The 57,671-nt window shown below is 72.0% G+C and carries 49 protein-coding genes, 1 tRNA gene, 1 pseudogene and 1 riboswitch (2 of these 52 only partly in view); of the genes and pseudogenes, 36 read left to right on the top strand and 15 right to left on the bottom strand.

What is annotated here, in order from left to right:
• On the bottom strand, positions 1–1,134 hold the 5' portion of the coding sequence (locus tag OG985_RS10095) for a phytanoyl-CoA dioxygenase family protein (RefSeq protein ID WP_371674321.1). Its footprint begins 33 nt before the window's first position; 1,134 of the gene's 1,167 nt are visible here — the first part of the coding sequence; its start codon is at positions 1,132–1,134; the stop codon falls past the left edge of the window.
• Between the two features lie 106 nt (positions 1,135–1,240).
• Between OG985_RS10095 and OG985_RS10090 the strand changes: the two genes are divergently transcribed.
• A complete protein-coding gene (locus OG985_RS10090) occupies positions 1,241–2,275 on the top strand; it encodes a LacI family DNA-binding transcriptional regulator (protein WP_371667930.1) in 1,035 nt (344 codons plus the stop codon).
• Positions 2,276–2,626: 351 nt separating this feature from the next.
• Here the strand turns inward: OG985_RS10090 and OG985_RS10085 are convergent, their stop codons facing one another.
• Entirely contained in the window at positions 2,627–3,802 is a 1,176-nt protein-coding gene (locus OG985_RS10085; protein ID WP_371667929.1) for a Gfo/Idh/MocA family protein, read from the bottom strand.
• A gap of 234 nt (positions 3,803–4,036) precedes the next feature.
• On the opposite strand from OG985_RS10085, the gene OG985_RS10080 reads away from it, so the two are divergent.
• Positions 4,037–5,029: a LacI family DNA-binding transcriptional regulator gene (locus OG985_RS10080; RefSeq protein ID WP_371667928.1), complete on the top strand. Its 993-nt coding sequence runs from the start codon at positions 4,037–4,039 to the stop codon at positions 5,027–5,029.
• Here the strand turns inward: OG985_RS10080 and OG985_RS10075 are convergent.
• The gene (locus OG985_RS10075; protein WP_371667927.1) at positions 5,019–5,372 is read right to left on the bottom strand and encodes a cupin domain-containing protein; all 354 of its coding nucleotides are present in this window, start codon (positions 5,370–5,372) and stop codon (positions 5,019–5,021) included. The two genes, OG985_RS10080 and OG985_RS10075, sit on opposite strands and share 11 nt — an antisense overlap.
• A 500-nt stretch (positions 5,373–5,872) precedes the next feature.
• On the opposite strand from OG985_RS10075, the gene OG985_RS10070 reads away from it, so the two are divergent.
• Positions 5,873–6,532 (top strand): TetR/AcrR family transcriptional regulator, encoded by a 660-nt coding sequence (locus tag OG985_RS10070; RefSeq protein ID WP_371667926.1) that lies wholly within the window; start codon positions 5,873–5,875, stop codon positions 6,530–6,532.
• A gap of 59 nt (positions 6,533–6,591) precedes the next feature.
• Here the strand turns inward: OG985_RS10070 and OG985_RS10065 are convergent, their stop codons facing one another.
• On the bottom strand, positions 6,592–7,635 hold the full coding sequence (locus tag OG985_RS10065) for a zinc-binding dehydrogenase (RefSeq protein ID WP_371667925.1): 1,044 nt from the start codon (positions 7,633–7,635) through the stop codon (positions 6,592–6,594).
• 1,643 nt (positions 7,636–9,278) lie between these two features.
• On the opposite strand from OG985_RS10065, the gene OG985_RS10060 reads away from it, so the two are divergent.
• From OG985_RS10060 to OG985_RS10035, 6 genes are all read left to right on the top strand, one after another.
• Entirely contained in the window at positions 9,279–9,929 is a 651-nt protein-coding gene (locus OG985_RS10060) for a GntR family transcriptional regulator (protein WP_371667924.1), read from the top strand.
• Positions 9,930–9,995: 66 nt separating this feature from the next.
• Positions 9,996–10,745 (top strand): PIG-L deacetylase family protein, encoded by a 750-nt coding sequence (locus OG985_RS10055; RefSeq protein ID WP_371667923.1) that lies wholly within the window; start codon positions 9,996–9,998, stop codon positions 10,743–10,745.
• Positions 10,742–11,452, top strand: a complete 711-nt coding sequence (locus OG985_RS10050) for a 4-carboxy-4-hydroxy-2-oxoadipate aldolase/oxaloacetate decarboxylase (RefSeq protein WP_371667922.1) — start codon at positions 10,742–10,744, stop codon at positions 11,450–11,452. The genes OG985_RS10055 and OG985_RS10050 overlap by 4 nt, the downstream gene beginning before the upstream one ends.
• Entirely contained in the window at positions 11,449–12,561 is a 1,113-nt protein-coding gene (locus OG985_RS10045; protein ID WP_371667921.1) for a 4-oxalomesaconate tautomerase, read from the top strand. The genes OG985_RS10050 and OG985_RS10045 overlap by 4 nt, the downstream gene beginning before the upstream one ends.
• On the top strand, positions 12,558–13,508 hold the full coding sequence (locus OG985_RS10040) for a catechol 2,3-dioxygenase (RefSeq protein ID WP_371667920.1): 951 nt from the start codon (positions 12,558–12,560) through the stop codon (positions 13,506–13,508). The genes OG985_RS10045 and OG985_RS10040 overlap by 4 nt, the downstream gene beginning before the upstream one ends.
• A 223-nt stretch (positions 13,509–13,731) precedes the next feature.
• Positions 13,732–15,057 (top strand): MFS transporter, encoded by a 1,326-nt coding sequence (locus OG985_RS10035; protein ID WP_371667919.1) that lies wholly within the window; start codon positions 13,732–13,734, stop codon positions 15,055–15,057.
• Between the two features lie 141 nt (positions 15,058–15,198).
• On the opposite strand, the gene OG985_RS10030 is transcribed toward OG985_RS10035, so the two are convergent.
• Positions 15,199–15,777 (bottom strand): TetR/AcrR family transcriptional regulator, encoded by a 579-nt coding sequence (locus tag OG985_RS10030; RefSeq protein WP_371667918.1) that lies wholly within the window; start codon positions 15,775–15,777, stop codon positions 15,199–15,201.
• A gap of 328 nt (positions 15,778–16,105) precedes the next feature.
• Between OG985_RS10030 and OG985_RS10025 the strand changes: the two genes are divergently transcribed.
• The 16 genes from OG985_RS10025 to OG985_RS09950 all read left to right on the top strand — a co-directional run bounded on the left by OG985_RS10025 (position 16,106) and on the right by OG985_RS09950 (position 32,651).
• Positions 16,106–17,587: an MFS transporter gene (locus tag OG985_RS10025; RefSeq protein ID WP_371667917.1), complete on the top strand. Its 1,482-nt coding sequence runs from the start codon at positions 16,106–16,108 to the stop codon at positions 17,585–17,587.
• 98 nt (positions 17,588–17,685) lie between these two features.
• Positions 17,686–17,759 (top strand) — tRNA-Pro (locus OG985_RS10020).
• Between the two features lie 367 nt (positions 17,760–18,126).
• A complete protein-coding gene (locus OG985_RS10015) occupies positions 18,127–19,437 on the top strand; it encodes an ABC transporter substrate-binding protein (protein ID WP_371667916.1) in 1,311 nt (436 codons plus the stop codon).
• A 70-nt stretch (positions 19,438–19,507) separates the two neighbouring features.
• Positions 19,508–20,461, top strand: coding sequence for a carbohydrate ABC transporter permease (locus tag OG985_RS10010; RefSeq protein ID WP_371667915.1), 954 nt, complete (start codon positions 19,508–19,510; stop codon positions 20,459–20,461).
• A complete protein-coding gene (locus OG985_RS10005) occupies positions 20,461–21,294 on the top strand; it encodes a carbohydrate ABC transporter permease (RefSeq protein ID WP_371667914.1) in 834 nt (277 codons plus the stop codon). The genes OG985_RS10010 and OG985_RS10005 overlap by 1 nt, the downstream gene beginning before the upstream one ends.
• 90 nt (positions 21,295–21,384) lie before the next feature.
• Entirely contained in the window at positions 21,385–22,572 is a 1,188-nt protein-coding gene (locus tag OG985_RS10000) for an ABC transporter ATP-binding protein (protein ID WP_371667913.1), read from the top strand.
• Between the two features lie 315 nt (positions 22,573–22,887).
• A complete protein-coding gene (locus tag OG985_RS09995; protein WP_371667912.1) occupies positions 22,888–23,013 on the top strand; it encodes a putative leader peptide in 126 nt (41 codons plus the stop codon).
• A 135-nt stretch (positions 23,014–23,148) separates the two neighbouring features.
• A complete protein-coding gene (locus OG985_RS09990) occupies positions 23,149–24,018 on the top strand; it encodes a glutathione S-transferase C-terminal domain-containing protein (protein WP_371667911.1) in 870 nt (289 codons plus the stop codon).
• Positions 24,019–24,106: 88 nt separating this feature from the next.
• Positions 24,107–24,215: riboswitch (SAM riboswitch) on the top strand.
• A 408-nt stretch (positions 24,216–24,623) separates the two neighbouring features.
• Positions 24,624–25,607 (top strand): amino acid ABC transporter permease, encoded by a 984-nt coding sequence (locus OG985_RS09985; protein ID WP_371667910.1) that lies wholly within the window; start codon positions 24,624–24,626, stop codon positions 25,605–25,607.
• Positions 25,604–26,389, top strand: coding sequence for an amino acid ABC transporter ATP-binding protein (locus OG985_RS09980; RefSeq protein ID WP_371667909.1), 786 nt, complete (start codon positions 25,604–25,606; stop codon positions 26,387–26,389). The genes OG985_RS09985 and OG985_RS09980 overlap by 4 nt, the downstream gene beginning before the upstream one ends.
• A 78-nt stretch (positions 26,390–26,467) precedes the next feature.
• Complete coding sequence (locus tag OG985_RS09975) at positions 26,468–27,490, top strand: ABC transporter substrate-binding protein (RefSeq protein WP_371667908.1); 1,023 nt, start codon at positions 26,468–26,470, stop codon at positions 27,488–27,490.
• 175 nt (positions 27,491–27,665) lie between these two features.
• On the top strand, positions 27,666–27,752 hold the full coding sequence (locus OG985_RS09970) for a putative leader peptide (protein ID WP_371674320.1): 87 nt from the start codon (positions 27,666–27,668) through the stop codon (positions 27,750–27,752).
• A gap of 76 nt (positions 27,753–27,828) precedes the next feature.
• The gene (locus tag OG985_RS09965) at positions 27,829–29,025 is read left to right on the top strand and encodes an LLM class flavin-dependent oxidoreductase (RefSeq protein WP_371667907.1); all 1,197 of its coding nucleotides are present in this window, start codon (positions 27,829–27,831) and stop codon (positions 29,023–29,025) included.
• A 20-nt stretch (positions 29,026–29,045) separates the two neighbouring features.
• Positions 29,046–30,419 (top strand): NtaA/DmoA family FMN-dependent monooxygenase, encoded by a 1,374-nt coding sequence (locus OG985_RS09960; RefSeq protein WP_371667906.1) that lies wholly within the window; start codon positions 29,046–29,048, stop codon positions 30,417–30,419.
• A complete protein-coding gene (locus OG985_RS09955) occupies positions 30,416–31,507 on the top strand; it encodes an LLM class flavin-dependent oxidoreductase (protein ID WP_371667905.1) in 1,092 nt (363 codons plus the stop codon). Before OG985_RS09960 ends, OG985_RS09955 begins: the two co-directional genes overlap by 4 nt.
• Positions 31,500–32,651 (top strand): LLM class flavin-dependent oxidoreductase, encoded by a 1,152-nt coding sequence (locus tag OG985_RS09950; RefSeq protein WP_371667904.1) that lies wholly within the window; start codon positions 31,500–31,502, stop codon positions 32,649–32,651. The genes OG985_RS09955 and OG985_RS09950 overlap by 8 nt, the downstream gene beginning before the upstream one ends.
• 149 nt (positions 32,652–32,800) lie before the next feature.
• Here OG985_RS09950 and OG985_RS09945 read toward each other — a convergent pair whose 3' ends face one another.
• Positions 32,801–33,889 (bottom strand): M12 family metallopeptidase, encoded by a 1,089-nt coding sequence (locus OG985_RS09945; protein WP_371667903.1) that lies wholly within the window; start codon positions 33,887–33,889, stop codon positions 32,801–32,803.
• Positions 33,890–33,985: 96 nt separating this feature from the next.
• On the opposite strand from OG985_RS09945, the gene OG985_RS09940 reads away from it, so the two are divergent.
• The gene (locus OG985_RS09940; RefSeq protein ID WP_371667902.1) at positions 33,986–35,815 is read left to right on the top strand and encodes a LuxR C-terminal-related transcriptional regulator; all 1,830 of its coding nucleotides are present in this window, start codon (positions 33,986–33,988) and stop codon (positions 35,813–35,815) included.
• Between the two features lie 46 nt (positions 35,816–35,861).
• Here OG985_RS09940 and OG985_RS09935 read toward each other — a convergent pair whose 3' ends face one another.
• Entirely contained in the window at positions 35,862–38,438 is a 2,577-nt protein-coding gene (locus OG985_RS09935; protein WP_371674319.1) for a CHAT domain-containing protein, read from the bottom strand.
• A gap of 149 nt (positions 38,439–38,587) precedes the next feature.
• Here OG985_RS09935 and OG985_RS09930 point away from each other — a divergent pair, with 149 nt between their 5' ends.
• Genes OG985_RS09930 through OG985_RS09920 form a run of 3 tightly spaced genes read left to right on the top strand, consistent with a single transcriptional unit; the run spans position 38,588 to position 41,180 of the window.
• Positions 38,588–40,021, top strand: coding sequence for a S8/S53 family peptidase (locus tag OG985_RS09930; protein ID WP_371667901.1), 1,434 nt, complete (start codon positions 38,588–38,590; stop codon positions 40,019–40,021).
• Complete coding sequence (locus tag OG985_RS09925) at positions 40,018–40,656, top strand: RNA polymerase sigma factor (protein WP_371667900.1); 639 nt, start codon at positions 40,018–40,020, stop codon at positions 40,654–40,656. Before OG985_RS09930 ends, OG985_RS09925 begins: the two co-directional genes overlap by 4 nt.
• Before the next feature lie 23 nt (positions 40,657–40,679).
• The gene (locus OG985_RS09920; RefSeq protein WP_371667899.1) at positions 40,680–41,180 is read left to right on the top strand and encodes a hypothetical protein; all 501 of its coding nucleotides are present in this window, start codon (positions 40,680–40,682) and stop codon (positions 41,178–41,180) included.
• A gap of 12 nt (positions 41,181–41,192) precedes the next feature.
• Here OG985_RS09920 and OG985_RS09915 read toward each other — a convergent pair whose 3' ends face one another.
• Positions 41,193–41,990 (bottom strand): N-formylglutamate amidohydrolase, encoded by a 798-nt coding sequence (locus OG985_RS09915; protein WP_371667898.1) that lies wholly within the window; start codon positions 41,988–41,990, stop codon positions 41,193–41,195.
• An 83-nt stretch (positions 41,991–42,073) separates the two neighbouring features.
• On the opposite strand from OG985_RS09915, the gene OG985_RS09910 reads away from it, so the two are divergent.
• A complete protein-coding gene (locus OG985_RS09910) occupies positions 42,074–42,415 on the top strand; it encodes a DUF5713 family protein (RefSeq protein WP_371667897.1) in 342 nt (113 codons plus the stop codon).
• Positions 42,416–42,835: 420 nt separating this feature from the next.
• Here the strand turns inward: OG985_RS09910 and OG985_RS09905 are convergent, their stop codons facing one another.
• A complete protein-coding gene (locus tag OG985_RS09905) occupies positions 42,836–45,055 on the bottom strand; it encodes an NADP-dependent isocitrate dehydrogenase (protein WP_371667896.1) in 2,220 nt (739 codons plus the stop codon).
• A gap of 262 nt (positions 45,056–45,317) precedes the next feature.
• On the opposite strand from OG985_RS09905, the gene OG985_RS09900 reads away from it, so the two are divergent.
• The gene (locus OG985_RS09900; protein WP_371667895.1) at positions 45,318–46,871 is read left to right on the top strand and encodes a M1 family metallopeptidase; all 1,554 of its coding nucleotides are present in this window, start codon (positions 45,318–45,320) and stop codon (positions 46,869–46,871) included.
• Between the two features lies 1 nt (position 46,872).
• On the opposite strand, the gene OG985_RS09895 is transcribed toward OG985_RS09900, so the two are convergent.
• From OG985_RS09895 to OG985_RS09885, 3 genes are all read right to left on the bottom strand, one after another.
• The gene (locus OG985_RS09895; RefSeq protein WP_371667894.1) at positions 46,873–47,973 is read right to left on the bottom strand and encodes a mechanosensitive ion channel family protein; all 1,101 of its coding nucleotides are present in this window, start codon (positions 47,971–47,973) and stop codon (positions 46,873–46,875) included.
• Between the two features lie 233 nt (positions 47,974–48,206).
• The gene (locus OG985_RS09890) at positions 48,207–48,971 is read right to left on the bottom strand and encodes a crotonase/enoyl-CoA hydratase family protein (RefSeq protein WP_371667893.1); all 765 of its coding nucleotides are present in this window, start codon (positions 48,969–48,971) and stop codon (positions 48,207–48,209) included.
• Between the two features lie 86 nt (positions 48,972–49,057).
• Positions 49,058–50,041 (bottom strand): YbhN family protein, encoded by a 984-nt coding sequence (locus tag OG985_RS09885; protein ID WP_371667892.1) that lies wholly within the window; start codon positions 50,039–50,041, stop codon positions 49,058–49,060.
• A 216-nt stretch (positions 50,042–50,257) separates the two neighbouring features.
• On the opposite strand from OG985_RS09885, the gene OG985_RS09880 reads away from it, so the two are divergent.
• Positions 50,258–52,228: an ABC transporter ATP-binding protein gene (locus OG985_RS09880; protein WP_371667891.1), complete on the top strand. Its 1,971-nt coding sequence runs from the start codon at positions 50,258–50,260 to the stop codon at positions 52,226–52,228.
• Positions 52,229–52,379: 151 nt separating this feature from the next.
• Positions 52,380–52,664 carry a hypothetical protein gene (locus OG985_RS09875; RefSeq protein WP_371667890.1) on the top strand — a complete coding sequence of 95 codons (285 nt, stop codon included), beginning with the start codon at positions 52,380–52,382 and terminating at the stop codon, positions 52,662–52,664.
• Between the two features lie 43 nt (positions 52,665–52,707).
• Here the strand turns inward: OG985_RS09875 and OG985_RS09870 are convergent, their stop codons facing one another.
• From OG985_RS09870 to OG985_RS09860, 3 genes are all read right to left on the bottom strand, one after another.
• Complete coding sequence (locus OG985_RS09870) at positions 52,708–53,319, bottom strand: NADPH-dependent FMN reductase (RefSeq protein WP_371667889.1); 612 nt, start codon at positions 53,317–53,319, stop codon at positions 52,708–52,710.
• 13 nt (positions 53,320–53,332) lie between these two features.
• Positions 53,333–54,178 carry an aldo/keto reductase gene (locus OG985_RS09865; RefSeq protein ID WP_371667888.1) on the bottom strand — a complete coding sequence of 282 codons (846 nt, stop codon included), beginning with the start codon at positions 54,176–54,178 and terminating at the stop codon, positions 53,333–53,335.
• A 399-nt stretch (positions 54,179–54,577) separates the two neighbouring features.
• Positions 54,578–54,958: a DUF2267 domain-containing protein gene (locus OG985_RS09860; protein WP_371667887.1), complete on the bottom strand. Its 381-nt coding sequence runs from the start codon at positions 54,956–54,958 to the stop codon at positions 54,578–54,580.
• A gap of 381 nt (positions 54,959–55,339) precedes the next feature.
• On the opposite strand from OG985_RS09860, the gene OG985_RS09855 reads away from it, so the two are divergent.
• The 3 genes and pseudogenes from OG985_RS09855 to panD form a co-directional block, all read left to right on the top strand.
• Complete coding sequence (locus tag OG985_RS09855; RefSeq protein ID WP_371667886.1) at positions 55,340–56,764, top strand: NAD-dependent succinate-semialdehyde dehydrogenase; 1,425 nt, start codon at positions 55,340–55,342, stop codon at positions 56,762–56,764.
• 202 nt (positions 56,765–56,966) lie between these two features.
• Positions 56,967–57,134, top strand: a pseudogene (locus OG985_RS09850) (short-chain fatty acyl-CoA regulator family protein); the annotation flags it as partial.
• A 190-nt stretch (positions 57,135–57,324) separates the two neighbouring features.
• Positions 57,325–57,671 carry the 5' portion of an aspartate 1-decarboxylase gene (gene panD / locus OG985_RS09845; protein WP_371667885.1) on the top strand. 73 nt of this gene lie beyond the right edge of the window, so only the first 347 of its 420 coding nucleotides appear in the window; its start codon is at positions 57,325–57,327; the stop codon falls past the right edge of the window.

The following is a 57,671-nucleotide window of genomic DNA, read 5'->3' as shown; positions in this document are numbered from 1 at the left end:
TTCGTCGCGCAGGTCCGCGGGCGCCCACGTCTCGCGCAGTGCCCGCCGCACGGTGTCGGCCTGGGAGGGCGGCGCGAGACCCTCGACCGGCGGGTCGCTGTCGAGGTTCGTGGGGAAGGGATAGCCCTCGGCGCTCGCGGCGATCACGTTCTCCAGCCAGTCCTCGCCGGCGCCCTCGGCCGCGCGCCGCAACAGCGCCGGGTACACCGCGTTCACGACCGCCTCGCGGTCCACCGTCTCCATCGACCGCCCGAACGCCGAGGACACCTGGAGGAGGTTGGCCGCGCGCCGGATGTCCGCGGAGCGGTTGGTGCCGGCGGCGTGGAACAGCGCGGGGTTGAAGAAGACGGCGTCGCCCTTGGCCAACGGGAGCTGGACGTGCCGCTCCTCGAAGTAGGCCCGGAACTCGGGGAGCCGCCACGCCAGGTAGCCCGGTTCGTACGCCTGCGAGTACGGCAGGTACATCGTGGGGCCCGACTCCACGGGCATGTCGCAGTGCGCGACCGCCCCCTGGAGGGTGAGCACGGGCGAGAGGCGGTGCACGTGCGCCGGATACGCGGCCGCCACGTCGTTGGAAAGGAACCCCAGGTGGTAGTCGCGGTGCACGCTCTGCGCCTCGCCGCCCGGATTGACCACGTTCACCTGCGAGGTGACCTGGTAGCCCGGGCCCAGCCACGCGGCCGAGACCAGCGCCAGAAGGTCGTTGGCGTAGTAGTCGGCGAAGGCCTCGGGGTCGTGGCGGGCCGCCTTCTCCAGGGCGTTCCAGACCCGGTCGTTGGCGCCCGGCCTGGCGAAGTGGTCACCGGCGCCCCCGCCCGAGGCGCGCTGCTCGGCGATCAGGGCGTCGAACACGGCGGTGAGCCGGTCGACGACCGCCAGGTCGGCGAACGCGCCCCGCAGGACCACGATGCCGGGCCCCTCGTCGAGGGCCCGCACGAGCTCGGCCTGGACGGCCCGGCGCTCCGGGAGCCGGCGCAGCCGCTCGCTGTCGTAGACGAGCGCGTTGCGGGCCACGGACGAGGCGTACGGGTAGTCGGCGAGGTCGGTGGTCCGCTCCACGAGGGCGCGGAGGGTGTCCAGGTCGCAGTCCTGCGCGGACAGCCACGCGGAGCGTCGTACGGAGATGGAGGACATCGTCGTCCCTTCGGGCACGGAGCGATACGGCTCTGTCATTCTTGTCAGTACAAAGCCGTCGAACAACCAGCAGGAACCCTTCAAAAACCCCTCAAGGAGTCTCCGCATGGGCCACCCTTTCCCCCTCCGGGAAATCGCGCGTCAGGCGGGCCTGAGCGAAGCCACCGTGGACCGGGTCCTCAACGGCCGCGGCGGGGTACGGACGAGCACCGCCCGGGAGGTCCGGCAGGCCATCGCCGACCTGGACCGCCAGCGCACCCAGGTCCGGCTGGTCGGCCGCACGTTCATGGTCGACATCGTCATGCAGACGCCGGAGCGGTTCTCCACCGCCGTACGGGCCGCGCTGGAGGCCGAACTGCCGGGGCTGCACCCCGCCGTGGTGCGCTCACGCTTCCACTTCCGCGAGACCGGTCCGGTGCCCGAGCTGGTCAGGACACTGGACCGGATCGCCCGGCGCGGCTCGCAGGGCGTGATCCTCAAGGCACCCGACGTCCCCGAGGTCGCCGCGGCGGTCGGCCGGATCGCCGAGGCCGGCATTCCCGTGGTGACCCTGGTGACCGACCTGCCGACCACGGCACGGCTCGCCTACGTCGGCATCGACAACCGGGCGGCGGGCGCCACGGCCGCCTATCTGATGGGCCAGTGGCTCGGCGACCGTCCCGGCAACGTGCTCACCAGCCTCAGCAGCGGCTTCTTCCGCAACGAGGAGGAGCGCGAGATGGGCTTCCGCAGCGCCATGCGGGCCCGGCACCCGGGGCGCACGCTGGTCGAGATCGCCGAGGGACAGGGCCTGGACGCCACCCAGTACGACCTGGTCCGGGCCGCCCTGGAACGCGATCCGCGGATCCGGGCGGTCTACTCCATCGGCGGCGGCAACATCGCCACCCTGCGGGCCTTCGAGGACCTCGGCCGCGAGTGCGCGGTGTTCATCGCGCACGACCTCGACCACGACAACACCCGGCTGCTGCGGGAACAGCGGCTGTCCGTCGTCCTCCACCACGACCTGCGCCGGGACATGCGGGAGGCCTGCCACATCGTGATGCGGGCGCACGGCGCGCTGCCGCCCGCGGGGCCCACGCTCCCGTCCGCGATACAGGTGGTCACGCCGTACAACATGCCGCCCCAGGTACCGTCCGGCTGACCGGCGATGGCACGCGAGGCCCCGCCGGGTCGGCGGTGGGTGGGCGCGCCGGGTGCGCGGGTTATGGCGCCCTACGCGGATCGGCCCGGGTGCCGGTCTCGGTGGAGCGCGCCATCGCGTTCAGTAGGGCGGCGTGTGGCGCCCTGGCCCGGCTCCGCCCCGGTGGGCGGGTGGCCGGGTCGGCGGTGGGTGGGCGCGCCGGGCGGTCAGGGCACGGTGCCTCCTGCAGATCGACCCAGGCGCCGGTTGCGGTGGAGGGCGCCGTACGGCGGCGCGTGGCGCTCTGACCCGGCTCCGCCCTGGTGGACGGGCGGCCGGGTCGGCGGCCGGTGGGCGCGCCGGGCGGGTGGCTCACGGCGCCTCGCGCAGATCGACCCAGGTGCCGGTCTCGGCCGAGCGCGCCATCGCGTCCAGTACGGCGGCGCTGCGCACGGCGTCCGGCAGTGTCGCGCCGTAGGGCCTGCCCTCGGCGACGGAGCGCAGGAACCGGTGCGCCTCGACGACCTTGAGGTCGTCGTAGCCCATGGAGTTGGCGGCGCCCGGCTGGAAGGCGCCGAACTCGCCGTCGCCCGGGCCCACATAGACCGTGCTGACGGGCTGGTCCTGGTAGGTCGTGCCGCGGCTGACGCCGAGCTCGTTCATCCGGCGGAAGTCCCAGAACACCGCGCCCCTGGTGCCGTGCACCTCGAAGCCGTAGTTGTTCTGCTCGCCCACCGAGACCCGGCAGGCCTCCAGGACGCCACGGGCGCCGGAGGCGAAGCGCAGCAGACAGCTGACGTAGTCCTCGTTCTCGACCGGGCCCAGTTCACCGCCCGCGGCGCGGGAGTGCCCCGCGGTCGCGCCCGTGGGACGGGCCCGGCGCGGAACGAAGATCGCGGTGTCGGCGGTCAGCGACGCGATGTCGCCGAGCAGGTGGCGGGCCAGATCCGCGCCGTGCGAGGCGAGGTCGCCCAGCACCCCGCTGCCACCGCGCTGCCGCTCGTACCGCCAGGTCAGCGCGCCCTCCGGATGTGCCGCGTAGTCGCTGAACAGACGGACACGGACGTGCGTGACCGTACCGATCTCCCCGGTCGCGATCAGCTCGCGGGCCGTCTCGACGGCGGGCGCGTTGCGGTAGTTGAAGCCCACCGCGCCCTGGACGCCGGCGGCGGCGACGGCGTCGGCGACCGCCCGCGCGTCGGCGGAGGTCAGGCCCACCGGTTTCTCGATCCAGATGTGCTTGCCGGCCTCGGCCATCGCCACGCCGATCTCGCGGTGCAGGAAGTTCGGGGCGGTGATGCTCACCGCCTCGACCCGCGGATCGGTGGCCACCTCACGCCAGTCGCGGGTGGTCGAGGCGAATCCGAACTGCGCGGCGGCCTGCTCGGCCCGGCCGGGCACCTCCTCGGCGACCGTCACCAGCCGCGGACGCAGGGGCAGGTCGGGGTAGTGGTGCGGGACACGGGCGTACGCCTGGGTGTGCACCCGGCCCATCCAGCCGAACCCGACGACCGCGACCCCGAGCCCATCTGCCGACGCATCCACCATGACAGCCCCTCTTCGGACTTCCTCGAACTGTTCGGACCGGACAGTGTGGACCGGCTGATCCGACCGGTGTTTGGACCGGTCCATATTCCTGCCCGGCCCACCCTGAGCGCGCTCGCGGCCGCTGTCAACCCTCTGATCGGCTGACGACGGAGCTCCGGCAGCCGCGGCCCACCCTTTGACAAGCCGAAGACCGCATGGAACGGTCCAGGCATGTGAGCGCCGACCATCCGCGACGTGGCCGACCACGCCGGCGTCTCCAAGTCGCTGGTGTCGCTGGTCCTGCGCGGCTCCGGCCAGGTGCGTCCGGAGAAGCGCGAGGCCGTGCTGCGCGCCGTACGCGAACTCGGCTACCGCCCCAACACCGCCGCGCGCAGCCTGAGCGAGCAGCGCACCCGGACCGTCGGCGTCCTGCTGCACGACCTGCGCAACCCCTGGTACGTGGACCTCCTGGACGGCCTGAACCCCCTGCTCCACGACCACGGTCTGCACATGCTGCTCGCCGACGCCCGGCTGAACCGCCGCACCGGGCAGGACCCGGCCGGCCCCTTCCTGGACCTCCGGGTCGACGGCCTGGTCGTGGTCGGCACCCTGCCCGACCCGGCCGCGCTCGACGCGGTCGCCGAGCGGGTCCCGGTCGTCGTCGCCGGCGCCCGCGAACCGGTGCCGTCCGGTGTCGACGTCGTCGCGGGCGACGACGAGCACGGCACCCGGCTGGCCACCGAGTACCTCATCGGCCTCGGCCACCGCCGCATCGCGCACCTCGCGGGTTTCGGAGCCGTGGGTGAGCTGCGCCGGCGCAGCTTCGAGGCGACCATGCGCGCCCACGGCCTCGCCGACGAGGCGGTGGTCGAGCCCGGCGACATGACCGAGGAGGGCGGACACCGCGGCACCGTCCGGCTGCTCGGCCGTCCGCGCCGGCCCACGGCCGTGCTCGCCGTCAACGACATCGCCGCCGTCGGCGCGTTGTCGGCCGCCGAGGAACTCGGCCTGCGCGTCCCGCACGACCTGTCGGTGACCGGCTACGACAACACCAGCATCTCCCGGCTGCGCCATCTGTGGCTCACCACCGTGGACAACGCCGGCCACGAGGTCGGCCGCCGCGCCGCCCGCTGCCTCCTGGCCCGCTTCGACGCGCCCCGGGGAGCGGGGCGGGTCCACCTGACCGCGCCCACGCTGGAGATCCGCGGCACCACGGCACGGCCGGGAGACGGCGGGCCTAGAGACTGACGGCGTACGCCTTGCGCAGCGTCTCGTGCACCGTCCACGTCGTACGGTCGCCCGCGCGCAGTACGGCCATGTCCCCGGGCCCGACACTCAGCGTCGGGCCGCCCGCCACCTCGATGGTGGCCGAACCGCTGATCACGACGAAGAGTTCGTCCGCCTCGGTGTCGGTGACCACCCCCGGAGTGATCTGCCAGACGCCCCGGACCTGACGGCCGTCCGCCGACTCCCACACGACCTTCCCGGTCACCTCGGGCGTTCCCGAGACGATCTGCTCGGGAGCGAGCGGCTCGGGTTCGAGCTCGGCGTCGGGGATGTGGAGAGCGAAACTGTGCGAAGCGTGGGTCATACGGCGACCCTAGCGAGCCCTTGCGCCGCCCCGGCGCCGACAGGGTGTGCGGTATCGGCCCAGGTGACAGGACACTTCGTCGCGGTTCGACGAGCCGGCGGCGCCGCCGGCCCGGGTGGTCGCGGACACCATGGCGGCCGGGCCCGGACCGCACCGGCACGCATGGCGGACACCATGGCGGCCCGCGCCGGACCGCACCGGCACGACCTACGCGAGGCCGTACTGTCCGGCGGTGTCCACGGCACGGACACCTGACCCGGCATGCCGGCCGTCGTGGCGGCGGTCGTGCCGAACGCGGTCGTGATCGAGCAGGCGGCGGCGCCTCACGGGCGGGGCGACGCGGGCGGCGGCCGGGGGTGGCCGCGCCGGAGCTTCCCGGCACACCCGGGCGCCCCCGTTGCGTAGGCTTCCGTCGCTGGAACCCGCCGCGCGGCGGGCCACCGGCGGCTCCAGGGACTGGCCGCCGGCGGGTGGTGCGCAGTCCCGGTGCGGTGGTGAGCATGACCGGCAGGACGGTACGGGCGGAGCAGGCGAGTGCGACCCGGGAGCTGATCCTGACCGCGGCGGAGCGGCTGTTCGCGGAGCGCGGCGTGTACGCGGTGTCCAACCGTCAGGTGAGCGAGGCGGCGGGACAGGGCAACAACGCGGCCGTCGGCTACCACTTCGGCACCAAGGCCGACCTGGTCCGCGCGATCGTCCGCAAGCACGTCGTGCGCATCGAGGAGATCCGCGCCCGGCTGCTCGCCGACGTCGGTGACTCCGACGAACTGCGGGACTGGGTGAACTGCGTGGTGCGCCCCCTGCTCGAACACCTGGCCGCGCTGGGCAGCCCCACCTGGTACGCCCGTTTCTGCGCCCAGGTGATGACCGACCCGGCGCTGCGGCAGATCATGGTGGAGGAGTCCCTCGCCGCCCCGACGCTGCGCCAGGCGGTCGAGGGTATGCACCGGTGCCTGCCCGAGGTGCCCGCGGAGGTCCGCGCCGAACGCGGTGAGCTGGCCCGTCACCTGATCGTCCACATGCCCGCCGAGCGTGAACGCGCCCTGGCCGCCGGAGTCCGCACTCCGCGCCGCACCTGGGAGGACGCGGCGACCGGTCTGACCGACGCGATCGTCGGCCTGTGGCGGGCTCCGGTCACGGGCGGCCCGCAGGGGGAGTGACCCGGCCGCCGGTGCGCCGGGAACGGCGGGGGCCGTTCACCGGGAGACCGGGCGGCGGCTCACTCCGAGTCGCCGAAGGTGACGACGACCTTCTCGGCGGCGCCCGGGGTCATCGCGAGCTCGAAGGCCCGGTCCACCTCCGCGAACGGGATGCGGTGGCTGATCAGCCGGGCGAACAGGTCCTTGTGCTCGGCGAGTTCGGGGGTGACCTCGAAGATCTCGGTGGGGTACCCCTGGGACGCGATCAGCGTGAGCTCGCTGCGGAGCATGCCCCCGAGGTCGATCGCGTCGGACTTCTTCTGTACGGCGACCATGACCAGCTTGGCGCCCCACTTCGCGGAGTCGACGGCGGCCTGGAAGACGGCGGGCGCTCCGGCGGCGTCGATGTAGATGTCGGTGCCGGCCCGGGGCTGGCCCAGGGCGTTGGCGGCCTGGCCGTGCAGCTCGGTGAGACGGGCGGTGACGTCCTCGCCGGCGGAGTTGATCACGGCGTCCGCGCCGACGGCGAGCGCGGTCTCCAGTCGCTCAGGGATGACGTCGGCGACGACCACGTGCTCGACGCCGCGCAGCTTCAGCCAGATCGTGGCGCCCAGGCCGATGGGTCCGGCGCCGAAGACCACGACCCTGTCGGCCGCCTTCGCCTCGGACCGGTTGACGCAGTGCCGGGCGACCGCCATCGGCTCGTTGAGGGCGGCCACGTCGAAGGGGACGTGGTCGGGGAAGACCGCGACGCTCCTGCCGACCTCGGCGTCCTCGATGAGCAGGTACTCGTTCATGCCGCCGAGTTCGCCGCCGCAGCCGATGATGCCGGACGGGGCACCCTGCGGGTTGACGACCACACGGTCACCGGCCTTCAGGCCCTCGACCTCGGCGCCCACCTCGACGACCTCACCGGCCGGTTCGTGGCCGAGGGGCAGGGCGGTCATCGACCCGCCGGGGCCGAACGGGGCACCGCCCATGTGCAGGAAGAAGGTGTCGGTGCCGCAGATGCCGCAGGCGCGGATCCGTACGAGCGCGTCCCTGGGGCCGGGCACCGGACGCTCCACGTCCACCACGTCGATCTTGTTCTGGGCGCCGGTCAGGACGGACTTCATCGTGGTCATGGAGGGCTCTCTTCTCGCTCTTCTCGGGGCACTGCTGACAGGTGTCGCCGGCTTACGCGAGCCGGACAGGGCGGGGGAGGACAGGAGGGTGCCGGTCTCGCCGGACCCGGCGGCGGGCCGGGAGAGTGGTCCGCCGCCGGGCCCGGACGACCGTGCAGGTCCCCGTCCCCACGAGGCCGGCACGAGGGGCCGTCTCCGCTCGACGCGGCCCCGCTCTGGGTGTGCTCGGTGCTTGACTTAGGCAAGCATGCGCGGCTTACTTAAGTCAAGCAACCTTCTCTGTCGTCCTTGAGTCAGGCCTCGCACTGCTCTTCTGCCGGTTGGTCAGCGACTTCGTCGCCCACGCGGAGGACCCACTGGAGGCGCCGCCCGCCGCCCGCCGCGTGACCGGGGTCGCCGATCCGGGTTGCGGCCTGCGGCCTGCGGCCTGCGGCCTGCGGCCTGCGGCCTGCGGCCTGCGGCCTGCGGCCTGCGGCCTGCGGCCTGCGGCCTGCGGCCTGCGGCCTGCGGCCTGCGGCCTGCGGCCTGCGGCCTGCGGCCTGCGGCCTGCGGCCTGCGGCCTGCGGCCTGCGGCCTGCGGCCTGCGGCCTGCGGCCTGCGGCCTGCGGCCTGCGGCCTGCGGCCTGCGGCCTGCGGCCTGCGGCCTGCGGCCTGCGGCCTGCGGCCTGCGGCCTGCGGCCTGCGGCCCTGCGGCCTGCGGCCTGCGGCCTGCGGCCTGCGGCCTGCGGCCTGCGGCCTGCGGCCTGCGGCCTGCGGCCTGCGGCCTGCGGCCTGCGGCCTGCGGCCTGCGGCCTGCGGCCTGCGGCCTGCGGCCTGCGGCCTGCGGCCTGCGGCCTGCGGCCTGCGGCCTGCGGCCTGCGGCCTGCGGCCTGCGGCCTGCGGCCTGCGGCCTGCGGCCTGCGGCCTGCGGCCTGCGGCCTGCGGCCTGCGGCCTGCGGCCTGCGGCCTGCGGCCTGCGGCCTGCGGCCTGCGGCCTGCGGCCTGCGGCCTGCGGCCTGCGGCCTGCGGCCTGCGGCCTGCGGCCTGCGGCCTGCGGCCTGCGGCCTGCGGCCTGCGGCCTGCGGCCTGCGGCCTGCGGCCTGCGGCCTGCGGCCTGCGGCCTGCGGCCTGCGGCCTGCGGCCTGCGGCCTGCGGCCTGCGGCCTGCGGCCTGCGGCCTGCGGCCTGCCCGACGCCGCGAGGCCGGGACGTAACGCAACGGCGCCCGCGGCCATTTCCGCGTTCACCCGCACCCGCACCCGCACCCGCACCCGAACCCGCACTCGCAGCCGCAGCCGCCCACACCCGCGCCCGCTGCCGTCTGTCACACCCGCACCCGCCGCTGGCCGCCCCCTTCGGGTGGCTGCCCGTCCCGCGCGAGTGATCCTGCGTCGCTCGGGTGATCCTGTGTCGCTCGGGTGATCCTGCATCGCCCGGGTGACCCTGCATCGCACCACCACGCCCGCCCCCTCGGGCGATTCCGCACCACGCCCGCCGGCCCCTCGGGCGCTCCCGTCCCGCACACCCCCTCCCAGTCACCTCCTGGCCCGCCCCCAGAGGACCCATGGCCTCGCGAACCACGCCCGCAATACGGCGGACAAAATTGTTGACAATCTTGTTTGACTAGATTTAGGTTCGACAGGCACTCACTCAGGGAGGGCAACGATGCCGAAAGAAGCCCGTCCGAGCACCGGAGAGCAGGCCAAGCAGCATGCGTTCGCGCAGCTGCGGCAGGCGATCCTGCACGGCGACATGGCACCGGCGCAGCGATTGGTCGAGAACGAACTCGCCGAGCAGTTCGACGTGACACGGGCGAGCATTCGCGCGGCACTCATCGATCTGGAGGCCCAGGGCCTCGTCGAGCGGATCCGCAACCGCGGCTCGCGGGTGCGGGTGGTGACCGTGGAGGAAGCGGTCGCCATCACCGAGTGCCGCATGGTCCTCGAAGGACTGTGCGCGGCCAAGGCGGCCGTCGCGGCGAGTGACGAGCAGGTGGCCGAACTGGCGGACCTTGGCACGGCGATGACCAAGGCCGTGGCCGACGGCGAGCCGGTGACGTACTCCGAGCTCAACCAGGAACTGCACGCCCGGATCCTGGAGTTCTCCGGCCAGCGGACGGCCGTCGAACTGCTGGAACGGCTCAACGCCCAACTGGTGCGTCACCGCTTCCAGTTGGCGCTCAGGCCGGGGCGTCCCCAGCACTCCCTGAGCGAGCATCTGGCGATGATCGAGGCGATCACGGCCAGGGACCCGCAGGCGGCCGAGGAGGCCGTCCGCGCCCATCTCACCAGCGTGATCGAGGCGCTGCGCGACTGACACGCGTGAGGCGGGCGCACACCTGTCCATCCAGGCGAACCGTCTGAACGAAGAGGGATCCGACCCATGACCCAGCCCAACGCGCCCGCCACTCCACGATCGACACTCGTCGTCACCGCGCACGCCGGTGACTTCGTGTGGCGGGCGGGCGGCGCCATCGCCCTGGCGGCCTCCCGCGGGGAGAAGGTCACCATCGCCTGTCTGACCTTCGGCGAGCGCGGTGAGTCCGCCAAGGCCTGGCGCGAGGGCCGGAAACTGGCGGAGATCAAGGCGATACGCAAGGACGAGGCGGAGCGTGCCGCCGCCACCCTCGGCGCCGAGGTCCGCTTCTTCGACGCCGGTGACTATCCGCTGGTCGCCACCGCCGAGCTGACCGACCAGCTGGTCGCCGTGTACCGCGACACCCAGCCCGACGTGGTGCTCACGCACCCCACGGAGGACCCGTACAACGGCGACCACCCGGCCGCCAACCGCATGGCGCTGGAGGCCCGGGTGCTGGCCCAGGCCATCGGCTACCCGGGCCCCGGCGAGATCATCGGTGCCCCGCCGGTCTTCTACTTCGAGCCGCACCAGCCGGAGATGAGCGGCTTCAGGCCCGAGGTGCTGCTCGACATCACCGAGGTGTGGGAGACCAAGCGCAAGGCGATGGAGTGCCTCGGCGCCCAGCAGCACCTGTGGGACTACTACACCGACCTCGCCGTCCGCCGCGGGGTCCAGCTCAAGCGCAACGCCGGGCCCAACCTCGGCCTGGCCCACAAGACCATGGCCGAGGCGTACATGCGTCCGTACCCGCAGATCGCGAAGGAGCTGGCATGAGCGGCGTGATCGTCACCAATCCGCCGAAGGCGGACGCGAAGGACGTCGAGGCGCTGGCGGGGTACGGGGTGGCCACCGTCAGCGAGGCGATGGGCCGCACGGGTCTGCTCGGGCCGGAGATCCGCCCGATCCAGCAGGGTGTCCGGGTGGCGGGCACCGCGGTCACGGTGCTCAGCTGGCCCGGCGACAACCTCATGATCCACGCCGCCGTGGAGCAGTGCGGCGAGGGCGACATCCTGGTCGTCACCACCACCTCCCCCTCCACGGACGGCATGTTCGGCGAGCTGTTCGCCACCGCGCTGCACCGGCGGGGGGTGCGCGGCATCGTGACCACCGCGGGTGTCCGCGACACGCAGGAACTGCGGGACATGGGCTTCGCCGCCTGGTCCCGGGCCGTCTCCGCGCAGGGCACGGTCAAGGCCACCGGCGGTTCGGTCAACGTGCCGGTGGCCGTCGACGGCCAGGTGATCCGCCCCGGCGACGTGATCCTCGCCGACGACGACGGTGTCGTGGTCGTTCCGCGCGAGCGGGCCCGTGCGACGGCCGAGGCCTCCGAGGCCCGTGAGGCCAAGGAGGCCGGCGCCCGCGCCGCCTTCCTCGACGGCCAACTGGGCCTGGACCGCTACGGGTTGCGCGAGACGCTCGTACGGCTGGGGGTCACCTACACGTCGTACGACGTGTACGCGCAGGACGGAGCCGGGGCGTGACCGGGCCCGCGGAGGTGCGCTGCATGCTCATGCGCGGAGGTACCTCCAAGGGCGCGTACTTCCTGGCCGAGGACCTTCCCGCGGACGAAGCCGCCCGCGACGACCTGCTGCTGCGCGTCATGGGCAGCCCCGACCCGCGCCAGATCGACGGCCTGGGCGGGGCCCACCCCCTGACGAGCAAGGTGGCCGTGGTCTCCCGCTCGGCCGACCCGCAGGCGGACGTCGACTACCTGTTCCTTCAGGTCGCCGTCGACCGGCCCGAGGTCACCGACCGGCAGAACTGCGGCAACATCCTGGCCGGGGTGGGTCCCTTCGCCGTCGAACGCGGCCTGGTGGCCGCCGGGGACGACGAGACCGTCGTACGCATCCGCATGCTGAACACCGGAGAGCTCGCCGTGGCGAGCTTCCCCACCCCCGGCGGGCGCGTCGACTACACCGGTGGCGCCGAGATCTCCGGCGTGCCGGGGAGCGCGGCGCCGGTGGTGATCGAGTTCCCGCGGGGCGGCAGTCCGCTGCTGCCCACCGGGCGGGTCCGGGACGTCGTCGTCGGCACCGAGGTGACCTGCGTGGACAACGGGATGCCGACCGTGCTGATCCCCGCGACCGCGGTCGGGATCAGTGGCCACGAGTCACCGAAGGACCTGGAGGAGGACCTGGCGCTCGCCGACCGGCTGCGCGAGATCAGGCTGGAGGCGGGGCGTCTGATGGGCCTCGGCGACGTCGAGAGCGCCACCGTTCCCAAGCTCAGCCTGCTCGCGCCGCCCAAGAACGGCGGCGCGGTCACCACCCGCACCTTCATCCCCGTGCGCTGCCACACCTCGATCGGCGTCCTGGGCGCCGCGAGCGTGGCGGCGGGGCTGCTCCTGCCCGGCGGGGTGGGGGAGGGGATAGGGGAGCTTCCCGCGCGAGGTGACCGGATGCGCATCGAGCATCCCGCCGGATTCCTGGACATCGAGACCAGCGTGGACCCCGGATCCGCTGAGGTCGCGCCCGCGGTCCGCCGTACCGCCGTCGTACGCACCGCACGCAAAATCCTCGACGGCACGGTCTTCCCCCGGTCCGCCGGGACGGCACCGATTCCCCCGCGACCCCAAGGAGGTCAACGATGACTCCGCCGCTCGGCGACATCGCCCACATCGGCCACGCCCAGCTGTTCACCCCGGACCTGGACGCCAGTGTCGCCTTCTTCACCGACTACCTGGGGCTCACCGTCAACGGGCAGGACGGCGACACGGTCCACCTGCGGACCTTCGACGACTACGAGCACCACAGCCTGGTGCTCACCGCCCGCGAGCAGCCCGGCCTCGGCCGGCTCGCGCTGCGCACCTCCAGCGAGGAGGCACTCCAGCGGCGGGTCAGGGCGGTCGAGGAGGCGGGCGGCACCGGGAAGTGGGTCGAGGACGAACCGGGCCTCGGCAAGCTCTACGTCACCACCGACCCGGACGGCCACGAGCACGCCCTCTACTGGGAGAGCGAGCACTACCGCGCCCCCGAGGAGCTCCGGCCCGCGCTGAAGAACCAGCCGCAGGCGAAGCCCAACCGGGGCGTGGGCGTGCGGCGCCTGGACCACATCAACTTCCTCGCGGCCGACGTACTGGCCAACGCGGAGTTCCAGCAGAACGTCCTCGGCGCCCGGCCCACCGAGCAGATCCGGCTCGACAGCGGGAGGATCGCGGCACGCTGGCTGACCTTCACCGACAAGTCGTACGACGTCGTCTACACGTCCGACTGGACCGGCAGCGCCGGCCGGCTGCACCACATCGCGTTCGCGACGGATACCCGGGAGGACGTCCTGCGCGCGGCCGATCTGGCCATCGACGCGGGGGTGTTCATCGAGACGGGCCCGCACAAGCACGCCATCCAGCAGACGTTCTTCCTGTACGTCTACGAGCCCGGCGGCAACCGCATCGAGCTGTGCAACCCGCTCACCCGCCTGGTCCTGGCGCCCGACTGGCCGCTGATCACCTGGACCGAGGAGGAGCGGAAGAAGGGGCAGGCCTGGGGCCTGAAGACCATCGAGTCGTTCCACACCCACGGCACTCCGCCGGTCGCCTGAGACAGGCAGCTCACAGGGGGGATGGGCCGCGCATCGACGTGCGTGGTTCACCCCCCTTTGTCGTCAACCATATTGTTGCTGAGATTGTTGACAAAACTGTTGACTGGTTTCGAACGGATCCTTAGCGTCTAGCGCACACCGGGTCAGCCGCACGAGCCGCCTCGACCCGAGCCCAGCTCTGATCCCCTCCAGGGAACCGCCCCTGGACGAGAGGAAAACAACGATGTCCTCCTCCCCGACGCTGTCCGCTCGCGGCAGCAGACTGGCCCTTCTGGTCGTCGGTCTGTGCTGGCTGGCCGTCCTCTTCGACGGCCTCGACATGTTCATCTACGGCTCGGTGCTGCCGCACCTGCTGGAGACGAAGACCTTCGGCCTCACCCCCGACCAGGCCGGCGACCTGGGCAGCTACGCCACCTTCGGCATGCTGGTGGGCGCCCTGACCGCGGGGACGGTCGCGGACCGGATCGGCCGCAAGAAGCTCATGGTCGCCTGCGTGACGCTCTTCTCGCTGGCCTCCGGTCTGTGCGCGGTCTCCGGCAGCGTCGAGGTCTTCGGCCTCGGCCGGACCCTGGCCGGCGTCGGCCTCGGCGGCCTGCTGCCCACCGCGATCAGCATGGTCTCCGACTACGCCCCGCGCGGCCGCGTCGCTCTCACCATCGGCCTGCTGATGACCGCCCACCACGCGGGCGGTATCCTCTCCGCCTACGTGGCCAAGTGGCTGGTCGACCCCGTCGGCTGGCGCGCCGCCTTCTGGGTCTGCGTGGTCCCGCTGCTCTTCGCCCCGGTGCTGGCGAAGTTCCTGCCCGAGTCGCTGAGTTTCCTGGTCGCCAAGGGCCGCGCCGACGAGGCCCGTGAACTGGCCGCCCGCTACCAGGTCGAGCTGCCCGCCGCGGCCGGCAGGAAGACGGCCGCGGACCGCTGGGACGCCCTGCGGAACCTGTTCCGCGGCGGGGAGTGGGTCCAGACCCTGCTCTACTGGCTGGCCTCCTTCGGCGGCCTGCTCCTGGTCTACGGCGTCGCCACCTGGCTGCCCACCCTGATGCGCGCCGAGGGCTACGCACTCGCCAACGCCCTGACCTTCGTCGTGGTCTTCAACCTCGGCGGCATCGTGGGCATGCTGGTCGCCGGCCGCGCGGCCGACCGCTTCGGCGCCCCGCGCATCTCGGCGGTCTGGTTCGCGCTGACCGCCGCCGGCGTCTTCCTGCTCAGCACCCACATGTCGATGGGCGTGACCACCGTCGTCGTGTTCTTCACCGGCGTCTTCCTCAACAGCGCCCAGACGATGATCTACGCGACGGTCTCCATCCGGTCGACCCCCGACAGCCGCGCCACCGCGGTCGGCTGGACCTCCGGCATGGGCCGCTTCGGCGCCGTCTTCGGCCCGTGGCTCGGCGGCCAGCTGCTCGCCGCAGGCAACGGCGACTGGGGCTTCACCGCCTTCGCCATCGCCGGACTGTCGTCCATGGTGTTCATCGGCATCGCCGCGCTGCGCGGCTCCAGGAAGGCGCCCAGCAGCGCCGCCGAGCAGGAGCTGATCGGCGCCCACTGACCGGAAGGGCCCCGCCCGGGCCGGTACGAACGGACGCCGGCCACCGCAGCGGATGCGGTGGCCGGCGTCCGTTCGTACCGGCCGGGACCCGGACGAGTTCGCTCAGCCCATCTGGTCCTGGGCCGACAGGTGTTCCCCCGCTCAGCGGGTGACGCGTACGCCGTCGAGGGCGACGGACAGGACGCGGTCGCGCTGGGTGTCGTCGGTGAAGGTCGTGGCGGTGATGCCCGCGACCATGCGCAGCAGGTCGCCGAAATCCATGTCCTCGCGGGCCACGCCGGCCTTCTGGGCCCGCTCGAACAGCGGCCCGCCGGCGGCGTACATCGAGTCGCGGCAGGCCAGGAAGACGTCCGACTCGTCGTCGAGCGCCTCGCGTACCGCCCGCTTGGTCACCATATAGTCCGTGAACCGGTCCAGCCACGAGGTCAGTGCCTGCCACGGCTCCAGTCCGGCGACCTCCTCGGCCACCCGGCACAGGGCGTTCACCTCGTCCGCGTAGACGCTCTCGAAGAGGTGGCGACGGGTGGGGAAGTTCCGGTAGAGGGTGCCGATGCCGACGCCCGCCCGGCGGGCGACGTCCTCGAGGGAGGCCTCCGCGCCCTTCTCGGCGAACGCCTCGCGCGCCGCGGCCAGCAGCGCGTCGTAGTTGCGGGCCGCGTCCTTCCGGTGCGGTCGCTGGGACGCGACGATCTCACTGACGGGGAACGACTGAGCCGGCACTGCTGCCTCCCGGGCGGGACGAGGTTGAAGCGGAGGTATACCTCCGCTACAGTGGAGGGGTACCTCCACTTTAGCAGTGCGGGGGTGCGCCCGCCGTGGGCGGAGTGTGCGGCCGCACACCCCGGCCACGACCCGCCACCCTCGCGCCGACCCGGGCCCCGCGCCGTCGCGCCGCCCGGCGGACACCTCACGCATCCCCTCCGCGACCGCTCCCCGCGGCCGTCGTGCGCGCCGCTGTGCCCGCCGCTGCCCCGCAGCGCGCGGCCCGCGGACCCGTGACGGCCGTGGCCGGCAGACCCAGGCCGCAACCAGTTCGGAGAGGCCCTTCATGCCCCGCAAGTCCACCCGCCTCACCTTCGCGGTCCTCGCGACCGGTGCCGGCGTGTTCTCCATGCTGCAGTCGCTGATCGCGCCGGCCCTGCCGACCGTCCAGCACGCGCTGCACACCTCGCAGTCCACCGCGACCTGGGTGATGACGGCCTACCTGCTGTCCGCCTCGATCTTCACGCCGATCCTCGGCCGGGTCGGCGACCTGGTCGGCAAGAAGCGCACGCTGGTCGCCGTCCTGTTCACCGTGGCCGTCGGCTGTCTGCTCGCCGCGCTCGCGCCGACCATCGGCGTACTGATCGCCGCCCGGGTCGTCCAGGGCGTCGGCGGGGCGCTGTTCCCGCTGTCCTTCGGCATCATCCGCGACGAGTTCGCCCCGTCCGAGGTGGGCCGCAGCATCAGCAACCTGTCCGCGGTGATCGCCGCGGGCGGCGGCGTCGGCATGGTGGCGGCCGGACCCATCGTGACCGCGCTCGACTACCGGTGGCTGTTCTGGATCCCCGTCGGCATCGTCGTCGTCGCCACCCTCATAGCCCTGCGCTACGTGCCCGAGTCGGTCAACAGGGCGAGCGGCAAGGTCAACTGGCTCGGTGCCGGTCTGCTGTCGGCCTGGCTGGTGGCCCTGCTCCTGCCGCTCAGCCAGGCGGCCGTGTGGGGCTGGGGCTCGGCCCGGGTGATCGGGCTGTTCACCGCAGCCGTCGTGCTGTTCGGGCTGTGGCTGCTCGCCGAGGCGCGCTCCCGCACCCCACTGATCGACCTGCGCGTCATGCGGCTGCCCGCCGTGTGGACCACCAACACCGCGGCCCTGCTGTTCGGCGCCGGCATGTACGCGATCTGGTCGTTCCTCCCCGGCTTCGTGCAGACGCCGCGCTCGCCCGGGTACGGCTTCGGCGCGAGCGTCACGGCCGCCGGTCTGCTGATGCTGCCCATGCTCGTCGCGATGTTCCTCTCCGGGATGCTCAGCGGTCGTCTCGAACCGGTGCTGGGTGCCAAGGCGCTCCTCACCACCGGTGCCGCGCTCGGCGCGCTCGCCTGCGGCTTCCTCGCCCTCTGGCACGACGAACAGTGGCAGATCGCCGTCGTGGCGGGGGTGTTCGGCCTCGGTATCGGTCTTGCCTTCGCCTCCATGGCCAACCTGATCGTCGGCAGCGTGCCCGCCGACCAGACCGGCGCCGCGACCGGCATGAACGCCAACATCCGCACCATCGGCGGATCGATCGGAGCCGCCGTGACCGGTGTGCTGGTGACCGGCCGGCTCCAGCCCTCGGGCCTGCCGTACGGCTCCGGCTACACCCACGGCTTCACCCTGCTGGCCGTGCTGTGCCTGGCGGCCGCGCTCGCCGCGCTGCTGGTGCCGTCCCGCCGGGCGGGACGCCTGTCCGGGACGGCCCGGGCTGCGTCCGACCCGTCGGGCACGCGGTCGGCGGACAGCACCGGCTCCGCCACGCCGGTCGCGACCTCTGTGTCCACCCCGCGCGGCTGACACCCGCCGTGGCCGCCCCGGTTCTCGTGCACCGGGGCGGCCCCGCGCATGGGGTAGGGTTTGGCTGCGCGTTCACACGGGTCACCGTGGGACGGCACCGGGACGTGGCGCAGCTTGGTAGCGCACTTGACTGGGGGTCAAGGGGTCGCAGGTTCAAATCCTGTCGTCCCGACTTGCGAAGTAGCAGGTCGGAGGTCATTTCCAGTTCATCGGAAGTGGCCTCTTCGTCGTTCTTGGGGACCGGACGGGGACCGAGCGCCAGGGTGCGCTCATATAACGCCCCTTGGCTCGGTGAAGTGCGTTACCAGGTTGATCGTCACTTGCTCTGAACCGCGCAGACCTTTCCCTTGATGCCGCGTCCGGCCGACAGCGCACGGCCGCGCACCACTGGCGCCCCCATGACGGGGCCATTGGGCCATTGGGCGATTAGGTGCGATATGTGCTTGATCTTGCCTTATGCGGTCTTTAGTGTTCGCCGGGAGGGAATCGCTGCGAGGTCCGAGTCCCGTGACGCCGTCCGGAAGCGAGGTGTGGAGCGCGTGCACGTGAAGTGCGGCTGCCGGCCCGTTCCGGGTCACAAGGGACGTCCCAGAGGGACGCGATGGCTGCGGGCGTTCGCCGTACTGCCGTTGCTGGCGTCGGGGGTCGCCGCTTGTGGCAGTGACGAGGGTTCAGGCACGCCCACCCTCAACTGGTACAACTTCCCCGACGACTCCGGTGCGCTCCAGAAGGCGGCCGACCGGTGCAGCCAGGCGTCGGGCGGCCGCTACAGGATCAGCTACAACAAGCTCCCGCGTGCCGCGGACGGCCAGCGCCAGCAGCTTGTCCGGAGACTCGCCGCCGAGGACGACTCGCTCGACATCCTGGGCCTGGACGTCACCTGGGCGGCGGAGTTCGCCGAGGCACGGTGGATCCGTGAATGGACGGGGACGGCGAGGCGGCAGGCCGTGGAGGGCACCCTGCGCGTACCGCTGCAGACCTCCACCTGGAAGGGCAAGCTGTACGCCGTCCCGTACAACACGAACACCCAACTCCTCTGGTATCGCAAGGATTTGGTGCCCACCCCGCCCAAGACCTGGGCCGAGATGCTGAACATGGCCAGCGACCTCGCCAAGCAGGGCAAGCCACACTTCGTGGAGATCCAGGGCGCCCAGTACGAGGGTCTGACCGTCTGGTTCAACAGCCTGATCAACAGCGCGGGCGGCTCCATCCTCAACAGGAGTGCGACCGCGCCCTCCCTCGGGGCGCCCGCCGTACGGGCCGCCGGAATCATGCGCGACCTGGCCAGGTCTCAGGCCGCGGACCCCTCCCTGTCCAACCAGATGGAGGACCAGAACCGCCTCGCGATGGAGTCGGGGGCGGCGGCGTTCGAGATCAACTACCCGTTCGTCTATCCGTCGATGAAGGCGAACAACCCGAAGCTGTTCAAGGACTTCCGCTGGGCGCCGTACCCCAGGGTCGACGCGGACCGTCCGTCACGGCCCACCATCGGCGGCATCGACCTGGCGGTGAGCGCCTACTCGCGCCACCCCCAGCTGGCCTTCGAGGCGGCCCTGTGCCTGCGAAACCGGGAGAACCAGCTCACCGCGGCGCTCGAGGGCGGCCTGCCGCCCACCCTGCGCGGTATCTACGACGAGGCGCCGTTCGTCAAGGCGTACCCCTTCGCCAAGGAAGTACTGGCCGCCCTGCAGACGGCGAGCGTCCGCCCGCTCACTCCGGCCTACCAGAACGTGTCGATCGCGGTCTCCCACACGTTGTCCCCGCCGTCCGGGATCAAGCCGGTGAGCTCGGTCAACACCATCAGCGAACAGATCGACGATGCCCTGCGATCCGAGGGTGTGATCCCGTGAACCACCGTCTCCCGCACCACCCCGCCGACCGGCGGCCCCGTGCGTGGGTCTCCGCCCCAGGCGGTCCGAGATGAGCATGCAGGCTGAACCGGCCGGCGCCCCACCGCCCCCCGAGGCGGAGCAGGCGCGACAGGACCAGGCGGCACTCTCGGCGGGCGCCCGGCAGGAGCGGCGGCTCGGCTGGCTGCTCTGCGCACCGGCCGTCGTCGTCATGATCGCCGTGACCGCCTACCCCATCGGGTACGCCGTCTACCTGTCCCTCCAGCGGTACGACCTGCGCTTCCCGGGACAGGCGAAGTTCGTGGGCCTGAGCAACTACGGGTCGGTGCTGTCCTCCCCGTTCTGGTGGGACGCCTTCTGGGTCACGGTGTTCATCACCGGCGTGTCCGTGGTCATCGAACTGGTCCTCGGCATGGGGCTCGCCCTGGTGATGCACCGGACGATCTTCTGGCGCGGCACCGTACGCACCGCGGTCCTCATCCCGTACGGGATCGTCACCGTCGTCGCCGCCTTCTCCTGGCAGTACGCCTGGACCCCGGACCTCGGGTACCTCGCCGAGCTGCTGCCCAGCGGAGACGCCCCGCTGACCGAGCAGTGGCCGGCCCTGTGGCTGATCATCCTCGCCGAGGTGTGGAAGACGACGCCGTTCATGGCCTTGCTGCTGCTCGCCGGTCTCGCCCTGGTCCCCGAGGAGACCCTGAAGGCGGCCATGGTGGACGGTGCCACCCCCTGGCAGCGCTTCATCAAGATCATGCTGCCGCTGATGAAACCGGCGATCCTGGTGGCGCTGCTCTTCCGCACCCTGGACGCCTTCCGCATCTTCGACAACATCTACATCCTGACCGCGGGTGCCCAGGGGACCGGCTCCCTGTCGATCCTCGGTTACGACAACCTGTTCACCGCGCTGAACCTGGGCATCGGGTCGGCCATCTCGGTCCTGATCTTCATCTGTGTCGGGATCATCGCCTTCGCCTTCGTCAAACTGTTCGGCGCGGCGGCACCCGGCGCGGAGGTGAAGCGCTGATGGCCGCCGTGGGAAAGACGCATGCCGCCCGATGGGGCGTCGTGAACGTGGTGGTGGTCCTGTACGCGCTGTTCCCGGTGTGGTGGATCGCCGCGCTGTCGTTCAAGAAGCCCAGCACCCTGACGGACGGCGACTACATCCCCAGGGAATGGACGTGGGAGAACTACAGCGGGATCTTCAAGACCTCCGAGTTCACCCGGGCGCTGATCAACTCGATCGGCATCGCCCTGATCTCCACGGTGATCGCGGTGGTGCTGGGCACCATGGCCGCCTACGCGGTGGCCAGGCTGCGCTTCCCCGGCAAGCGGGTGCTCATCGGCATGTCACTGCTGATCGCCATGTTCCCCCCGATCTCCCTGGTGTCACCACTGTTCAACATCGAGCGGGTCATCGGGATCTTCGACACCTGGGTCGGGCTGATCATCCCGTACATGACCTTCTCCCTGCCGCTCGCGATCTACACCCTGTCGGCGTTCTTCCGGGAGATCCCCTGGGATCTGGAGAAGGCCGCCAAGGTCGACGGGGCGACGCCCGCGCAGGCCTTCCGGATGGTGATCGTGCCGCTGGCCGCGCCGGGCGTGTTCACCACGGCCATTCTCGTGTTCATCTTCTGCTGGAACGACTTCCTGTTCGCGATCTCGCTGACTTCCACCGAGGCCGCGCGCACCGTGCCGGCCGCGATCGCGTTCTTCACCGGGAGCTCCCAGTTCCAGCAGCCCACAGGGTCGATCGCCGCCGCCGCTGTGGTCATCACCATCCCGATCATCGTTTTCGTCCTGTTCTTCCAGCGGCGGATCGTCGCCGGACTGACCTCCGGGGCAGTCAAGGGGTGAACGGGCCGACCGCGGCAGACAGGCCACCGGTCCGAGACACCGACCGCAGTGCTCGGACCCGGAAGGCATGAAGGCAAGGAGGCACCATCCATGGCCGAGATCATCCTTGAGGGAGTCACCAAACGTTTTCCCGACGGGGCCCTCGCCGTGAAGGACGTGGACCTCGAGATCGCCGACGGCGAGTTCGTGATCCTGGTCGGTCCGTCGGGATGCGGCAAGTCCACCACCCTGAACATGATCGCCGGACTTGAGGACATCACCGAGGGGACCCTGCGCATCGGAGGCCGAGTCGTCAACGACCTGGCTCCCAAGGAACGCGACGTCGCCATGGTGTTCCAGAGCTACGCCCTGTACCCGCACATGAACGTCCGGGAGAACATGGGCTTCCCGCTGCGCCTGGCCAAGGTGGACAAGGACACCGTCAACGCCAAGGTGACGGAAGCCGCTCGGATCCTTGACCTCACCGAGCACCTGGAGCGCAAGCCCGCCAACCTCTCGGGCGGGCAGCGCCAGCGGGTGGCCATGGGGCGGGCGATCGTCCGTGATCCCAAGGCGTTCCTGATGGACGAGCCGCTGTCCAACCTGGACGCGAAACTCCGGGTACAGATGCGCACTCAGATCTCCCGGCTACAGCGGCGTCTGGGCACGACCACCGTGTACGTCACCCACGACCAGACCGAGGCGATGACGCTCGGCGACCGGGTCGTGGTCATGAGACAGGGCCTGGTCCAGCAGATCGGCACACCCGCCGAACTGTACGACTTGCCGCGCAACATCTTCGTCGCGGGCTTCATCGGCTCCCCGGCGATGAACTTCCTGAACGCCACCTTGGAGGGCGGCGCCCTGCGCTCGCCCCTGGGCGATCTGACCCTCGACGACCGTACGAGGCAGGCGCTGGAAAGGCAGAACGCCCCTCGCGAGGTCATCCTCGGGCTTCGGCCGGAGGCCTTCGAGGACGCGGCCCTGTCACACGACCGGGACCGGACGGGCCCGGTCTTCACCGCCGCCGTGGAGGTGGTGGAGTCGCTGGGTTCCGATGTGTATTCCTACTTCAGCGCGGAGGGCGGGGCGGCGACGACTGCCGAACTGGAGGAGCTCGCCAAGGACTCGGGTCTGCGCGACACCGGCGCGGACACCCATCAGATCGTGGCCCGCCTCGACGCCGCCACGTCTGCCCGCGAGGGCGAAACGGTGGAGCTGCAGGTCGACATGACCAAGGCTCACGTGTTCGACCCGGCGACCGGAACGAACCTCACGCATCCCGTGAGGGCGGACTGACGATGCGGCAGCCGACTGCGCGGGCGTCCCGGAGAAGGGGTGTCCCTGTGGAGGTGGTGCGTAGTGTCAGGCGGCCCCGGCGGCCGGTGCACGGCACTCCTCTGAAGCGGCTTGCGTGACCGGTCCCGACGGTGCGAAGGGCCTTGCGGGCGAGAGCCCGCGGGGCCCTTTCACGTGCTGCGACACGCACCGCGTCGAGTGCCGCTTACTGCGCTCCGCCCACACCGCCGCAACCAGTCGGTGGACGTCCCCTTGACGCGGCCTGGATGCGGATTCACACTCCCTAGGGGAATCCTAGTGAACAGGTAGGGAAACATGGGGCGCGTCGGACCGGTCAGGAGTCGTGTGAGCCCTACGACCCCGCCGTCGCCCCTTCTGACCTCCCGCCGCCACATCGATCTGCAGCGTGTCTGCAGCGCGATCAGGCCGCCCCTCGGCTGAGCCCGGCCGCACCCCGCGCCCCCGGTGTCCTCCACGACACCGCCCCTGACGGCGCGCGCGAGTGCCCGCCGCACGCCGATCGCCCGACGTCGCTTCCGCCGCGCGTACGTCTGCGCACCTACCCCGGGGAGATCCATGTCCGTCACGCCGCTCGCCCCCGCCACCTCCGCATCCTCGGCCCCCGCCTTCCGCGGCCGCATCGGCCGGGACGCGCGCAGCGGGCACTACGCCGTACCGCGCCGCTACCGCCTCCATCTCTCGCCCGCCTGTCCCAACGGGCTGCGCATCGCCGTGGTCCACAGCCTGCTCGGCCTCACCGACGTCTGTCCGGTGACCGTCCTGGACGCCGTCCCCGACTGTTCCGACGGGGGGTACTCCGCACTGCGTCCGCTGTACGACGCGAGCGCGCACCGGTATGCCGGCGCGGCCGCGGGGCCGGTGCTCAGCGACGACTGGTCCGGCCGCATCGTCAGCACCCACGCCCCGGACGTGACGCGCGACCTGGCCCGGCACTTCGGCGGCGGCCGTCCGGCGCTGTACCCGTGCGGCGCCGAGACGGAGATCCACTCAGTGGAACGGCTGTGCGCCCGCGGCGTCGACGCGGCCGCGCAGCGCGCCGGACGTGCCGACGTCGACGCGACGGTGCGGGCGGCGGCGCTCGACACGCTGTTCGCCACGCTGGGATCGCTGGAGCGGCGGCTGGCCGCGCACGACTACCTGGTGGGCGACCAACTCACCGCAGCCGACGTCGAGTTGTGGGTCACTCTGGTCCAACTCGACACCGTGCACCGCCACCACCTGGACGCCGCGGCGGTACATCGCGTCGCCGACCACCCCGCCCTGTGGGCCCACGCCCGCCACCTGGCCGCCCACCCGGCCTTCGCCGCCCACCTCGACCTCGACGGCATCGCTCGCCGCCATCACGCCCGCTGCCGGGGGCTGGAGGCCGCCGGCGCGGCCGTACAGATCCTCGACTGGGCGGCCCACGCCGCCCGCAGGCCGTAGCCGTCCGGCCAACCGTCCACCCGGGCCGTCCACCTGATGGACCGGCGTTGACAGTCGTTCGGTGATTGTCTTGAATCAGCCCCAGAACGGTCATGAGTGTCAGCGACAAGCCCTGGCTAGCTGACCGGCAACCCTCGCACGCGGTGGGGTGCCCCAGGTGACGACCGGACCGGATGCCCTTTCGGTAAGCGCGAGGCCCACTGGGCCGTGACAGTGACAGGTGACGACATGTACGCAGCTCCCAGGACGGCCGCACGCCGCCCCTCGGGCTGCGTACCGCCCTGCGTGAACCGCCTGGTCGCCGATCGCCCCGTCGATCTGCTCCGCGTCAGCAGCGCACTGTGTAGCGCACCGGGCTGTGCCCGCTGTCGAGGCTGACGACTTCTCCGTAGGCCTGACCGCGCCGCCGCACCGCCTCTCGGCTCTCTGCCGACCCGTCTTCTGACGAACACCGCCCGCGCGGTGTGCCGTTGTCCGCCCAGCCCCCGGTTCCGCGCCATCCCGTGCGTCGCGTCGCGCAGCAGGCCTGTCCCCGTCCCGCTGCCGCGCCGTAGCCGCTCGACGCCGTCGCGGTCCCAGGTGTCCGACTCCGCCGGAGCCCCTCCATGAGTGAACCCCCTGGCGCCGCCGTGTCCCTCGCCGAGGCACCGCCACCCGCTGATACCCCGTCAAAATCCTTTACCGCCCAGCGGGTTCAGCCGCTGCGTCGGCCCGGCCGCTGGATCGCCACCGCGGTGGTCCTGGTCCTGGCGGCCCAGTTCGCCCACGGCCTGGTCTCCAACCCCTTCTACCAGTGGGACCGCTTCGGCTACTGGTTCCTGCGGCCGACCATCGTCGACGGGCTCCTGATCACCCTCGAAGTCGCCGCGTACAGCGCCGTGCTGGGGTTGCTCGGCGGCATCCTGCTCGCGCTGGCGCGGCTGTCGAAGAGCCCGGTGCTGCGGGCGGTCAGCTGGACCTACGTCTGGGTGCTGCGCTCGGTGCCGCTGATCGTGGTCCTGATCTTCCTGTACAACTTCAGCGCGCTCTACCAGACGTTGAGCGTCGGTGTGCCCTTCGGCCCCGCCTTCTTCAGGTTCGACGAGTCGAAACTCGCCACCGACATGGTCGTCGCCGTGATCGGCCTCAGCCTCAACGAGGCCGCGTACGCCGCCGAGGTGGTCCGTGGCGGCATCCTCTCCGTCGACCAGGGCCAGCACGAGGCGGCCGCCGCCCTCGGCCTGCCGAAGGGCTACCAGTTCACGAAGATCGTGTTCCCGCAGGCCCTGAGATCCATCACGCCGAACTACGTCAACCAGCTGATCGGCCTGATCAAGAGCACCTCGCTGGTCTTCTACGTGTCCCTGCTCGACCTGTTCGGCTCCGCACAGTCGATGGGCTCCACGTATCCCGGTGACATCGTGCCGCTGCTGCTGGTCGTCACCGTCTGGTACCTGATCCTCACGACCCTCGTCTCCGTCGTCCAGTTCTACGTCGAGCGGTACTACGCCCGGGGCGCCACGCGCTCCCTGCCGCCGACGCCGTTGCAGAAGCTGCGCACCGGTCTCACCGACCTGCGGGCCCGCATACGCAGGGAGGCAGCCGTATGACCGCCGAGATCCTCGAGATCGCGCCCGCCGCGGTCGAGATCCACGACGTGCACAAGTGGTACGGCGCCCACCGGGTGCTGGACGGCATCGACCTGACCGTGCGGCCCGGCGAGGTGACCGTCATCCTGGGCCCGTCCGGCTCCGGCAAGTCCACGCTGCTACGGGTGATCAACCACCTGGAGAAGCCGGAGATCGGCCACGTCAGCGTGGGCGGCGAGCTGATCGGCGTACGGCGGCACGGCGTGGGGCTCAAGGAGCTCAGCGAGCGGGCGATCCTGGCCCAGCGCAGCCGGATCGGCTTCGTCTTCCAGAACTTCAACCTCTTCCCGCACCTGACCGTTCTCGACAACGTCGCCGCCGCGCCGGTCGCCACCGGGAGGCTGTCCCGGCCCCGGGCCCTGGAGCTGGCGCGCGATCTGCTCGACCGGGTGGGCCTCGGCGACAAGATCGGCGCCTATCCGCGGCAGCTGTCGGGAGGCCAGCAGCAGCGCGTGGCCATCGCCCGCGCCCTCGCCCTGCGGCCCGGCGTCATCCTCTTCGACGAGCCGACCTCGGCCCTCGACCCCGAGCTCGTCGGCGAGGTCCTCGCCGTCATCAAGGATCTGGCGACCAGCGGTACCACCCTCGTCATCGTCACCCACGAGGTCGGTTTCGCCCGGGAGATCGCCGACCGGGTCGTCTTCATCGACGGCGGAAGGATCGTCGAACAGGGGCCGCCCGGCGAGGTGCTCGACCGGCCGCGCAACGAGCGGACGCGGGACTTCCTCAGCAAGGTGCTCTGACCCACCGGGACACCGTGCCCCACGACTTCCCCCCACGCCTCACCCTTCACCCTCTCTCCTCAGCGACAAAGGACGGCCATGCCTACCCACCTCACCCGACGCAGCCTGCTTCGCGGCATCACCGCGGCCACCGCGGTCGCCACCCTCGCCACCGGGCTCGCCGCCTGCGGTGGTGACAGCGACGCGGCCACCAGCACCGGGAGCGCCTCCGGAACCGTGACCGTGGGCCAGTTCTCCAACGGCGCCGCCAAGGAGACCACCCTCAAGGTGTCCGAGGTCAAGTCCATCAGCGCGGAACTGCCGGACGCCATCAGGAAGAGCGGCAAGCTCGTGATCGGCAGCGGCACTCTGCCGTCCGGTTCCGCGCCGCTGGGATACGTGGGCAGCGACCAGAAGACCCTCACCGGTTCGGAGCCCGATCTCGCCCGCCTGGTCGCCGCGGTGCTCGGTCTGAAGGCCGAGACCAAGCGGTTCACCTGGGAGAACCTCTTCGTCGGCATGGACAGCGGGAAGGTCGACGTGGCCTTCACCAACGTCACCGACACCGAGGAGCGGAAGAAGAAGTACGAGTTCGCCTCCTACCGGCAGGACAACCTCGGCTTCGAGGCGCTGAAGTCCGCCGGCTGGAAGTTCGACGGTGACTACGAGAACCTCGCGGGCAAGACCGTCTCGGTCGGCGCGGGCACCAACCAGGAGCGCATCCTGATCGCGTGGAAGAAGAAGCTGGAGAGCGAGGGCAAGAAGCTCACCATCAAGTACTTCCAGGACAACAACAGCACCTACCTGGCGCTCAGCAGCGGCAAGATCGACGCCTACTTCAGCCCCAACCCGAGCGTCGCCTACCACGTCACCCAGACCGCGCGCACGAACGCGCCGACGGTCAACGCGGGCACCTACTCAGGCGCCGGCGCGTCCCTCCAGGGTCTGATCGCGGCGACCGCCAAGAAGGACAGCGGGCTCGCCAAGCCCCTCGCCGACGCCATCAACCACCTGATAGACAACGGCCAGTACGCCAAGTGGCTCGCCGCCTGGAACCTCTCCAACGAGGCGGTCGCCAAGTCCGAGGTCAACCCGCCCGGGCTGCCGCTGACCGACTCCTGATCACCGCGATCCGGACGTACGAGTCGACCGGCCCCACCCCGCGCCGCCGCTCGACCGTCGTCCGGGTCCGCAGACCCGGAACAGACGGCGCGCCGGGACCGTTGTGACGAGGGACGAGACGCGCTCGACGCGGGCCCGCACGGCCCACCGGGCCCGACGCACGGAGGTGACGGACATGGCACGCGTACTGCGGTCCGTCCACCTCCACTCCCGGCCGCACATCGACCTCCAGCGTGTGGCCGGCGCGCTCTGTTGCTCCTGACCCCGTTGCCCATGCCCGGCCCCCCTCCCCGTGAGGGCCGGCGCTCTCGTACGGACCTCCAGGAAGGCACCCACTCGTGTCCCCTTCTCCTTCGCTGCATCTCGCCGTCGCCCTCGACGGCACCGGCTGGCACCCCGCCTCCTGGCGGGAGCCCGTGTCCCGGCCCCAGGACCTGTTCACCGCCGGCCACTGGGCCGGCCTGGTCGCCGAGGCAGAGCGCGGCCTGCTCGACTTCGTGACCTTCGAGGACGGCCTCGGTCTGCAGTCCTCGCACCTCCTCGAGCCGGACGACCGCACCGACCAGGTCCGCGGCCGTCTCGATGCCGTACTGCTCGCCGCACGCATCGCGCCGCTGACCCGGCACATAGGTTTCGTCCCGACCGTGGTGGCCACACACACGGAGCCGTTCCACATCTCCAAGGCGATCGCCACCCTCGACTATGTGAGCACCGGCCGGGCCGGCCTGCGGGTGCAGATCACCGCGCGCTCCAACGAGGCCGCCCACTTCGGCCGGCGCACGATCCCCCGCATCGAGGCCTTCGACAGCCCCGACGCCCAGGAGCTGGTCACCGACCTCTTCGACGAGGCCGCCGACTACGTGGAGGCCGTGCGCAGGCTCTGGGACAGCTGGGAGGACGACGCGGAGATCCGGGACGTCACCACGGGCCGCTTCATCGACCGCGACAAGCTGCACTACATCGACTTCGAGGGCGGCCACTTCAGCGTGAAGGGCCCGTCGATCACACCCCGGCCGCCGCAGGGCCAGCCGGTCGTCAGCGCCCTCGCCCATCGGACCGTGCCGTACCGGCTGGTGGCCCGCCAGGCCGACATCGGATACGTCACCCCGCACGACGCCGGCCAGGCCCGCGCGATCGTCGCGGAGATCCGCGCCGAACAGGAGGCGGCCGGACGTGCCGCCGAGCCGGTGCACGTCTTCGGCGATCTGGTGGTCTTCCTCGACGACGACCCGGCCGAGGCCGCCGCCCGCCGCGACCGCCTCGACACCCTGGCCGGCGAGGAGTACCGCAGCGACGCCCGGATCTTCACCGGCACCCCGGCCCAACTCGCGGACCTGCTGGAGGAGTTGCGAGCTGCCGGTCTCACCGGCTTCCGGCTGCGCCCCGCCGTGCACGGCCACGACCTCCCGGCCATCACCCGGGGCCTCGTCCCGGAACTCCAGCGCCGCGACGCCTTCCGCCGCACGTACGAGGCCGACACCCTGCGCGGACTGCTGGGCCTGACCCGCCCCGCCAGCCGCTACGCCACCGCCTGAGCCGGAAGGACCGCAGACCCATGAGCAAGCCGCTGAAGCAGATCCATCTGGCCGCCCACTTCCCGGGCGTCAACAACACCACCGTGTGGAGCGACCCCGCGGCCGGCAGCCACATCGAGTTCAGCTCCTTCGCGCACTTCGCGCGGACCGCCGAACGCGCCAGGTTCGACTTCCTGTTCCTCGCCGAGGGACTCCGGCTGCGCGAACAGGGCGGCAAGATCTACGACCTGGACGTCGTCGGCCGCCCCGACACCTTCACCGTCCTCGCCGCCCTCGCCGCCGTCACCGACCACCTCGGCCTGACCGGCACCATCAACTCCACCTTCAACGAGCCCTACGAGGTCGCCCGCCAGTTCGCCAGCCTCGACCACCTCTCCGGCGGCCGCGCCGCCTGGAACGTCGTCACCTCCTGGGACGCCTTCACCGGCGAGAACTTCCGCCGTGGCGGCTTCCTGCCGCAGGACGAGCGCTACTCCCGCGCCAAGGAGTTCCTGGCCACCACCCACGAGCTCTTCGACTCCTGGCACGGCGACGAGATCCTCGCCGACCAGGCCTCCGGCACCTTCCTGAGCGACGCCAAGGCCGGCGCCTTCGTGCACCAGGGGCAACACTTCGACATCGAGGGCCGGTTCAACGTCCCGCGCTCCCCGCAGGGCCGCCCGGTCATCTTCCAGGCCGGCGACTCCGACGAGGGCCGCGAGTTCGCCGCCTCCGGCGCCGACGCGATCTTCAGCCGGTACGCCACCCTCAAGGAGGGCCAGGAGTTCTACACGGACGTCAAGAGCCGCCTCGCCAAGTACGGCCGCGGCCACGACCAGCTGAAGATCCTTCCCGCCGCGAGCTTCGTGCTGGGCGACACCGACGCCGAGGCCGAGGAGCTGGCCAGGGAGGTGCGCCGCCGGCAGGTCAGCGGCGCCACGGCCATCAAGCACCTGGAGTTCGTCTGGAACCGGGACCTCTCCTCGTACGACCCGGAAGGCCCGCTGCCGGACATCGACCCGGACCTCGGCGAGCACCACATCGCCCGTGGCCGCGCCCAGGTGCGGATGTACCGGGACCCGCTGGCCGTCGCGCGCGAGTGGCGCGAGCGGGCGGCGGCCAACAACTGGTCGATCCGTGACCTGGTCATCGAGACGGGCAACCGGCAGAACTTCGTCGGCTCCCCGGCCACCGTCGCGAAGACCATCAACGACTACGTACAGGCCGACGCGAGCGACGGCTTCATCCTCGTCCCGCACATCACCCCGGGCGGCCTCGACGGTTTCGCCGACAAGGTCGTCCCGCTGCTCCAGGAGCAGGGCGTCTTCCGTACCGAGTACGAGGGCCCCACCCTGCGCGACCACCTGGGCCTCGCCCACCCGGACGCCGTGGCCGAAGAGCGGGCGGCCTCGTGAGGTTCCTCGCGATCACCCTGATCGTGCACGCCCCGGACCCGGTGACCGGCGTACGGAAGCCGACGCACGAGCGCTTCCGCGAGGTCCTGGACAACGCGGTGCTCGCCGAGGAGTTGGGCTTCGACGGATTCGGGGTGGGGGAGCGGCACGAGCGGCCGTTCATCTCCTCCTCGCCGCCGGTCGTCCTCAGCCACATCGCCGCGCTCACCCGCCGCATCCGCCTGTTCACCGCCGTGACCACGCTGAGCCTCCTCGACCCGGTGCGCGCCTACGAGGACTACGCCACCCTCGACCATCTCTCCGACGGACGCCTTGAGCTGATCATCGGCAAGGGCAACGGCGCCGCCCAGCGCGACCTGTTCGACGTCACGCCCGAGGACCAGTGGGAGCGCAACGCCGAGAGCTACGAGGTGTTCCGGCAGATCTGGAGGCAGGACAAGGTCACCGCCCGGACCCGCTTCCGTCCCGAGCTCACCGACGCCGAGGTGTGGCCGCGGCCGTTGCAGCAGCCCGTCCGGGTCTGGCACGGCAGTGCCACCAGCAAGGAGTCGGTCGACCTCGCCGCCCGCTACGGCGACCCGCTGTTCTCCGCGAACGTCACCAACCCCATCGAGCCGTACGCCGAGTTGATCCGCCACTACCGCGAGCGCTGGGAGCACTACGGCCACGACCCGGCGGACATCGCCGTCGGAGCCGGCACCGCGGGTCTGTACGCGGCCCCGACGTCACAGGAGGCGCTGGCCGCCTACCGGCCGGTGTTCGAAGGCAACCTGGCCTTCCAGAAACGGCTGGGCCTGGAACCCGTCTTCGCCACCCTGGAGGACTTCGTCGAGCGCAGCTCGGCGCTCGTCGGCAGCCCGCAGCAGATCATCGACAAGGTGCACCGCTACCACGAGCAGTTCGGGCACACCGTGCTGCATCTGCACGCCGACGCGGGCGGACTGACGGACACCCGGCACCGCGACTCGCTGGAGCTCTTCCAGTCCGCGGTCGCGCCGGTCCTGCGCCGCGAGATACCCGATCCGCCCTTCGCGTGGGGGCCGGTGCTCCCGGCGACCTCGCCGGCCGAGGAGCCCGCCCATGTCTGAGATCCCGCTCGGCGTCCTCGACCTGGTCCCGATCGCGTCCGGTGCCACCGCGGCCGACGCGCTGCGCAACTCCATCGACCTGGCGCAGCGGGCCGAGAGCTTCGGATACGCCCGCTACTGGTTCGCCGAACACCATCTCAACCCCGGCGTCGCGGGCACGTCCCCCGCGGTCGTCCTGGCCCTCACCGCCGCCGCCACCTCCACCATCAGGCTCGGCTCCGGGGCCGTACAACTCGGCCACCGCACCGCGCTGTCCACGGTCGAGGAGTTCGGCCTGGTCGACGCGCTGCACCCGGGCCGACTCGACCTCGGCCTCGGCCGCTCCGGCGGCCGCCCACCCGGGGCGACGGCCACGGCGGCGCCGCCGACGGCGACGCCCGTCGTGGACGGCCGCGCACCCAACGGTCTGCGCATCCCGCCCCGCTTCTCCTTCGAGCACCTGCTCGGCTCGCCCCGGATCGCGCTGCAGCGCCGGCTGCTTCTGCTGCCGGGCGCCCAGTCCCAGGACTACGCCGAGCAGATCGACGACATCCTCGCCCTGCTGGCCGGCACCTATCGCTCCCCGGAGGGCGAGGAGGCGCACGTCGTACCGGGGGAGGGAGCCGACGTCGAGCTGTGGATCCTGGGCAGCAGCGGGGGCGAGAGCGCCGAGACGGCCGGCGCCCGTGGCCTGCGCTTCGCGGCGAACTACCACGTCAGCCCGGCCACGGTCCTGGAGGCGGTGGACGGCTACCGGGCGTTCTTCCAGCCCTCCGAGTTCCTCGACAAGCCGCATGTCAGTGTGTCGGCCGACGTCGTCGTCGCCGAGGACGACGACACCGCCCGCGAACTCGCCACCGGCTACGGCCCGTGGGTCCGCAGCATCCGCACGGCCGAGGGAGCCATCGAGTTCCCGACGCCGGACGAGGCACGCGCCCACGTGTGGAACGAGCAGGACCGGGCGCTGGTCCAGGACCGCCTGGACACCCAGTTCGTCGGCTCCCCGGCCAGGGTCGCCGACCGGTTGGAGCAGCTTCAGGAGGCCACGCAGGCCGACGAGTTGCTCATCACGACGATCACCCACGGGCACGCGGCCCGGGTCCGTTCGTACGAACTCCTCGCGGAGGAGTGGCGCCGCAGGGGTCACTCCGCCCGGTCTGGCTGACGCCCGGGTCGCCACCGGCCTGTCGTACGAGAGCCCGGCGGGGGAGTGGCGTGGCCGGGGACGTCACCCTCCCCCGAAGGTGACGTCCCCGGCCGCTCCCCCGGTGCCGGACGGTGGTCCGTCCGCCCGTGTGCGGCTGACTCGTGCTGTCACCAGCACATGACCGCGGTTTCCCCCGAACCCCACGTGGAGTACAGGCGCACACGGACGAAGTAGCGGCGGCCCTTGACGAGACGGGCCCTTACGGTGGCGTTGTGCGGGGTTCCCCCGTCGTCCTCACCGGCGAGGTAGCGGGGTTCCCCGTCCCGCTCCTCGAAGACCACGACGACGGCGTCGTTGTCGCCGAAGGTGCCCACGGTGTACTCGCGGGTCTCCGGCGGCTCCACCGTGAAGTCGGCCTGTTCGCCCGCGCCGAGCACGACCGGCGCCGAACGGAAGGGCACCAGCGCGGTCGGCCGACGGGTGGGCCCGGCCGGCGGATACCAGCGCAGGACGTACTCCTTGTCGGCGGGGGAGAGGGTGCCGGGCGGGTTGAGGCCCGAGTGGTACTGCTCCGGCTCCAGGATCAGTCCCGCCGTGAAGGGGTACTCCATGATGGACTGCGGATCCCAGACGGAGCCGTTGACCTCGTCCGGGTCGAGCTTGCGCAGGATGTTGAACCAGGTCCTGTCCCGGCCCCAGAAGTTCGGCGGGCCCGACAGATCGGCGTACACGGCCTCGTCGTCCCAGTGGATGCCCGCGAACGGGCTCTGGTGCTCGTGCAGCAGACCGAGCGCGTGCCCGATCTCGTGCAGGGCCGTCCCACGCTCCCCGGGCGCGGTCAGGTCCCAGCCGAAGTTCATGGTGCGGTCGTGCAGACCGACCTGGAGCGCGTCCTTGCCCACGGTCGACCACGATCCGTCGCCGAGCTGGAACCCGACGCGCAGTTCCGCCTCCGAGCGGTCGGCGACCTCGACGAACGACAGTCCGATGCCGAGGTCCTGCCACTCCTGGAAGCACTCGCGCACCACGTCCTGTTGCTTCTTTGAACCGGCCCACGACACCCGCCGGGACTGCCCGGTTCCCGGTACGGGAATGACGGACCCGTCGGTGTCGCCGTCGAAGAAGTAGTAGTGCACGACCGTGCCGTTGACCCACATCGGGCGTCCCCCGACGAGCGCACCGATCCGCTCGGCGGTCAGCCCCGGTGCGAAGACGGGGGCCGACTGCTGCGCGAGGGAGCAGTAGCGTGCGGTCATGACGCTCAGACTGCCGCCGACGCGGCCTCGGGCGCCTGAGTCGGGGGCTACTCAAGTCGCCCTGTATCAGGAGTGAGTAGGCGGCCTCTAGTTCTCGTGACGACTTTCGAGCGGGACGCGAAGACCCTGGAACTGCCCTGGCCGTTCACCGGACGCACGGACGAACTCGATCTGGTCCGCCGGTCGGTGAGTGCCGGCCACGCCGGCATCGCGGTCACGGGCCCGGCGGGCTGCGGCAAGACCCGGCTCGTCACGGAGGCGCTGCGCGGCGGCGACTGTGCCAGGGTGGCCGGGACGCCCGAGACCCGGCAGCTGCCCTTCGCCGCGTTCGCCCACCTGCTGCCCGACACGGTCTCCCTGCACCGCGCCGTCCAACTGCTGGCCAGGGTAAGGCTGTTGCTGGTCGACGACGCGCATCTGCTGGACGACGCGTCCGCCGCCCTGGTCCACCAGCTCGCCGTGCAGGGACGCACCCGGCTGGTGGTCGTCGCCACGGACGGCGCTCCGATGCCCGGCGCGGTGTCCCGTCTGTGGACCGGGGAGGTGCTGCCGCGGCTCGCCCTCGCGCCGTTGCCCCGCGAGGAGACGGCGCAGCTGCTGGCCGCCGGACCGGAACCCCTGACCTTCCACCGCCTGTACCGCCTGTGCCAGGGCGACCTGCGGTTGCTGCGCGACCTGGTGGGCGCCGTACGCGATCGCCGCGTTCGCGTTCCGGGCCCGGACGAATGGGCCTGGCGCGGCCCGCTCCCGCTCACGGCGACCGTACGGGAACGGGCGGCCCGGGTCCTGGACCGCACCGACCCCGACGAGCGTGACCTCCTCGAACTCCTGGCCTTCGGCGAACCGTTACCGCTCGACATGGACGACCTCGACCTGCGCCGCCTCGAACGCCTGGAGGCCGACGGCCTGGTCCGCGTCGAGGACCACGGCGCCGTCCGGCTTGCCCACCCCCTGCACGGCCCCGCGTTGCGCGCGGCGGCCGGACGCCTGCGGGCCAGGCGGCTGGCGCGCGGACCGGAGGAGTGGAAGGCCGCCCTGGAGTCCGAGGAGGCCGAGCTGACCCGGCGGATCGAGGCGGCCGACGTACGGACGACGCCCACGCCGGTCGGGGAGTGGCTGGTGGCGGAGGGCGCGCCGGTCCCGGCCGGATACGCGGCCGTCCGCGCGCGGTTCTCGCGGCTGCGGGGAGAACTGCGGGAAGCGGCGGCCTGGGCGCGCGAGGGCCTGCGCGGCGCGGCGGACGACCCGCCGTGCCGGACCGAACTCGCCCTCGCCGCCGCCCAGTCCGGCGAGGGGACGGTCGCCCGGGACGGCGACGCCACGACGGCCCGACCCGGTGAAGCGGCGACCGCTCGTGGGGTCGTCGGCGGCGCGGCCGACACCTGGCTCGCGGTCGCGCGCGGTGACATCGGTACGGCGCTCGCGGCGGTCGGCGACGAGCCCTACGACGCCGTACGACTCGGCGCGCCCGAGAAGGCCGCCGGCCGGCTGCCGGGGGTCTTCGCCGCGCACGCCACCGCGCTCGCCCGTGCCGACGGACCCGCCCTGGACCGGGCGGCGGAGCTGCTGGCGGAGCGCGGCTTCCTGCTCTTCGCCGCCGAGGCGCACGCCCAGGCCGTCCGGGCTCACCGCGACCCGCGCGCCGCCCGCACCTCACGCACCCGCGCCGCCGCCCTGGCCCGGCGCTGCCAGGGCGCCCGCACCCCGGCCCTGTCCGGGCTGGTCCTCGGTGAACTCACCACCCGGCAGCGGCAGATCGTCACCCTCGCCGCCGCGGGGCTGAGCAACCGGCAGATCGCGGAACAGCTCACCCTGTCGATCCGTACCGTCGGCAACCACCTGTACAGCGCGTACGCCCGCCTCGGCACCGGCGACCGCGCCGCGCTGTCCTGGCTCGTGGAGACGCCGGAGGCCCAGCCGGCCTGAACCACGCACCGGACCGGCGGTCTGACCCCCGTGATCGGGGGAGGGGTCAGGCCGCCCCGAACGCCGTGAACGCCCACCCCGTGGCCTGGTGCACCGCGTCGCCCGGCAGCGCGCTCCGGGCGTCGCGCAGCGCCTCGGCCAGGGACAGACCGGAGCTGAGCCCCTTGTGCAGCGCCAGCATCAACGGCACCACGGCGGCGTCGTTGACGGGCGCGCTGCACGCCACCACCCCCGCCGTGCCCAGCGGCAGCAGGGCGGTGACCAGACCGAGCAGCTCGTCGGCGCCGACCGACGCGAACCGGGCGGTGTCGCAGCAGGACAGGATGATCCGGTACGGACTGCGGTCCAGGCGCTCGAAGTCGTGGACGATCAGCGGGCCGTCGGCCATCCGCAGCGCCGAGAACAGGGGACTGTCCGCGCGGAAGGTGCCGTGCGCGGCGATGTGGGCCAGCGCCGCACCGTCGAGTTCCGCCAGGACACGGGGCACGCGCGCGTCGTCCTCCTCCAGCACGACCGGCACGACGGGACTGCCGTAGCGGGCGGCCAGTTCGGGCACCTCCGCGCCGCCGGTGGCGAGGCCCGGTCCACGCACCAGCACCTGGCGGCCCCCGGGCGGCGGCTCGGTCTCCCGGGCGCGCAGCCAGCTGCTCGCCGACGGCGACACGCTGAGCACCCGCTCGCGCAGCGAGGGCAGCAGCGCCCACGGCACACGGTGCAGCCGGCCCGGCGGCACCACCACGACGGGCCCGCCGCCCAGGTGCGCCGCGGCCGGTCCGAGCAGCAGCTCCTCCAAGCGCCGCCCGGCCGCCTCCACCACCGGCAGCCTCGCCTCGGCCCCCGGATGGGCCAGCCGCCGCAGCCCGGCCTGCACATGCTCGGCCTCGCGTTCCGCGTCGGACAGCAGTCCCGCCTCGAACCGCCGCACCCGCCCCTGCCCGCACAGCAGCACGTGCACCCGCCCGTCGAGCACGGCCAGCTCCACCAGGCGTACGTCGTCACCGAGGCGTTCCAGCAGCCTGCCCGGGTCGAACCGGTGCCCGTCGCCGGGGGACTCGCCGCGGATGTGCAGGGTCCGCGAGCGGATCTCCCGTTCCAGGCGCCGCTGTTCCCGCTCCAGCGCCAGGACCGGGTGACCGTCCATGCGGGCGGCCTCCGCGCGGGCGGCGATCTCGCGGAACGCCGTCAGGCCGCTGAGCAGCGCGGGGTCGGCGGGCGGCCGGGTCGGCGGCGCGGACAGCGCGGTGGCCCGCCACCGCTCGCTCCACACCAGCAGCCGCCGCGGGCCGCCCGAGTCGAGACTGGCCCGCTGGGCGAGCGCGGCCAGCTCCGCGCCCTGCTCGGTGGCGCGGGCTCGCAACTCCGAGGCGCCGAGCGTCATCCGATGGTCGTCGAGTACGTCGAGGCCGCGCCGGCAGGCCTCCAGGACCCCCCGGCCGGATCCGGCGGCCCGGGCCCGCAGCGCCTGCGCCACCCAGCCCGTCAGCCGGGCGAGCGGCGGCCCGCTGTGCCGGCTGCGGGCGGCGACGGCGAAGTGCCGTTCGGCGTCCGCCGTCCAGCCGAGGCCCAGCGCCGTCCGGCCCGCGAGCAGCGAGGCCTCCGGCGCGGTCGGCGCGCCGAAGCCGGCCAGCCGGTCGGCCACCGCGGCCGCGTCCGCGACCAGCCGGCCCGAACCGCGCCCGGCGGCCAGCCGCGCCTCGATCAGCACCAGCCGGGCGTGCGTCTCCCACCAGGTGCGCCGCTGCCCCGCGAACAGCCGTACCGCCAGGGCGGCGCGCGCGATCGCGGTGTGCGGGTCGCCGGCGAGCCGGGCGGCCCGGGCGGCGACGAGCAGCAGTTCCGCCTTGCGGGTGGACTGCCCGCCGATGCCGTCGAGAACGCCGATTGCCGCGTCGGCCTCCGCGAGCGCCTCGGGAGCGAGGCCGGCGGCCATCAGGACCTCGGCGCGCCGGATGCTCAGCATGAACGTCGGCGTGCCGAGCTTGGCGTACCGCTCCTCGGCCTCGTCGAGCAGCCGCAGCGCCACCGGGACGTCACCCGAGCGGAACGCGGCGAGGCCCCGGCTCTCCACGGCGTCGGCCTTGTCGTGCTCCTGGCCGGTGGTGTCCCACAGTGCCTCGGCGGCGGAGAAGTCGGCGTCGGCGCGCTCCACCGCCCCCAGCGCGAGGTGCACGGTCGCGCGCAGGGTCAGCGCCCGTGCCGTCCAGATCACGTCGTCGGCCTGCCGCAGTACGGCGATCGCCCGGCGTACGTCCTCCAGCGCCTCGCCGTGACGGCCCAGCACCCACCAGACGTAGGCCCGCCGGTACAGGACACGCGCGCGGGTGAGGCCGGTGCCGCGCGCGACGCCCCGCTCGAAGGCGGTGAGCCCCTGCCGGGTGCGGCCCGCGTGGACCAGCGCCACACCGAGCGTGCCGAGGACGTCCGCCTCGCGGTCGGCCGACTCCGCGCGCGCCGCGAGGTCGCGGGCGCGCCGCAGATGGGTGAGCGCGAGCCGCAGATCGCCGAAGTCCCGCTGCCAGATGCCGATCACCTGGTGGGCGACGGAGGCATGCAACGGTGGAGCATCGTTGTCGAGCAGGCTCTCCGCCCTCGCCAGAGCCTCGCCCGGGGCGGCGAACACCATCGGCAGGAGTTCGAGAACAGAGTCGCTTCCCGCTGTCACTCCACGCATGGTAGTGCTCCCTGTTGCACCCCACACGCGTTTGGCGCTGTATCAATCGACGGCCCGGCCGCTCTGATTGAGGACCACCGCTTCTGTGGGAGGGACACGCCATGGCACCTCAGCGATTCCACGAGCAGTTCGACCAGATCCAGCGTTCGATGCCCGACGTTCCCCTGGCGATGGGGCCGGACGACGCGGCCGAGTTCTTCTACGAGAAGGGCGTCGTCCTCGCCCGCGACGGCGAGGAGGCCCGCGTCGTCGAGGACACCGTGCGCACGCACTTCACCGCCGCCACCGGGCTGGTCTCCGACCAGGTGCGCCGGGCGAGTCCGGAGACCAACCGCACGGGCATCACCCGTATCCAGGTCGGCGATCCGGGCCACGGCGACCGACGGGGCGACCGGGCGGTCGCCGGCGCCCTGCGCGCGCTCAGGGAGGCGGAGGGGCGCACGGGGCGACGCCTGGTCAGCCGCAACCACGTGGTGTCCATCGCCCCCGTCAACGCCTGCCCCGGCGACGAGCCGCTGCCCGCCCCGCTCACCGGCGGGCCCAACCCGGCGGTGGTCGAGGGTGCCTACGACGCCGACACCGCCATCGGCGTCCTCGTCATCGACAACGGCCTCATGCACGACTACCGCTCCTACCCGCTGCTGGCCCACACCCAGGGCGACGCCCAGATCCAGGAGACCGACGAACAGGGCGTCCTGCAGCAGTACGTGGGCCACGGCACGTTCATCGCCGGGATCGTCGCGGCCGTCGCGCCCAACACGGACGTCACCGTACGCAACACCCTGAACGACGCGGGCGCCGTCCTGGAGTCCGAGTTCGGCGCGAAGCTCTTCGAGGCCGTCGACCGGCACGGCTGGCCCGCGGTCCTCAGCCTGTCCGCCGGCACCTCCAACGGCCGTACCGACGGCCTGCTCGGCATGGACGCCTTCATGGAGGAGCTGCGGAACCAGCGCACCCTGCTCGTCGCGGCCGCCGGCAACAACGCCAGCGCCACGCCGTTCTGGCCCGCCGCCTACGCGGACCTGCCCGACTACCAGGACGCCGTGCTGTCGGTCGGAGCGCTGCGCAGCGACGGCGAGTTCGGTGCCTGCTTCAGCAACCACGGCGGCTGGGTCAAGGCCTACGCGCCCGGCGAGCGACTGGTCAGCTCCCTCACGGGCTTCGACGCGCCCGTCCCGTACGTGTACCACCACTCCACCTACGACGACTGCCGGTTCGGCTTCGCCTACAACTGCACCTGCCAGTACCCGCCGCACACCGGCCTGTTGAGCGAGGACGGCAGCACGGCCACACCCGACCGGGTGCTGTTCGACGGCTTCGCGTACTGGAGCGGCACCTCCTTCGCCACTCCCGTGGTGGCCGGCATGATCGCCGCCCACATGACCGCGCACAAGGAACCCGACGCGCGTGCCGCCCGGCGGGAACTGCTCGCGGCCAACACGGAGTTCGCCGAAGTGCGTGGGGCGCACGTACCGGCGCTCCGTCCGTCCAGCTGGCGCCCGGCCCCCGTCGTGCAGCTGGCTTACGGGTCATGAGGGTCGGAGCCGCCCCCTCCGCGGCGTACGATGACTTGCCGTACACGAGGGGTGGGGCCGTGGACCGTGCAGATGTCGGCGCGCTCGTCCAGTCAGCCGTCGACGGCGACGCGGCGGCCTGGAAAGCGCTGGTGGAGGGGCTGAGCCCGCTGGTGTGGTCGGTGGTGCGCGCACACCGGCTCTCCGACGCCGACGGCCACGAGGTCTACCAGACCGTGTGGTTCCGTTTCGCCCAGCACCTGGGGCGGATCCGCGAACCGCAGAAGGCCGGGTCGTGGCTGGCGAGCACCGCCCGCCACGAGTGCCTGAAGGTGCTCAAGGGCCTGCGGCGGCTGACGCCCACGGACGATCCGCATCTGCTCGACCGGATCAGCGAGGACCGTACGCCCGAGGAGTTCCTCATCGACTCGGAGGAGGCCGCCGCCGAGACCGAGCGGATTCGGCATCTGTGGCAGGAGTTCGGGGAACTCGGCGATCGGTGCAGGCAGTTGCTGCGCATCCTGATGGCCTCGCCACCGCCCAGCTACCAGGAGGTGTCCGCGGCACTGGGCATCGCCGTCGGCAGCATCGGCCCGCTGCGCCAGCGCTGTCTGCGCCGCCTGCGGGCCCGACTCGACGCACGGGAAGCCTTGTGAACGACATGGACGACTTAAACGGAATGAACGATCCGAACGGCATGGACCCGGAGGACGAGGCTCTCGGTGAAGAGGGCTTCGACGGCACGGAGTTCGACGCCGACCTGCTGGAGGAGGAGCTGCGCCGGGCCGCCGCCATCCTGGACCCGGTGCCGGCGGAGCTGGGCCGCATCGCCGTCGAGGCCTACGCGCTGCACGACCTCGACGCCTGTATCGCGGAGCTGACCTTCGACTCGGTGGTCGACGCCCTCCCGGTCAGAGGTGCCGCGGACGTGCCGCGGATGCTGACCTTCCACTCGGACGGGGTGACCATCGACGTGGAGGTGAGCGCGCAGGGCCTGATGGGGCAGCTGCTGCCTCCGCGGGCGGCCCGGATCGAGGTGCTCACCGGCCCGCAGTCGGCCGCGCCCCTGGAGGCCGACGACATGGGGCGCTTCGCATCCGCTGCGGCCCCCACCGGTCCGTTCGCGCTGCGGCTGCGGACCGACGGGGAGACGGTGGTCACGGAGTGGCTGCGGGCGTGAGCCGCCTCGACGTCACCCCGTCACCGCGTCCACCAGCTCCGCCAGCGCTTCGGCGAGCCGGGACAGCCCGGGGCCTGCCGGACCGCCCGGCTCGGTCATGTACGTGTCCCGGCGGATCTCCACCATCAGGGCACCGACCCGTTGCTCGGTGCCGTAGAACTCCAGCGGCACATAGGCGCCGCTGAACGGACTGTCGAGCCCTGTGTCACCGAGTCCCGCGAACGCCCGCCGGGCGGCGTCCAGCAGTTCGGGCGGCGTGTGGGAAGGGTCGGTACCCAGGCAGACCGGCGGCCGGGGGCCCGCGCCGTGCAGCTCGTACGGCAGCGGCTCGGTGGGATAGGAGTGCACGTCCACGATCACGGCCCGGCCCGTGGCGGCCAGCCGGTCCGCCACGGCGTCGGTCATCGCCCGGGCGTACGGGCGGAAATACCGCGCGACCAACGGCTCGGGGTCGGTGTCCGCGGGCCGTAGCACGGCACGGTGCGTGGTCCGCGTGTACACCGCGCCCATGCCCACCGAGAGCATCTCCTCCCGCTCGTCCGGGAACCGCTCGGGGTCGACGACCAGCCGGGAGAGCCGGTTGACGAACCGCCACGGGGCGACCGCGGCCAGCCGTGCGGCCTCGTCGGCGAGCCGTGCGGTGTGCGCGTCGGTGATGTGGTCGAGCTCCCGCTCCAGCTCTCCGTCGTCCAGCACGATCCCCGCGCGGACGGCCGGCGGGATCTCCCGCGCGGAGTGCGGAACATGGAGGATCACCGGGGACGCGTCCGCTCCGGGCAGGAACTCGAAGGACGGTGCGACAGGAGGCACGGGCTGCTCCGGGGGCGGTGTCAGTGGTCTCGGGCAGGATCAAGGTGCCACATGCCACATCACCGAGCACGCCGAGGACCGTCATGCCGATCAGCAACGAGCGGGTGAGCGCCCATCCGTTCCTGCGCGCCCTGTACAGGGACGACTACTACCCCGACCACGTGGTGGACCGGGGCAGGGCGATCCTCCTCGCCCTGTGCGAGCGCATCGAGGCCGAACGGCCCGCCGACCTCGACGCCCTGTATGCCCTGACCCGGGCGGCCACCGGGGAGTTCAACGACCTGGAGGCGGCGTTCGAGGAGGCCGGCAGCGAGATCGAGACGGTGGCCCGTGAGGAGATAGCCGAGAACTTCTGGTTCGTCGCCGACGCGTACGGCTTCGCGGAGGCGGACGTGGAGGAGCTGATCGCCACCCGCGAGTGGTGAGGCCGGTGCCCTGGCCCGGTGTCGCAGCACGACCGTCCACGAGCTGGGCCGCATCGCAGGCCGCCCACCGCATCGCCGTACGCGCGCGACTCCTGGACACCGCGCGGCCGACGGGCTGCCGGGCCTGGCGCGCGGGCTGACGCCGTCGCAGGTCGACCTGCGACGGCGGGCGCGCCGAGCACCGGGCGCCGACCTCGTGGTGAGGAGCCGGCTCGGACCGGTGTACGCACCGGCCGAGCCGTACCCCCGCGCCGCGGAAGGCGGTTGGAACCCGGGCGGTGCTCTTCGCGGAACCCGGGCGGTGCTCTTCGCTCTGCCCGGACGAGAGGGCCGGACGTGGCTCCGCCCCCGCGGGCGGGCTGCCCGCAGGGGCGGAGCTCGGAGGGCCGTCGGGCCCGACAGGCCGTCGGGCCGCGGACGTCAGCTCAGGGACGCCAGCGTCTCGTTCCAGGTGGCCGACGGGCGCATCACCGCGGCGGCCTTGGCCGGGTCGGGCCGGTAGTAGCCGCCGATGTCGGCCGGCTTGCCCTGGACGGCGTTCAGCTCGTCGACGATCTTCTGCTCGTTCGCCGCGAGGGTCTCGGCGAGCGCGGCGAAGGCCTTCGCCAGGTCCGCGTCGTCGGTCTGCTTCGCCAGCTCCTGCGCCCAGTACAGGGACAGGAAGAAGTGGCTGCCGCGGTTGTCGATGCCGCCGACGCGACGGGTCGGGGACTTGTCCTCGTTGAGGAAGGTCGCCGTGGCGCGGTCGAGGGTGTCGGCGAGGACCTTGGCGCGGGTGTTGCCGGTGAACGTCGCGTACTGCTCCAGGGACGGGACCAGCGCGAAGAACTCGCCGAGCGAGTCCCAGCGCAGGTAGTTCTCCCGGACCAGCTGCTGGACGTGCTTCGGGGCGGAGCCGCCGGCGCCCGTCTCGAACAGGCCGCCGCCCGCCATCAGCGGGACGACCGACAGCATCTTGGCGCTGGTGCCCAGCTCCAGGATCGGGAACAGGTCGGTGAGGTAGTCGCGCAGCACGTTGCCGGTGACCGAGATGGTGTCCTCGCCGCGGCGGATCCGCTCCACCGACAGCTTCGTGGCCTCGACCGGGTTCAGGATCCGGATGTCCAGGCCCTCGGTGTCGTGCTCCGTCAGGTACGTCTTGACCTTGGCGATCAGGTTGGCGTCGTGGGCGCGGGTCTCGTCCAGCCAGAACACCGCCGGGTTGCCGGTGGCGCGGGCGCGGGTGACGGCCAGCTTGACCCAGTCCCGGATCGGGGCGTCCTTGGTCTGGCAGGCGCGGAAGATGTCACCGGCCGAGACGGTCTGCTCGATCACGACGTTGCCGGCCTGGTCGACGAGGCGGACCGTGCCGGTGGTCGGGATCTCGAAGGTCTTGTCGTGGCTGCCGTACTCCTCGGCCTTCTGCGCCATGAGACCGACGTTGGGAACCGAGCCCATCGTCGACGGGTCGTAGGCGCCGTTGGCGCGGCAGTCGTCGATCACGGCCTGGTAGACGCCCGAGTAGCTGGAGTCCGGGAGGACGGCGAGGGTGTCGGCCTCCTGGCCGTCGGCGCCCCACATGTGGCCGGAGGTGCGGATCATGGCCGGCATCGAGGCGTCGACGATGACGTCGGACGGCACGTGCAGGTTGGTGATGCCCTTGTCGGAGTCGACCATCGCGAGCTCCGGGCCCTCGGCGAGCTCCGCGTCGAAGGAGGCCTTGATCTCGGCGCCCTCGGACAGGCCTTCGAGGCCCTTGTAGATGCCGCCCAGACCGTCGTTGGGGGTCAGGCCGGCCGCGGCGAGCGTCTCGCCGTACTTCGCGAACGTCTTGGGGAAGAAGGCGCGCAGCACGTGACCGAAGATGATCGGGTCGGAGACCTTCATCATCGTGGCCTTGAGGTGCACGGAGAACAGCACGCCCTCGGACTTGGCCCGGGCGACCTGCGCGGTCAGGAACTCGCGCAGCGCGGCCACGCGCAGCACGGACGCGTCGACGACCTCGTCGGCGAGGACCGGTACGGACTCGCGGAGGACCGTGGTGGTGCCGTCGTCGCCCACGAGCTCGATGCGCAGGGCACCGGCCTCGGCGATGACCGCGGACTTCTCGGTGGAGCGGAAGTCGTTCTGGCCCATGGTCGCCACGTTCGTCCGGGACTCGGAGGTCCAGGCGCCCATGCGGTGCGGGTGGTTCTTGGCGTAGTTCTTGACCGAGGCGGGGGCGCGGCGGTCCGAGTTGCCCTCACGCAGGACCGGGTTCACGGCGGAACCCTTGATCTTGTCGTAGCGGGCGCGGATCTCGCGCTCCTCGTCGCTCTTGGGGTCGTCCGGGTAGTCCGGCAGTGCGTAGCCCTGGCCCTGCAGCTCGGCGACCGCGGCCTTCAGCTGCGGGATCGACGCCGAGACGTTCGGCAGCTTGATGATGTTGGCCTCGGGCGTCTTGGCCAGTTCGCCCAGCTCCGCCAGTGCGTCGGGGATCCGCTGGTCCTCGGTCAGGTACTCCGGGAACACGGCGATGATGCGCCCGGCCAGCGAGATGTCGCGGGTCTCCACGGCGACACCCGCCTGAGAGGCGTACGCCTCGACCACCGGCAGGAAGGAATACGTCGCCAGGGCCGGGGCCTCGTCAGTGTGCGTGTAAATGATGGTCGAGTCAGTCACCGGGTGCTCCGCTCCACGTCTGCAACATTGCTCGACATCAAGATATCTCGTGACCGAGCCCGGTTCGACAGCGGTCTGCGTCCACTTCCGGACACGCCGTGTGCCCGGCCGGGCAACCGATCCGCGCGATCCTGCGGTCAAGTAGGCGGATCGCCCGCTCCACGGGGCAACCGATCCGCCCGATCCCGCAGTCAAGTAGGTAGATCGCCCATCCCGAAGACGGCCGGACCCGACCATCCGGCCGCCCGAGTGAAAGCTGACCATGAGATATCGCACCAGAGTGACGGCACCGGCGACCGCCCTGATCGGCACCGCCATGGCCCTGTCCGGGGGACACACCGCCTACGCGGCAGCGGGGAAGACGCCCGGAGGCAAGGGGACGCCGGGCCCCGAGACCCTCGGCGACCCCGTCTTCCCCGCCCTGGGCAACGACGGATACCGCGTCTCGGCCTACCACCTCGACCTCGCCTACGACGCGACGACCGGCCTCGTCGAGGCCACCACGACCCTGAACCTGCGCACCAGCCAGGCCCTCACCCGCTTCTCCCTCGACGCCCTCGGCCTGGACATACACTCCGTGCGCGTCGGCGGCCGCACCGCCGCCTTCGAGCAGGTCGACGAGAAACTGCGGATCACCCCGGACAGGGCCCTGCCGGACGGCGCCCGGGTCACCGTGCGGGTGGAGTACTCGGCCGACCCGCGCCGCACGCTCGCGCACACGGCCTGGGTCCCCACCCCCGACGGCTTCGCGGTGGCCGGCCAGCCGAACTCGGCGCACACCGTCTTCCCGTGCAACGACCACCCGCGCGACAAGGCGGACTTCACCTTCCGCATCACCGTCCCGGCCGGACTGCGCGGCGTCGCGAGCGGCCTGCTCGTGTGCACCGAGAACCTCGACGGCGGCCGGACGGCCTACACGTACCGCTCCCGCTCACCCATCGCCACCGAGCTGGTGCAGATCACGGTCGGCGACTACGTGATCAAGGACCGGCAGGGCCCGCACGGCCTGCCGCTGCGGGACGTCGTACCGGCCGCGCGGGCCCAGGCGCTGGAACCGGCGCTGGCCCTGACCCCCGGACTGGTGGAGTGGCTGGAGGCGCGACTGGGCGCCTACCCGTTCGAGACGTACGGACTGCTGCCCTGCAACTCCGACGACCCGAACGCCTTCGACTTCACCGGTCTGGAGACCCAGACCCTCACGCTGTACAAGCCGAACTACCTGCTCCAGGAGGAGTCGAAGATCGGCTCGCACATGATGCACGAGCTGGTCCACTCCTACTTCGGCAACAGCGTCTGCCCCGACACCTGGGCGGACCTGTGGCTGAACGAGGGCCACGCCGACTTCTACGGGCTGCTGTACCGCTACGAGCGCGGCTGGGCCGACTCCATCGGCCTCACCACGATGGAAGCCCGGATGAAGAACACGTACGCCCGCGGCGACCAGTGGCGCCACGACTCGGGGCCGGTCGCCGCGCCGAACGCGGTGAACCTCTTCGACAGCCAGCGCTACCTGGGCGGGGTCCTGGTCCTGTACGCCCTGCGGCAGGCGGTCGGCGAGGACGTTTTCAACGCCATCGAGCGCGCCTTCCTGGAGCGCCACCGGGGCGGGTCGGCGACGACCGAGGACTACATCGCCGTCGCCTCCCAGGTCTCCGGCCAGGACCAGTCGGGCTTCCTGCGGGAGTGGCTCTACGGCACGACGACGCCGCGGATGCCCGGGCACCCGGACTGGACGGTCACACCGGTGACCTCGTCCCTGGCCACCCCGCACAAGCGGACGGGCGGGCACTACCACGACGCGTCGGCGACGCTCTGAGTCAGTGGTCGAGCTGGGCGGAGGCCGCTTCGCCCAGCTCGTTCCCGACGCTCCGCTGCTGCGGGATGACGACCGAGCCCTGCTGGAGGGCCACCGTCCGGGTGGGCGCCGGGATGCGGATGCCCTCGTCGCGGTAGCGCCGGTGCAGGCGCTTGATGAACTCGTGCTTGATCCGGTACTGGTCGCTGAACTCGCCGACGCCCAGGATCACCGTGAAGCCGATGCGGGAGTCGCCGAAGGTGTGGAAACGGACGGCCGGCTCGTGCTCCGGGAGGGCGCCGGTGATCTCCGTCATCACCTCGGCGACGACCTCGCTCGTCACCCGCTCCACGTGCTCCAGGTCACTGTCGTAGGCCACACCCACCTGGACCAGGATCGTCAACTGCTGCTCGGGCCGCATGAAGTTGGTCATGTTGGTCTTGGCGAGCTCCCCGTTGGGGATGACGATCAGGTTGTTGGACAGCGCCCGGACGGTCGTCTGCCGCCAGTTGATGTCCTCGACGTACCCCTCCTCCCCGCTGCTCAGCCGGATGTAGTCACCGGGCTGGACGGTCTTGGAGGCCAGGATGTGGATGCCCGCGAAGAGGTTCGCAAGGGTGTCCTGCAGGGCGAGGGCGACCGCCAGACCGCCCACACCGAGGGCGGTGAGCATCGGGGCTATGGACACGCCCAGCGTCTGCAGCACCACCAGGAAACCGATGGCCAGCACCAGGACCCGGGTGATGTTGACGAAGATCGTGGCCGATCCCGCGACGCCGGAGCGGGACTGGGTGACCGAGCGCACCAGGCCGGCGATCACCCGGGCCGACGTCAGCGTCACCACGAAGATCAGCACCACGGTGAGAGCCTGGTTGACGTGGTTCTGCACCGTCCTCGTCAGCGGCAGCGCCGCCCCGGCGGAGGCCGCGCCGGCCACGAACGCGGCCCACGGGACCACGGTCCGCAGCGCGTCCACGATGACGTCGTCACCGCTCCAGCGCGTACGGTCGGCGTGCTTGCCCAGCCAGCGCAGCAGCATGCGCAGCAGGAACGCCGCGAGCAGGCCGGCCGCCAGCGCGATCCCGGCGATGACCAGGTCGTCGACTGTGAGCGCGCGCTTCACCGGGCACCTCCGGGGAGAAGAAAAGCGGCGAAAACCTTCGCCGACGGCCGGATGTGAGGACTCGTCACGTTGCCACCTGCTCGTTCACGGGATGTGCGTGTGGCGCCGGCCCGCACGGCCGCGGCCCGGCGCGACCGCTCATCCTGCCGTATCCGGTACGGGTGTTCCTACCAGGCCCGATGGTCCGCGGCGGGTTTCGGTCACCGTGCCGTGAACCAGCCGCGTCCCGCGGCTCAGTCGTCCCCGAACGCCCCGTGCCGCCCCGCGCCCGAGGCGAACCGTGCAGCCCCCGCCATGCCCTCGGCCAACACTCCCAGCCCGTACCGGAGTTCGCCCCGCATCGCCGTCTCCTCCGCCAGTCCCTCCTGATCGAGGACGGAGGCCCGGTCGCCGCGCAGACAGGCCTGGGGGAAGCGGGCGATGCCGGCGGCCAGTTCCTCGGCCGCGGCGCGGGCGGTGCCGGTGGCGACGACGCGGTTGGCGAGCCCCATCTCGTGGGCCTCACGGGCCGGCACCGGACGTCCGGTGAGGATCATGTCCAGCGCGCGGCTCGTGCCGATCAGCCGGGGCAGCCGTACCGTGCCGCCGTCGATGAGCGGGACGCCCCAGCGGCGGCAGAACACCCCGAAGACGGCGTCCTCCTCCGCCACCCGCAGGTCGCACCAGAGTGCCAGCTCCAGGCCCCCGGCCACGGCGTGCCCGGCGACGGCGGCGATCACGGGCTTCGACAGCCGCAGCCGGGTCGGCCCCATCGGGCCGTCGCCGTCCTCGGTGATCCGGTTGCCGCGCTCGGTGCCGATCGCCTTGAGATCCGCGCCCGCGCAGAAGGTGCCGCCCGCACCCCACAGCACCGCCACCCGGGCGTTTTCGTCGGCCTCGAACTCCCGGAAGGAGGCGGTCAGTTCGGCTGCCGTCGGGCCGTCCACCGCGTTCCTGGCGGCGGGGCGGGAGAGGACGACCGTGGTGACGTGACCCTGACGCTCGCTGCGCACCGGCATGAAGGAACCCTCCTCGCGACGGAAACGGACCGCACGTTACTCCCCGGTCACCGCGTACCGGACTCGTGGCGCGCTCCTGCCGACGCTCAGATGACCTTCAGGCGCAGCAGGGCGCCGAGCGTCAGCGCGCCCGGCAGCAGCGGCAGCCAGACCGTGATGATCCGGTAGGCCAGGACCACCGCGGTGGCGACGGCCGCCGGACCGCCCGCGGCGACCAGCGCGATGATCAGCGCCGCCTCGACCGAGCCGATACCGCCCGGAGTGGGCACCAGCGCGACGGCGACCGTCGCCGCGAGGTACGCGAGGGCCATGTGCACGGGCGGCACCGGAAGCCCCAACGCCAGCCCCACCGCGGCCAGACCGGTCGCCTGGAGTGCGGGGAAGGCGAGCGAGCCACCCCACAGGGCGAGCGCGCGGGCCGGGCGGGCGTGCACCGAGCGTGCCTCGCCCAGTGCCGTGCGCAGGAAGGAGCACACGGCGGTGCGCAGCCGTCGTACGAAGACGAGCACCCCCGCCGCCACGACGAGCACCGCGCCGACGGCGGCGAACAGCGGGCCGACCGCGCCGTGGGGCAGGAGGGTGCCGAGGCGCAGCGCGTCGGGGAACGCGACGAGCAGCGCGGCCAGCAGGCCGAGCCGGCCGACCGCCTCCGCCAGCAGGTACAGGGCGAGGGCGGCGGAGGAGCGGGCCAGCGGGACCCCGCACACGGTCATGAACCGCAGGTTGACCGCGCTCGCGCCGAGCCCCGTGGGCAGCAGGTGGTTGGCGGCGCCCGCCGCGAACTGCGTGGCCAGCAGCCGCCGTCTGGGCAGCCGCTCGACGACGGCACCCTGCCGGGTGAAGGCGGCGGCGACCCAGGTCAGACAGGTCGCACCGACCGCGACCAGCAGCCACGGCCACTCGGCCGTCCGCAGCTGACCGAAGCCCTCGGCGAGGACCGACCGGTGCCGCACCGCGACGACGGTGACGAGCAGAAGCGGTACCAGACACAGGATCTGGCGGACCGGGACGCGCCGTGGGAACCGTTTCCCCGGCAGATCCGGAAGCTCGGGCAGCTGAACCGCAGTCACACCGGGAGAGGGTTCCGGCACCGCGCCAACAGCGGGTTGCGGAAACGGAGACAGAGCATTACGTACGGTCATCGGGTCCTTCGCGCGGGGGACGCAGGGCGGGGCGGGCGGGCGGAGGGGCACGGAGCGGATCGGGAGGCGCACAGAGCGGGTCGGCGGGGCGGGTGTCGTCGAACCATTGACCTCAACGATGCTTGAGGTCCTAGGTTCTCTTCCATGAGCATGGAGACCACAGCCTGGACACAGCTGCACAGTGTCATGAACGCCGAGCAGGAGCGCCGCCCCTTCGCCCGCGCCACGCTGCGCCGCATCGGCGCGTTCGCCCGTCCGCACCGCGTCCGCATCGCCCAGTTCGTCCTGCTCGGGGTCGTGACCGCGCTGCTCGCCGTCGCCACCCCCGTGCTGGCCGGACGAGTCGTGGACGCGATCGTGTCCGGCGGAGACGAGGACACCGTCGTACGCCTGGCCCTGCTCATCGCGCTGATCGCGGTCGCGGAGGCGGCGCTCGGCATCCTCGGCCGCCGGCTGTCGGCGACCCTCGGGGAGGGCCTCATCGTCGATCTGCGCACAGCCGTGTTCGATCATGTCCAGCGCATGCCGGTCGCGTTCTTCACACGCACTCGTACGGGAGCGCTCGTCTCCCGACTCAACAACGACGTCATCGGCGCCCAGCGCGCCTTCAGCAACACCCTGTCCGGAGTGGTCAGCAACCTGGTCACGCTGGTGCTCACGCTCGCCGTGATGCTCACCCTGTCCTGGCAGATCACCCTGCTCGCGCTGGCCCTCCTCCCGGTGTTCGTGGTGCCGGCCCGGCGCATGGGCAGCCGAATGGCCCGTATGCAGCGCGAGGCGGCCACACTCAACGCGTCCATGGGCACCCGGATGACCGAGCGCTTCTCGGCGCCCGGCGCCACCCTGATCAAACTCTTCGGCCGGCCCGAGGAGGAGTCCGAGGAGTTCGCCGCCCGCGCCCGCAGGGTCCGGGACATCGGCGTCCGCACAGCGACGGCCCAGTCCGCCTTCATCACCTCCCTGACCCTCGTCTCGGCCCTCGCCCTCGCCCTCGTCTACGGCCTCGGCGGCTGGTTCGCCCTGCGCGGCACCCTGGAGCCGGGCGCCGTCGTCTCCCTGGCGCTGCTGCTGACCCGCATGTACGCGCCGCTCACCGCGCTGGCCGGAGCCCGGGTCGAGGTGATGAGCGCCCTCGTCAGCTTCGAGCGGGTCTTCGAGGTACTCGACCTCAAGCCGCTGATCGAGGAGCGGCCGGACGCCCGCGCGGTCCCCGACGGACCGGTCGCCGTCGAGTTCGACAACGTCCGCTTCGCCTACCCGTCCGCCGACAAGGTCTCTCTGGCCTCCCTCGAGGAGGTGGCCTCCCTCGACACCCGGGGCGGCACCGAGGTCCTGCACGGCGTCTCCTTCCGCGCCGAACCGGGCCGGACCGTCGCCCTGGTCGGCTCCTCCGGCGCGGGCAAGTCGACGATCGCGCAACTCCTGCCGCGCCTGTACGACGTCGACGAAGGTGCGGTCCGCGTGGGCGGCGTCGACGTCCGTGAGCTGACCGCGGACTCGCTGCGCGGCACCCTCGGCATGGTCACCCAGGACGGGCACCTCTTCCACGACTCGGTCCGCGCCAACCTCCTGCTGGCCCGCCCCGCGGCCACCGAGGACGAGCTGTGGGACGCCCTGCGCCGCTCCCGCCTCGACGATCTCGTACGGTCCCTGCCCGACGGCCTCGACACGGTGGTCGGCGAACGCGGCTACCGGCTGTCCGGCGGCGAGCGCCAGCGCATGACCATCGCCCGGCTGCTGCTGGCCCGCCAGCGCGTCGTCATCCTCGACGAGGCCACCGCCCACCTGGACAACACCTCGGAGGCCGCCGTCCAGGAGGCGCTCGCCGAGGCGCTGGAGGGCAGGACGGCGGTCGTGATCGCCCACCGGCTGTCCACGGTGCGGACGGCCGACCTGATCCTGGTGGTGGAGGCCGGCCGGATCGTGGAACGCGGCACCCACGACGACCTGCTCGCGGCGGACGGCCGGTACGCCGAGCTGTACCGCACCCAGTTCGATCAGCGGCGGGGCGAGGTGACGGACGTGACGCGGACGGGGGTGGAGGCGGTCCTGCCGAGCGTGGCGCCGGGCGTGCTGCCGGGCGCCGTCGCGGACGCCGCGGCCCCGGCCGGCTGACGTGGAGGGCGGCCGTCCCCCGGGCGGATGCCGCGGCCCCGGCCGGCTGCCGTGGAGGGCGACCGTCCCTGGGGCGGGCCGACGTCGGCAGGGCAGCCACCTGCCGTCGGCGTCGGCGTCGCCGCGGTGAAGACGGGGTGCACGGTCCGCGGTGGAGGCCGACAGCCCGCCGGCCCCGGGCCGGGACGGCGAGGTGGCCGTACGGCCGGAGGAGATCGTCGCGGCCGGAGCGGTGGGGCTGCAGAGGCCGTCGCGCGGGGCGGCGCAGGTCAGAGCCTTGATCGTCGTATCCGAGTCAGTAGCTGCGGCAGGCAGGACGTACGGTCGGTCCGCCGAAGTGATCGACGAACTGGCGGAGCACGTGCTGCCGCACTTCCCGCCCCGGGCGCTCCGGGCACGCGGGGAGCACCGGTCCGTGGGGCGGACCGGGCCCTGAGGAAGGACGAAACCCCGGTCGCCGCTGTGTGGCAGGGCCGGGCTCAGTCCAGGGCGGGCCAGGACGGCCGCTCCTGCGCGTAGTCGCACGTGCCCTCCGCCCGGAACTGCAGGGCCGCTCTGGTCACCTCTGCGCCGAGGCCGCGCAATTGGTCCGCGACCGCCTGGTCGGTGAGGCGTCCGTCGCCATCGAAGACCCGGGAGGACCGCGCGACCGCGAACACCAGCGGCACGGCCCAGCCGCGCAGCGACCGGACGATGAACTCCATCGCGTTGATCGCCTGCAGGCCCTGCACTCCACCGGCCGTCGTCAGCATCCCCACGGGTTTGTTGCTCAGGTAGGGCGGGTCGTGGTCGGCCAGGAGGGCGAGCCAGTCCACCGCGTTCTTGAACGCGCCGCTGACCGACCCGTGGTACGTCGGGCTGCTCCACAGCAGGGCGTCGGCGGCCTGAACGGTGTCCGCAAGCCGGCGGGCGGACGGAGGGATCCCGTGCGCGGAGGTGTAGAACGGAAGGTCCAGCCGCTTGAGGTCGAGCACCTGGGTGTCTGCGCCCGCCCCGGCCGCCCCCTCGACCGCCGCACACAGCGCGGTGAGGCTGGTCGACGGGGTGCGCAGCGAACCCCCCATTCCGACGACGAGCGGGGGGTGCGCCATCCCGTCAACTCCTTCAGAGCATCTCCAGGGGCGTGGGCCCGCTGGGCGGCGGGAACGCCTCGTCGAGGGCGTCGAGCGCCTCGGCGGGAAGGTGGAGGTCCACTGCGCCGCGGTTCTCCCGAACGTGGTCGGGTGATCCGGAACGCGGGATCGCGGCCACCCCCTGTTCCAGGACCCAGGCGAGGGCCACCTGGGTCGGCGTGACTCCGAGGGACCTGGCCACGGCACTCAGAGCCTCGACCTTCAGGAGCCGCCCCTGCTCGATCGGGGAGTAGGCCATGACCGCCACCCCGGCCTCGCGGCACCAGGGGAGCAGATCCCACTCGATGCCGCGCCGGGAGAGGTTGTACAGCACCTGGTCGACGGCCACGGCGTCGCCGCCGGGGAGGGCGGTCAGCTCGGCCATGTCGGCGACGTCCAGATTGCTCACGCCCCAGTAACGGATCTTCTCCGCCTCCATCAGGTCGGTGAATCCCGCAAAGGTCTCCTCGAGTGGCCACCGTCCCCGCCAGTGCAGCAGGTAGAGGTCCAGCCGTTCCGCCCGGAGCCGCCGCAGACTGCCCTCGCAGGCGGCGACAGTGCCTTTCCGGTCGGCGTGGCCGGGCAGCACCTTGCTGACGAGGAAGACCTCCTCCCGGCGTCCCCGGAGGGCCTCCCCGACGAGCTCCTCGGCTGCGCCGTCGCCGTACATCTCCGCCGTGTCGACGACGGTCATGCCCAGGTCCACGCCCAGCCGCAGCGCGGCGATCTCCTGTTCACGCCGGGCCGGGTCCTCGCCCAGGTACCAGGTGCCCTGCCCGAGCGCCGCGATCTCCTCACCGGAGGGGAGTGTGATCGTTCTGGCCGATTCCGCAGACATCTCGGGCCTCCGTCCGCCGCGGATCCGTGTCACGCGCACCCGCACCGAGTGCCCAGGTCCGCGCCTTCCAGGCAACCGGTGTCGCATGCGCCGCAAGGGAGGTCGGGAGGGGCGAGCGGACCGCGCCGAGAGCGCGCCGGGACCGGGTGCGCGGTCGCGCAACGCGACGGCTCCGGACACAACGACGCCGCGGGAGAGGACCGCCGCGAAGCCGATCATCGCGGTCGGCACGGGCGAAGTGCCGCAGGGCGATGCCCGACAGGACGGAGGGCAGGCCTGTTCAGCGGCAGCGAGGGACCAGTGGTCCGCGGGTGTCACCCACCGTGCCGTCCGTCCCCGGCGCGCACACGCAGGGTCCGGGCCGCTGTCGCGGGACGGGGGCGGCGGCGGGCTCCGGGGTCACCCGGCGGATTCGAGGGCCTGGGAGAAGTCCGTTCCGAGCTGCGACATCAGGTCGTTGAACTCCTTCTCGCTGATCGCCTCCCGGAGCACGGCCAGTACGGTCCGCACACCCCGGTCGACTTCCTCCTCCTTGAGCATGGTGCGTTCGGCCACGCGCCGTACGCTGTCGTGGTGGCCGAAGCGCTCGATGCGGTCCGTGGTTCCCCGGCGCACCGCCTCCGCGAGGCCCTTGGGGAGTTCGGTGATCAGGTCCCTGGCCTCCCCCCGGCTCAGCCTGTGGGCCAGCGTCTCGAGCGTGGCCCAGGTCAGGTCCGCCGCCTCCTGCTTGCTCAGTCCGGTGCGCTCGGCGACGGTCCGGACGAATTCCTGCTCATCCATGCGGCCTCCTCCTTCGCTGCTGTGTTGCGACGAACGGTGCGGCCCCCTGCCAGCCTGCCACGCCGACCCGGCCCGCGCACGGACGGCGGTGACCACGACCACCCACAGCTTGACGCCTCCGTGCACCGTGGTGTGCGGGGCCTCGCCGGCCAGGACGCTGTTGGGGACGTTGAATCCGGCGTAAGCAGAAGGCCATGAAGAAGGTGCCGATCACGGTGCCCGCCACGATGGCGATGAGGGACCGGACGAGGTTGCCGCCTTCGGTGACGCCGATCGGTCCCACCGCCGGTGTGGCGTCTGCGGAACCACGGCAAAGACATCAGCAGGTGTGAGCGGGGCCGGGCGTGGAAACCCGAGGTGCCCCGACCCCAGGGAGGCGCCATGGACGCCAATGTCACTGCCCAGGGAAGCCCTATCGCCACGGTCAATCCGTACACCGGTGAAAGGGTTCGGGAGTTCCCGGCGTTGAGCGCGGAGGACGTGGGGCGCGCGATCGAAGCGGCGCACCGCAGCTTTCCGGACTGGCGTGCCCGGTCGACGGCCGACCGTGGGGCCCTCGTGCGACGCGCCGGCCGGCTCATGCGGGAGCGCAAGGAGGAACTGGCGGGGTTGCTGACCCTGGAGGTCGGCAAGCTGATCGACTCGAGCCGTGCGGAGGTCGACCTCGCGGCCGACATCCTCGCCTACTACGGAGAGCACGGCCCCGAGCTGCTGGAAGAGCGACCCCTGCCGGTGCCCGACGGCACGGCCGTGCTGGCGAACGAGCCGCTCGGCGTCCTTCTCGGTGTGATGCCCTGGAATTTCCCGCTGTACCAGGTGGTCCGGTTCGCGGGTCCGAACCTCGTCCTCGGCAACACGATCCTGCTCAAGCACGCGAGCAGTTGCCCCCAGTCGGCACTGGCACTCGAGCAGCTGTTCACGGATGCGGGTGCGCCGGCCGGGGTCTATACCAATCTCTTCGTGCGGGGCAAGGATGTCCGGAAGATCATCGATGACTCCCGTGTGCAGGGAGCGTCACTTACCGGCAGCGAGCGGGCGGGTGTGAGCCTGGGCGAGATCGCCGGCCGCAACGTCAAGAAGTCCGTCCTCGAGCTGGGCGGCAGTGATCCCTTCGTCGTGCTGGACGGTCATCACCTCGAGCGCACCGTGTACGCCGCGTTCCTCGGCCGGATGGGCAACACCGGGCAGTGCTGCGTGGCGGCCAAGCGTTTCATCGTCCTTGCCGACGTCTACGACGCCTTCCTCACCGGGCTGCGTGACCGGATGAGCGAGGTGCAACCGGGAGATCCGGCCGACCCCGCCACCACGCTCGGCCCGTTGTCCTCCGAGGCCGCGGCCGAACTCCTGATGGAGCAGGTCCGTGACGCGGTGGACAAGGGAGCCACGGTGGTGCTGGGCGGCGGGCGGCCCGACCTGCCGGGCGCCTTCGTCGAGCCGACCGTCCTCGCCGACGTCACACCGGACATGCGGGCCTACCAGGAAGAGCTCTTCGGCCCCGTCGCCACGGTCTACCGGGTCGCCGACGAGGACGAGGCCGTGGCATTGGCCAACACCTCCCCCTACGGCCTGGGAGGCGCGGTCTTCGCCGCCGACCCGGAACGTGCTCGCGGGGTCGCGGACCGGCTGGAGGCGGGCATGGTGTGGATCAACCACCCGACCGCGTCCCGACCGGAGTTGCCCTTCGGCGGCATCAAGCGCTCCGGCTACGGGCGCGAACTCGGCGACGTGGGCATCGTGGAATTCGCGAACCGCAAGCTCGTGCGCTACGTGGACGCCGACGCCCCGATCGAAGAGGTGCTGGGCTGACCTCCGAGCCGGTCGACCGCGCTCGCCGGATGCCGACCGGCAAAGGCTGAAGCGCCTCCTTGCCGAGGGAGGGACAGCTCGATCTCGAAAGCACCGAGGGCGCACGCCCGGCCGTGTCGGGCACCCGCATCATGTGACGAGTCCTCGCGACAACCGCCGCGGTCCGGCACAACGACCACACCGACCGCCTGTGACCACTGACCCCGGCCGCATCCACGTACGGATCGCCGAAATGCCCGAGGGACAGCGCTACTTGTGGACCGGGCGTGCCGTCACCCCGTACCGCAGCGGCTGGGGCGAACCCGGCAAGACCTGCACCATCGGCCTCGGCTGGGAGATCCGCCACGCCCACCGCCTCGTCCACGCCGACTGACAGAGCACATGACCTGACCTGGCCGGCTCTCGTCTTATCGCGCGGCATCAGAAAAGTCGGCAACGGGTCAGTGTGAGTCCTCGAACACCTGGCGACAGCTGACCGAACACGCCAAACGATGTAATCTCCGAACACCGCCCTTGACCTGCAGTAGCAGGCAGGGAGCAGACGAACCGGGAGCCTCTTCATGCTGCGCACCATGTTCAAGTCCAAGATCCACCGTGCCACGGTCACCCAGGCCGACCTGCACTACGTCGGGTCCGTCACCATCGACGCCGACCTGCTCGACGCCGCCGACCTGCTGCCGGGCGAGCTCGTCCACATCGTCGACATCACCAACGGGGCCCGTCTGGAGACGTACGTCATCGAGGGTGAGCGCGGCTCGGGTGTCGTGGGCATCAACGGTGCCGCCGCCCATCTCGTGCACCCCGGTGATCTGGTGATCATCATCAGTTACGCTCAGGTGACCGACTCCGAGGCACGGGCACTCGAACCCCGGATCGTGCACGTGGACCGTGACAACCGCATCGTGGC

This window comes from Streptomyces sp. NBC_00289, from assembly GCF_041435115.1.
Taxonomy (GTDB): domain Bacteria; phylum Actinomycetota; class Actinomycetes; order Streptomycetales; family Streptomycetaceae; genus Streptomyces.
This window is presented reverse-complemented; position numbering and strand designations above follow the sequence as displayed.

Coding starts and splice junctions, on each gene's coding strand:
- OG985_RS10005 (WP_371667914.1), top strand. CDS start 20,461: ATGGCCGCCGTGGGAAAGACGCATGCCGCCCGATGGGGCGTCGTGAAC.
- OG985_RS09855 (WP_371667886.1), top strand. CDS start 55,340: ATGGACGCCAATGTCACTGCCCAGGGAAGCCCTATCGCCACGGTCAAT.
- OG985_RS10055 (WP_371667923.1), top strand. CDS start 9,996: ATGACCCAGCCCAACGCGCCCGCCACTCCACGATCGACACTCGTCGTC.
- OG985_RS09925 (WP_371667900.1), top strand. CDS start 40,018: ATGAGGGTCGGAGCCGCCCCCTCCGCGGCGTACGATGACTTGCCGTAC.
- OG985_RS10025 (WP_371667917.1), top strand. CDS start 16,106: ATGCCCCGCAAGTCCACCCGCCTCACCTTCGCGGTCCTCGCGACCGGT.
- OG985_RS09970 (WP_371674320.1), top strand. CDS start 27,666: ATGGCACGCGTACTGCGGTCCGTCCACCTCCACTCCCGGCCGCACATC.
- OG985_RS09960 (WP_371667906.1), top strand. CDS start 29,046: ATGAGCAAGCCGCTGAAGCAGATCCATCTGGCCGCCCACTTCCCGGGC.
- OG985_RS10060 (WP_371667924.1), top strand. CDS start 9,279: ATGCCGAAAGAAGCCCGTCCGAGCACCGGAGAGCAGGCCAAGCAGCAT.
- OG985_RS09870 (WP_371667889.1), bottom strand. CDS start 53,319: ATGGCGCACCCCCCGCTCGTCGTCGGAATGGGGGGTTCGCTGCGCACC.
- OG985_RS09950 (WP_371667904.1), top strand. CDS start 31,500: ATGTCTGAGATCCCGCTCGGCGTCCTCGACCTGGTCCCGATCGCGTCC.
- OG985_RS10090 (WP_371667930.1), top strand. CDS start 1,241: ATGGGCCACCCTTTCCCCCTCCGGGAAATCGCGCGTCAGGCGGGCCTG.
- OG985_RS09930 (WP_371667901.1), top strand. CDS start 38,588: ATGGCACCTCAGCGATTCCACGAGCAGTTCGACCAGATCCAGCGTTCG.
- OG985_RS10075 (WP_371667927.1), bottom strand. CDS start 5,372: ATGACCCACGCTTCGCACAGTTTCGCTCTCCACATCCCCGACGCCGAG.
- OG985_RS10040 (WP_371667920.1), top strand. CDS start 12,558: ATGACTCCGCCGCTCGGCGACATCGCCCACATCGGCCACGCCCAGCTG.
- OG985_RS09945 (WP_371667903.1), bottom strand. CDS start 33,889: ATGACCGCACGCTACTGCTCCCTCGCGCAGCAGTCGGCCCCCGTCTTC.
- OG985_RS09890 (WP_371667893.1), bottom strand. CDS start 48,971: ATGCCGGTGCGCAGCGAGCGTCAGGGTCACGTCACCACGGTCGTCCTC.
- OG985_RS10050 (WP_371667922.1), top strand. CDS start 10,742: ATGAGCGGCGTGATCGTCACCAATCCGCCGAAGGCGGACGCGAAGGAC.
- OG985_RS09920 (WP_371667899.1), top strand. CDS start 40,680: ATGAACGATCCGAACGGCATGGACCCGGAGGACGAGGCTCTCGGTGAA.
- OG985_RS09990 (WP_371667911.1), top strand. CDS start 23,149: ATGTCCGTCACGCCGCTCGCCCCCGCCACCTCCGCATCCTCGGCCCCC.
- OG985_RS09860 (WP_371667887.1), bottom strand. CDS start 54,958: ATGGATGAGCAGGAATTCGTCCGGACCGTCGCCGAGCGCACCGGACTG.
- OG985_RS09900 (WP_371667895.1), top strand. CDS start 45,318: ATGAGATATCGCACCAGAGTGACGGCACCGGCGACCGCCCTGATCGGC.
- OG985_RS10010 (WP_371667915.1), top strand. CDS start 19,508: ATGAGCATGCAGGCTGAACCGGCCGGCGCCCCACCGCCCCCCGAGGCG.
- OG985_RS09985 (WP_371667910.1), top strand. CDS start 24,624: ATGAGTGAACCCCCTGGCGCCGCCGTGTCCCTCGCCGAGGCACCGCCA.
- OG985_RS09975 (WP_371667908.1), top strand. CDS start 26,468: ATGCCTACCCACCTCACCCGACGCAGCCTGCTTCGCGGCATCACCGCG.
- OG985_RS09935 (WP_371674319.1), bottom strand. CDS start 38,438: ATGGTGTTCGCCGCCCCGGGCGAGGCTCTGGCGAGGGCGGAGAGCCTG.
- OG985_RS10065 (WP_371667925.1), bottom strand. CDS start 7,635: ATGACCACGATGAAGTCCGTCCTGACCGGCGCCCAGAACAAGATCGAC.
- OG985_RS09980 (WP_371667909.1), top strand. CDS start 25,604: ATGACCGCCGAGATCCTCGAGATCGCGCCCGCCGCGGTCGAGATCCAC.
- OG985_RS10070 (WP_371667926.1), top strand. CDS start 5,873: ATGACCGGCAGGACGGTACGGGCGGAGCAGGCGAGTGCGACCCGGGAG.
- OG985_RS10035 (WP_371667919.1), top strand. CDS start 13,732: ATGTCCTCCTCCCCGACGCTGTCCGCTCGCGGCAGCAGACTGGCCCTT.
- OG985_RS10000 (WP_371667913.1), top strand. CDS start 21,385: ATGGCCGAGATCATCCTTGAGGGAGTCACCAAACGTTTTCCCGACGGG.
- OG985_RS09880 (WP_371667891.1), top strand. CDS start 50,258: ATGAGCATGGAGACCACAGCCTGGACACAGCTGCACAGTGTCATGAAC.
- OG985_RS09865 (WP_371667888.1), bottom strand. CDS start 54,178: ATGTCTGCGGAATCGGCCAGAACGATCACACTCCCCTCCGGTGAGGAG.
- OG985_RS09910 (WP_371667897.1), top strand. CDS start 42,074: ATGCCGATCAGCAACGAGCGGGTGAGCGCCCATCCGTTCCTGCGCGCC.
- OG985_RS10085 (WP_371667929.1), bottom strand. CDS start 3,802: ATGGTGGATGCGTCGGCAGATGGGCTCGGGGTCGCGGTCGTCGGGTTC.
- OG985_RS09995 (WP_371667912.1), top strand. CDS start 22,888: ATGGGGCGCGTCGGACCGGTCAGGAGTCGTGTGAGCCCTACGACCCCG.